At 72.3% G+C, this 56,607-nt stretch carries 51 protein-coding genes, 2 pseudogenes and 1 riboswitch (1 of these 54 running past the window's edge); of the genes and pseudogenes, 41 read left to right on the top strand and 12 right to left on the bottom strand.

What is annotated here, in order from left to right; genetic code table 11:
- The 4 genes from AB0E98_RS07350 to ffh all read left to right on the top strand — a co-directional run.
- Positions 1-977 carry the 3' portion of an ammonium transporter gene (locus tag AB0E98_RS07350; protein WP_361699558.1) on the top strand. Its footprint begins 310 nt before the window's first position, so only the last 977 of its 1,287 coding nucleotides appear in the window; its start codon lies off the left edge, out of view; its stop codon occupies positions 975-977.
- Positions 974-1,312, top strand: coding sequence for a P-II family nitrogen regulator (locus AB0E98_RS07345; RefSeq protein ID WP_361699556.1), 339 nt, complete (start codon positions 974-976; stop codon positions 1,310-1,312). The genes AB0E98_RS07350 and AB0E98_RS07345 overlap by 4 nt, the downstream gene beginning before the upstream one ends.
- A 16-nt stretch (positions 1,313-1,328) precedes the next feature.
- Positions 1,329-3,761: a [protein-PII] uridylyltransferase gene (locus AB0E98_RS07340; protein ID WP_361699554.1), complete on the top strand. Its 2,433-nt coding sequence runs from the start codon at positions 1,329-1,331 to the stop codon at positions 3,759-3,761.
- A 76-nt stretch (positions 3,762-3,837) separates the two neighbouring features.
- Positions 3,838-5,382 carry a signal recognition particle protein gene (gene ffh / locus AB0E98_RS07335; protein WP_361699552.1) on the top strand — a complete coding sequence of 515 codons (1,545 nt, stop codon included), beginning with the start codon at positions 3,838-3,840 and terminating at the stop codon, positions 5,380-5,382.
- Positions 5,383-5,448: 66 nt separating this feature from the next.
- On the opposite strand, the gene AB0E98_RS07330 is transcribed toward ffh, so the two are convergent.
- Complete coding sequence (locus AB0E98_RS07330; RefSeq protein ID WP_361699550.1) at positions 5,449-6,276, bottom strand: SAM-dependent methyltransferase; 828 nt, start codon at positions 6,274-6,276, stop codon at positions 5,449-5,451.
- Between the two features lie 351 nt (positions 6,277-6,627).
- Between AB0E98_RS07330 and proS the strand changes: the two genes are divergently transcribed.
- From proS to AB0E98_RS07240, 18 genes and pseudogenes are all read left to right on the top strand, one after another.
- Entirely contained in the window at positions 6,628-8,043 is a 1,416-nt protein-coding gene (gene proS, locus AB0E98_RS07325) for a proline--tRNA ligase (RefSeq protein WP_361699548.1), read from the top strand.
- A gap of 265 nt (positions 8,044-8,308) precedes the next feature.
- Positions 8,309-8,902, top strand: coding sequence for a hypothetical protein (locus AB0E98_RS07320; RefSeq protein ID WP_361699546.1), 594 nt, complete (start codon positions 8,309-8,311; stop codon positions 8,900-8,902).
- Positions 8,903-9,117: 215 nt separating this feature from the next.
- Positions 9,118-9,555 carry a 30S ribosomal protein S16 gene (rpsP, locus tag AB0E98_RS07315; RefSeq protein ID WP_126916296.1) on the top strand — a complete coding sequence of 146 codons (438 nt, stop codon included), beginning with the start codon at positions 9,118-9,120 and terminating at the stop codon, positions 9,553-9,555.
- Between the two features lie 2 nt (positions 9,556-9,557).
- The gene (locus tag AB0E98_RS07310) at positions 9,558-9,797 is read left to right on the top strand and encodes an RNA-binding protein (RefSeq protein WP_014153811.1); all 240 of its coding nucleotides are present in this window, start codon (positions 9,558-9,560) and stop codon (positions 9,795-9,797) included.
- Between the two features lie 90 nt (positions 9,798-9,887).
- Positions 9,888-10,445: a ribosome maturation factor RimM gene (gene rimM / locus AB0E98_RS07305; protein WP_311614032.1), complete on the top strand. Its 558-nt coding sequence runs from the start codon at positions 9,888-9,890 to the stop codon at positions 10,443-10,445.
- Positions 10,445-11,260: a tRNA (guanosine(37)-N1)-methyltransferase TrmD gene (gene trmD, locus AB0E98_RS07300; RefSeq protein ID WP_361699543.1), complete on the top strand. Its 816-nt coding sequence runs from the start codon at positions 10,445-10,447 to the stop codon at positions 11,258-11,260. The genes rimM and trmD overlap by 1 nt, the downstream gene beginning before the upstream one ends.
- Before the next feature lie 131 nt (positions 11,261-11,391).
- Entirely contained in the window at positions 11,392-11,742 is a 351-nt protein-coding gene (gene rplS, locus AB0E98_RS07295) for a 50S ribosomal protein L19 (protein WP_361699541.1), read from the top strand.
- 45 nt (positions 11,743-11,787) lie between these two features.
- Positions 11,788-12,630 (top strand): signal peptidase I, encoded by an 843-nt coding sequence (gene lepB / locus AB0E98_RS07290; protein ID WP_361699539.1) that lies wholly within the window; start codon positions 11,788-11,790, stop codon positions 12,628-12,630.
- A gap of 82 nt (positions 12,631-12,712) precedes the next feature.
- A pseudogene (lepB, locus tag AB0E98_RS07285) lies at positions 12,713-13,669 on the top strand (signal peptidase I); the annotation flags it as partial.
- On the top strand, positions 13,608-14,645 hold the full coding sequence (gene lepB / locus AB0E98_RS07280; RefSeq protein WP_361700504.1) for a signal peptidase I: 1,038 nt from the start codon (positions 13,608-13,610) through the stop codon (positions 14,643-14,645). The pseudogene lepB (AB0E98_RS07285) and the gene lepB (AB0E98_RS07280), both read left to right, overlap by 62 nt.
- A 112-nt stretch (positions 14,646-14,757) precedes the next feature.
- Positions 14,758-15,498 (top strand): signal peptidase I, encoded by a 741-nt coding sequence (gene lepB, locus AB0E98_RS07275; protein WP_361699537.1) that lies wholly within the window; start codon positions 14,758-14,760, stop codon positions 15,496-15,498.
- Positions 15,491-16,000 carry an NUDIX hydrolase gene (locus tag AB0E98_RS07270; protein WP_361699535.1) on the top strand — a complete coding sequence of 170 codons (510 nt, stop codon included), beginning with the start codon at positions 15,491-15,493 and terminating at the stop codon, positions 15,998-16,000. The genes lepB (AB0E98_RS07275) and AB0E98_RS07270 overlap by 8 nt, the downstream gene beginning before the upstream one ends.
- Before the next feature lie 39 nt (positions 16,001-16,039).
- Entirely contained in the window at positions 16,040-16,348 is a 309-nt protein-coding gene (locus tag AB0E98_RS07265) for a DUF2469 domain-containing protein (protein WP_361699533.1), read from the top strand.
- Positions 16,349-16,478: 130 nt separating this feature from the next.
- Positions 16,479-16,838, top strand: a complete 360-nt coding sequence (locus AB0E98_RS07260; RefSeq protein ID WP_361699531.1) for a YraN family protein — start codon at positions 16,479-16,481, stop codon at positions 16,836-16,838.
- Complete coding sequence (locus tag AB0E98_RS07255) at positions 16,838-18,445, top strand: ATP-binding protein (protein ID WP_361700502.1); 1,608 nt, start codon at positions 16,838-16,840, stop codon at positions 18,443-18,445. Before AB0E98_RS07260 ends, AB0E98_RS07255 begins: the two co-directional genes overlap by 1 nt.
- Positions 18,442-19,623, top strand: a complete 1,182-nt coding sequence (gene dprA / locus AB0E98_RS07250; protein ID WP_361699529.1) for a DNA-processing protein DprA — start codon at positions 18,442-18,444, stop codon at positions 19,621-19,623. The genes AB0E98_RS07255 and dprA overlap by 4 nt, the downstream gene beginning before the upstream one ends.
- 247 nt (positions 19,624-19,870) lie before the next feature.
- Positions 19,871-20,707, top strand: a complete 837-nt coding sequence (gene whiG, locus AB0E98_RS07245; protein ID WP_361699527.1) for an RNA polymerase sigma factor WhiG — start codon at positions 19,871-19,873, stop codon at positions 20,705-20,707.
- A 74-nt stretch (positions 20,708-20,781) separates the two neighbouring features.
- A complete protein-coding gene (locus AB0E98_RS07240; protein ID WP_361700499.1) occupies positions 20,782-21,339 on the top strand; it encodes a helix-turn-helix domain-containing protein in 558 nt (185 codons plus the stop codon).
- Between the two features lie 9 nt (positions 21,340-21,348).
- On the opposite strand, the pseudogene AB0E98_RS07235 reads toward AB0E98_RS07240, so the two are convergent.
- Positions 21,349-21,858, bottom strand: a pseudogene (locus tag AB0E98_RS07235) (M23 family metallopeptidase); the annotation flags it as partial.
- A 418-nt stretch (positions 21,859-22,276) separates the two neighbouring features.
- Between AB0E98_RS07235 and rpsB the strand changes: the two are divergent.
- The 9 genes from rpsB to AB0E98_RS07190 all read left to right on the top strand — a co-directional run bounded on the left by rpsB (position 22,277) and on the right by AB0E98_RS07190 (position 32,231).
- On the top strand, positions 22,277-23,173 hold the full coding sequence (gene rpsB / locus AB0E98_RS07230; RefSeq protein WP_361699525.1) for a 30S ribosomal protein S2: 897 nt from the start codon (positions 22,277-22,279) through the stop codon (positions 23,171-23,173).
- A 176-nt stretch (positions 23,174-23,349) separates the two neighbouring features.
- Positions 23,350-24,186, top strand: a complete 837-nt coding sequence (gene tsf / locus AB0E98_RS07225) for a translation elongation factor Ts (RefSeq protein ID WP_361699523.1) — start codon at positions 23,350-23,352, stop codon at positions 24,184-24,186.
- A gap of 162 nt (positions 24,187-24,348) precedes the next feature.
- The gene (pyrH, locus tag AB0E98_RS07220; protein WP_311614044.1) at positions 24,349-25,128 is read left to right on the top strand and encodes a UMP kinase; all 780 of its coding nucleotides are present in this window, start codon (positions 24,349-24,351) and stop codon (positions 25,126-25,128) included.
- Between the two features lie 185 nt (positions 25,129-25,313).
- Complete coding sequence (gene frr, locus AB0E98_RS07215; protein WP_361699521.1) at positions 25,314-25,871, top strand: ribosome recycling factor; 558 nt, start codon at positions 25,314-25,316, stop codon at positions 25,869-25,871.
- On the top strand, positions 25,871-26,980 hold the full coding sequence (locus tag AB0E98_RS07210; protein WP_361699519.1) for a phosphatidate cytidylyltransferase: 1,110 nt from the start codon (positions 25,871-25,873) through the stop codon (positions 26,978-26,980). The genes frr and AB0E98_RS07210 overlap by 1 nt, the downstream gene beginning before the upstream one ends.
- A 109-nt stretch (positions 26,981-27,089) precedes the next feature.
- Positions 27,090-28,196 carry a 23S rRNA (adenine(2503)-C(2))-methyltransferase RlmN gene (gene rlmN, locus AB0E98_RS07205; RefSeq protein WP_229349131.1) on the top strand — a complete coding sequence of 369 codons (1,107 nt, stop codon included), beginning with the start codon at positions 27,090-27,092 and terminating at the stop codon, positions 28,194-28,196.
- A gap of 78 nt (positions 28,197-28,274) precedes the next feature.
- Positions 28,275-28,380, top strand: a riboswitch (TPP riboswitch).
- Positions 28,376-29,467, top strand: coding sequence for a thiamine ABC transporter substrate-binding protein (locus tag AB0E98_RS07200; protein WP_361699517.1), 1,092 nt, complete (start codon positions 28,376-28,378; stop codon positions 29,465-29,467). (Overlaps the previous riboswitch by 5 nt.)
- 134 nt (positions 29,468-29,601) lie before the next feature.
- The gene (locus AB0E98_RS07195; protein WP_361700496.1) at positions 29,602-31,215 is read left to right on the top strand and encodes an iron ABC transporter permease; all 1,614 of its coding nucleotides are present in this window, start codon (positions 29,602-29,604) and stop codon (positions 31,213-31,215) included.
- Complete coding sequence (locus AB0E98_RS07190; protein ID WP_361699515.1) at positions 31,215-32,231, top strand: ABC transporter ATP-binding protein; 1,017 nt, start codon at positions 31,215-31,217, stop codon at positions 32,229-32,231. The genes AB0E98_RS07195 and AB0E98_RS07190 overlap by 1 nt, the downstream gene beginning before the upstream one ends.
- 140 nt (positions 32,232-32,371) lie before the next feature.
- On the opposite strand, the gene AB0E98_RS07185 is transcribed toward AB0E98_RS07190, so the two are convergent.
- The 5 genes from AB0E98_RS07185 to AB0E98_RS07165 form a co-directional block, all read right to left on the bottom strand.
- Complete coding sequence (locus tag AB0E98_RS07185) at positions 32,372-33,298, bottom strand: hypothetical protein (RefSeq protein ID WP_361699513.1); 927 nt, start codon at positions 33,296-33,298, stop codon at positions 32,372-32,374.
- Between the two features lie 102 nt (positions 33,299-33,400).
- A complete protein-coding gene (locus tag AB0E98_RS07180; RefSeq protein WP_361699511.1) occupies positions 33,401-34,612 on the bottom strand; it encodes a hypothetical protein in 1,212 nt (403 codons plus the stop codon).
- On the bottom strand, positions 34,594-35,331 hold the full coding sequence (locus AB0E98_RS07175) for an ATP-binding cassette domain-containing protein (RefSeq protein WP_361699509.1): 738 nt from the start codon (positions 35,329-35,331) through the stop codon (positions 34,594-34,596). The genes AB0E98_RS07180 and AB0E98_RS07175 overlap by 19 nt, the downstream gene beginning before the upstream one ends.
- A 284-nt stretch (positions 35,332-35,615) precedes the next feature.
- A complete protein-coding gene (locus tag AB0E98_RS07170; protein ID WP_361699507.1) occupies positions 35,616-36,995 on the bottom strand; it encodes an aspartate aminotransferase family protein in 1,380 nt (459 codons plus the stop codon).
- Positions 36,980-37,483, bottom strand: coding sequence for an Lrp/AsnC family transcriptional regulator (locus AB0E98_RS07165; RefSeq protein ID WP_361699505.1), 504 nt, complete (start codon positions 37,481-37,483; stop codon positions 36,980-36,982). Before AB0E98_RS07165 ends, AB0E98_RS07170 begins: the two co-directional genes overlap by 16 nt.
- Before the next feature lie 166 nt (positions 37,484-37,649).
- On the opposite strand from AB0E98_RS07165, the gene AB0E98_RS07160 reads away from it, so the two are divergent.
- Both AB0E98_RS07160 and AB0E98_RS07155 read left to right on the top strand, forming a co-directional pair.
- Positions 37,650-39,101 (top strand): gamma-aminobutyraldehyde dehydrogenase, encoded by a 1,452-nt coding sequence (locus AB0E98_RS07160; RefSeq protein WP_311614054.1) that lies wholly within the window; start codon positions 37,650-37,652, stop codon positions 39,099-39,101.
- Between the two features lie 130 nt (positions 39,102-39,231).
- The gene (locus AB0E98_RS07155) at positions 39,232-40,395 is read left to right on the top strand and encodes a spermidine/putrescine ABC transporter substrate-binding protein (RefSeq protein WP_361700494.1); all 1,164 of its coding nucleotides are present in this window, start codon (positions 39,232-39,234) and stop codon (positions 40,393-40,395) included.
- 20 nt (positions 40,396-40,415) lie between these two features.
- Here AB0E98_RS07155 and AB0E98_RS07150 read toward each other — a convergent pair whose 3' ends face one another.
- Positions 40,416-41,138: a glycerophosphodiester phosphodiesterase gene (locus AB0E98_RS07150; protein WP_361699503.1), complete on the bottom strand. Its 723-nt coding sequence runs from the start codon at positions 41,136-41,138 to the stop codon at positions 40,416-40,418.
- Between the two features lie 16 nt (positions 41,139-41,154).
- Positions 41,155-42,177 carry an adenosine deaminase gene (locus tag AB0E98_RS07145; protein WP_361699501.1) on the bottom strand — a complete coding sequence of 341 codons (1,023 nt, stop codon included), beginning with the start codon at positions 42,175-42,177 and terminating at the stop codon, positions 41,155-41,157.
- A 128-nt stretch (positions 42,178-42,305) separates the two neighbouring features.
- Between AB0E98_RS07145 and AB0E98_RS07140 the strand changes: the two genes are divergently transcribed.
- Positions 42,306-43,106, top strand: coding sequence for a hypothetical protein (locus AB0E98_RS07140; RefSeq protein ID WP_361699499.1), 801 nt, complete (start codon positions 42,306-42,308; stop codon positions 43,104-43,106).
- On the opposite strand, the gene AB0E98_RS07135 is transcribed toward AB0E98_RS07140, so the two are convergent.
- On the bottom strand, positions 43,040-43,666 hold the full coding sequence (locus tag AB0E98_RS07135) for an NADAR family protein (RefSeq protein WP_361699497.1): 627 nt from the start codon (positions 43,664-43,666) through the stop codon (positions 43,040-43,042). The genes AB0E98_RS07140 and AB0E98_RS07135 overlap by 67 nt on opposite strands.
- A 359-nt stretch (positions 43,667-44,025) precedes the next feature.
- Between AB0E98_RS07135 and AB0E98_RS07130 the strand changes: the two genes are divergently transcribed.
- Genes AB0E98_RS07130 through AB0E98_RS07115 form a run of 4 tightly spaced genes read left to right on the top strand, consistent with a single transcriptional unit; the run spans position 44,026 to position 48,396 of the window.
- Entirely contained in the window at positions 44,026-45,210 is a 1,185-nt protein-coding gene (locus AB0E98_RS07130; protein WP_361699495.1) for an ABC transporter ATP-binding protein, read from the top strand.
- Between the two features lie 2 nt (positions 45,211-45,212).
- Positions 45,213-46,142: an ABC transporter permease gene (locus tag AB0E98_RS07125; RefSeq protein ID WP_361700492.1), complete on the top strand. Its 930-nt coding sequence runs from the start codon at positions 45,213-45,215 to the stop codon at positions 46,140-46,142.
- Entirely contained in the window at positions 46,142-46,948 is an 807-nt protein-coding gene (locus AB0E98_RS07120; protein ID WP_361699493.1) for an ABC transporter permease, read from the top strand. The genes AB0E98_RS07125 and AB0E98_RS07120 overlap by 1 nt, the downstream gene beginning before the upstream one ends.
- Positions 46,949-46,953: 5 nt before the next feature.
- The gene (locus AB0E98_RS07115; protein ID WP_361699491.1) at positions 46,954-48,396 is read left to right on the top strand and encodes an FAD-dependent oxidoreductase; all 1,443 of its coding nucleotides are present in this window, start codon (positions 46,954-46,956) and stop codon (positions 48,394-48,396) included.
- Here the strand turns inward: AB0E98_RS07115 and AB0E98_RS07110 are convergent.
- Both AB0E98_RS07110 and gabT read right to left on the bottom strand, forming a co-directional pair.
- On the bottom strand, positions 48,393-48,989 hold the full coding sequence (locus AB0E98_RS07110; protein ID WP_361699489.1) for a phosphatase PAP2 family protein: 597 nt from the start codon (positions 48,987-48,989) through the stop codon (positions 48,393-48,395). The two genes, AB0E98_RS07115 and AB0E98_RS07110, sit on opposite strands and share 4 nt — an antisense overlap.
- Positions 48,990-49,340: 351 nt before the next feature.
- Positions 49,341-50,693, bottom strand: coding sequence for a 4-aminobutyrate--2-oxoglutarate transaminase (gene gabT, locus AB0E98_RS07105; protein WP_361699487.1), 1,353 nt, complete (start codon positions 50,691-50,693; stop codon positions 49,341-49,343).
- Between the two features lie 391 nt (positions 50,694-51,084).
- Between gabT and AB0E98_RS07100 the strand changes: the two genes are divergently transcribed.
- The 3 genes from AB0E98_RS07100 (at position 51,085) to AB0E98_RS07090 (ending at position 56,481) form a co-directional block, all read left to right on the top strand.
- Entirely contained in the window at positions 51,085-53,148 is a 2,064-nt protein-coding gene (locus tag AB0E98_RS07100) for an ATP-binding protein (protein WP_361700490.1), read from the top strand.
- 108 nt (positions 53,149-53,256) lie between these two features.
- On the top strand, positions 53,257-54,891 hold the full coding sequence (locus AB0E98_RS07095) for a PucR family transcriptional regulator (RefSeq protein ID WP_361699485.1): 1,635 nt from the start codon (positions 53,257-53,259) through the stop codon (positions 54,889-54,891).
- Positions 54,892-55,035: 144 nt separating this feature from the next.
- The gene (locus AB0E98_RS07090) at positions 55,036-56,481 is read left to right on the top strand and encodes an aldehyde dehydrogenase family protein (RefSeq protein WP_361699483.1); all 1,446 of its coding nucleotides are present in this window, start codon (positions 55,036-55,038) and stop codon (positions 56,479-56,481) included.
- Positions 56,482-56,607: the final 126 nt, after the last annotated feature.

Here is a 56,607-nt window from a genome sequence, read left to right as displayed (position 1 = left end):
AGATGATGTTCGCCGTCATCACCCCCGCCCTGATGAGCGGCGCCCTCGCCGACCGGGTGAAGTTCAGCGCCTGGACGCTGTTCATCGCCCTGTGGGTGAGCGTCGTCTACTTCCCCGTCGCCCACTGGGTCTGGCAGGCCGACGGCTGGCTGTTCAAGCTCAAGGTCATCGACTTCGCCGGCGGCACGGCCGTCCACATCAACGCGGGCATCGGCGCCCTCGCCGCCGTCCTCGTCGTCGGCAAGCGCGTCGGCTTCAAGAAGGACCCGATGCGCCCCCACAGCCTGCCCCTGGTGATGCTCGGCGCGGGGCTGCTGTGGTTCGGCTGGTTCGGCTTCAACGCCGGCTCCGCGCTCGCCGCCAACGGCACCGCCGCCAACATGGCCATGAACACCCAGGTCGCCACCGGCGCGGCCATGCTCGGCTGGCTCGCCTACGAGCGGATCAGGCACGGCGCGTTCACCACCCTCGGCGCCGCCTCCGGAGCCGTCGCCGGCCTCGTCGCCATCACCCCCTCCGGCGCCGCCGTCAACGCCTTCGGGGCGATCCTCATCGGCCTCGTCGCGGGCGGCGTCTGCTCCTGGGCCGTGAGCTGGAAGTTCAGGCTCGGCTTCGACGACTCCCTCGACGTGGTCGGCGTCCACCTCGTCGGCGGCGTCATCGGCACCCTCCTCGTCGGCCTCCTCGCCACCGACGGCATCGGCGGCCTCACCCAGCTCGGCCGCCAGGCCGCCGGCGCGTTCTCGGTGATGGCCTACTCCTTCACCGCCTCCTGGCTGCTCGCCAAGCTCGTCGACAAGCTCGTCGGCTTCCGCGCCGCCGAGGAGGACGAGATCACCGGCATCGACCAGGCCTTCCACGCCGAGACCGCCTACGACTTCACCGCCGTCGGCGGGGCCGCCGCCTCCCGTGCCGTCCACCACACCCCCGCACAGCAACTCCCGAACGGGACGCCCGACAAGAAGGTGGACGCGTGAAGCTCGTCACCGCGATCGTCAAGCCCTACAAGCTGGAGGACGTCAAGACCGCCCTGCGCGACTTCGGCGTCCACGGCCTGACCGTCAGCGAGGCCACCGGCCACGGCCGCCAGAGCGGCCACACCGAGGTCTACCGGGGCGCCGAGTACACCATCGACCTCGTCCCCAAGATCCGCATAGAGGTCCTCGCCGAGGACGACGACGCCGACGACATCGTCGACGTCATCATCCGCAGCGCCCGCACCGGAAAGATCGGCGACGGCAAGGTCTGGGTCGTCCCCCTCGACACCGTCGCCCGCGTCCGCACCGACGAGCGCGGCAGCGACGCGTTGTGACCGCCAGGAGCCCCCGTTGACGGAGCACGACACCGAGGCGCACCCGGGACGGCACGGCGGCTACGCGGCCGCCCGGCTGCGCCTCCTCCACGAGGAACGGCTCACCGGCCCGCCCCTGCGCACCGAGCTCGCCCGGGCCACCGACCACTGGCTGGGCGAGCTCCTCGGCCCCGCCCCCGGCGTCGCCCTCGTCGCCGTCGGCGGCTACGGGCGCGGCGAACTCTCCCCCCGCAGCGACCTCGACGTCCTCCTCCTCCACGACGGCACCACAACGGCCCCCGGCATCGCCGCCCTCGCCGACCGCGTCTGGTACCCCGTCTGGGACATGGGCCTCGCCCTCGACCACTCCGTCCGCACCCCCGCCGAGGCCCGCAAGGCCGCCGCGAGCGACCTCAAGGTCCACCTCGGCCTCCTCGACGCCCGCCACCTCGCCGGCGACCCCGCCCTCACCGCCGCCCTGCGCACCACCGCCTACGAGGACTGGCGCGCCCAGGCCCCCGCCCGGCTGCCCGAACTGCGCGAGCTGTGCGAGGAACGCGCCCACCGCCAGGGCGAGCTGCGCTTCCTGCTGGAACCCGACCTGAAGGAGGCGCGCGGCGGCCTCCGCGACGCCACCGCCCTGCGGGCCGTCGCCGCCTCCTGGCTCGCCGACGCCCCCCGCGAGGGCCTCGAAGCCGCCCGCACCCTCCTCCTCGACACCCGCGACGCCCTCCACCTCGCCACCGGCCGCGCCACCGACCGGCTCGCCCTCCAGGAACAGGACCAGGTCGCCGCCGCCCTCGGCCTCCCCGACGCCGACGCCCTCCTGCGCGGGGTGTACCGGGCCGCCCACACCGTCTCCTACGCCGCCGAGGTCACCTGGCGCGAGGTCGGCCGCGTCCTGCGCGCCCGCTCCGGACGGCCCCGGCTGCGCCGGATCATCGGCGGGCGCGGGGGGCGCGGGGGCTTCGCCGCGCCAGAGCGGATCCCGCTGGCGGAAGGCGTCGTCGAACAGGACGGCGAGGTCGGCCTCGCCCGTACCGCCCGCCCCGAGCACGACCCCGTGCTCCCGCTGCGCGCCGCGGCGGCCGCGGCCCAGGCGGGCCTCCCGCTGTCCCGGCACGCGGTGCGCCGCATGGCCGGCGCCGCGGCACTGCCCGTGCCCTGGCCCGCCGAGGCCCGCGAACAGCTCCTCACCCTCCTCGGCGCGGGAGAGCCCGCCGTGGCCGTCTGGGAGGCCCTGGAGACCGAGGGAATCGTCTCCCGGCTGCTGCCCGAATGGGAGCACGTGCGCTGCCGCCCGCAGCGCAACGCCCTCCACCGCTGGACCGTCGACCGGCACCTCGTCGAGACGGCCGTGCGCGCCGCCGCCCTCACCCGCCGCGTCGGCCGCCCCGACCTGCTGCTCCTCGCCGCGCTCCTGCACGACATCGGCAAGGGCCGGCCCGGCGACCACTCCGAGACCGGCGCCGCGACCGCCCGCCAGGTGGCGGCCCGGCTCGGCTACGGACCGGACGACGCCACCGTCCTCGCCACGCTCGTCCGCCACCACCTCCTGCTGGCCGACACCGCCACGCGCCGCGACCTCGGCGACCCCGCCACCGTCCGCGCGGTCACGGACGCGGTCGGCTCCGCCGCCGTCCTGGAGCTGCTGCACGCCCTCACCGAGGCCGACGCCCTCGCCACCGGCCCCACGGCCTGGACCGCCTGGCGGGCCTCGCTGGTGGCCGACCTGGTGCGCCGGGCGGCCGCCGCCCTCGACGGCCGCCCCGTCCCGCCCGGCCCCCGGCGGTGCGCCCCCACCGCCGAACAGACGGCGGCGGCCGACGAGGCCCGGCGCACGGACGCCCCCGTCGTCGTCCTGCGGGCCCGCCCCGAGGGCGCCGGCGGCGACGGGCCCGTCGGCGTCGAGCTGCTCATCGCGCTCCCCGACCGGCCGGGCGTCCTGCCCGCCGCCGCCGGGGTGCTCGCCCTGCACCGGCTGCGCGTCCGCACGGCCGAGATCCGCGCTATGGCCGGGCCGGCGGCCGACGACCGCCCGGCCCTCCTGCTCACCTGGCGCGTCGCCGCCGAGTACGGCTCCCCGCCCGGGGCCGCGCGGCTGCGCGAGGACCTGACACGGGCCCTGGACGGCTCCCTCGACGTCGCCGGGCGGCTGGCCGAGCGCGAGGCCGCCTACCGCGGCCGGCGCCCCGGCGTCCCCCACGCCCCGCCCCGGGTGAGCGTGGCCCCGGGCGGCTCCCGGGACGCGACGGTCCTGGAAGTACGGGCCCAGGACGCCCCCGGACTGCTCCACCGCATCGGCCGCGCCCTGGACGAAGCCGGGCTGTGGGTGCGCAGCGCGCACGTGAGCACCCTGGGCGCCAGCGCCGTGGACGCGTTCTATGTGACGGGCGCCGGGGGCGGCCCGCTGCCGCCCGAGGAGGAGGCCCGGACGGCCCGCGCGGTCCAGGAGTCACTGGGCGGCTGACCGCACCGGGGAGGGCCGGATACCCTTGGGGGTCAGCCGCCGCCTTGACTCACGACAAGAAGGACTCGCGACCACCGTGTTCGATACCCTCTCCGACCGCCTCGCAGCGACGTTCAAGAACCTCCGGGGCAAGGGCCGCCTCTCCGAGGCCGACATCGACGCCACAGCACGCGAGATCCGCATCGCCCTGCTCGAGGCCGATGTGGCGCTGCCCGTCGTGCGGGCCTTCATCAAGCAGGTCAAGGAGCGCGCCACCGGCTCCGAGGTCTCCCAGGCCCTGAACCCGGCCCAGCAGGTCATCAAGATCGTCAACGAGGAGCTCGTCACCATCCTCGGTGGCGAGACCCGCCGGCTGCGCTTCGCCAAGAGCGGCCCGACGGTCATCATGCTCGCCGGTCTCCAGGGTGCCGGTAAGACGACCCTCGCCGGAAAGCTCGGCCACTGGCTCAAGGGCCAGGGCCACGCCCCGCTGCTCGTCGCCTGTGACCTCCAGCGCCCCAACGCCGTCAACCAGCTCGGCGTCGTCGCCGAGCGCGCCGGCGTCGCGATCTTCGCGCCGGAGCCGGGCAACGGCGTGGGCGACCCGGTCCAGGTCGCCAAGGACTCCGTCGAGTACGCCCACGCCAAGCAGCACGACGTGGTGATCGTCGACACCGCCGGCCGCCTCGGCATCGACGCCGAGCTGATGCGGCAGGCCGCGGACATCCGTGACGCGGTGCAGCCGCAGGAGATCCTCTTCGTCCTCGACGCGATGATCGGTCAGGACGCGGTCAACACCGCCGAGGCCTTCCGCGACGGCGTCGGCTTCGACGGCGTCGTGCTCTCCAAGCTCGACGGCGACGCGCGCGGCGGTGCCGCCCTGTCGGTCGCCCACGTGACCGGCAAGCAGATCATGTTCGCCTCCAACGGCGAGAAGCTGGACGACTTCGACGCGTTCCACCCGGACCGCATGGCGTCCCGCATCCTCGGCATGGGCGACATGCTCAGCCTCATCGAGAAGGCCGAGCAGACCTTCAGCCAGGACGAGGCCGAGAAGATGGCGGCCAAGCTGGCGAAGGGCCCCAAGGAGTTCACGCTCGACGACTTCCTGTCGCAGATGGAGCAGGTCCGCAAGATGGGCTCCATCTCCAAGCTCCTCGGCATGCTTCCGGGCATGGGCCAGATCAAGGACCAGATCAACAACCTCGACGAGCGCGACGTCGACCGCACCGCCGCGATCATCAAGTCGATGACCCCGGCCGAGCGCCAGGACCCGACGATCATCAACGGCTCGCGCCGCGCCCGTATCGCCAAGGGCTCCGGTGCGGACGTCAGCGCGGTGAAGAACCTCGTGGAGCGCTTCTTCGAGGCCCGCAAGATGATGTCCCGCATGGCCCAGGGCGGCGGTATGCCGGGCATGCCGGGTATCCCGGGCATGGGCGGTGGCGCGGCCCGCAAGAAGAAGCAGATCAAGCAGAGCAAGGGCAAGCGCCAGTCCGGCAACCCGATGAAGCGCAAGGCCGACGCGGAGGCCGCGGCCGCCCGCCGCGAGCAGGCGCAGGCCGGCGGCATGCCCGAGCTCCCGACGGGCGCCGACGGCAAGTTCGAACTGCCCGACGAGTTCAAGAAGTTCATGGGCTGACCCCCGGCGGGTCCCCGGGCGACGACAGCCCCCGGCACCGCCGGGGGCTGTCCGCCGTCCGTACGCCTACACCCGGGCGATCAGATACCGGAACACGTTCGGCATCCACACCGTCCCGTCGGCCCGCAGATACGGGTGGAGGGCTTCGACGAGCTCCTTGGCGACCTGCTCCTCGTCCGTCGCCCGCACCGCCGCGTCGAAGGCGCCCGTCGACAGCAGGCCCCGCACCGCGCTGCCCATGTCGGCGTAGCCGTACGGGCAGGAGACCCGGCCCGAGCCGTCCGGGGTGAGCCCGGCGTCGCGGGCCAGGTTCTCCAGGTCGTCACGGCCGCACGGGCGCCAGCGGGCCGGGGCGCACATCGGATCGGCCAGGCGCGCGGCCACCCGGAGCGCGCCGGACGCCGCGCAGCGCTCCTGCGGGCCCCAGCCGGCCAGGACGACGGGGGAGCCCGGCGCCGCGTACGCGGCGGCGCGGGCGAGCCCCCGCGCCAGGCCCCGGGGGCCGCTGCCCGCGCAGAAGAGCGGGTCGAAGGCGGTGACCAGCGTGACGGGCGGGTCGTCCGGCCCGGTCACGGCCTCGGGCCCGCCGAGGCCGAGGCGCGGGCCGCCCGCCCGGGAGCCCTCCGGCAGCAGCCGCTCACGGGCCAGCGAGAGCCTGCGCCCGTCGGTGTCCACACCGTAGACGACGGCCCCCCGGGCCGCCGCCATCAGCAGGGCCAGCCCCGAGCCGCAGCCGAGGCCGAGGAGCCGGGTGCCGGGGCCGGTCTCCAGGCGCTCGTACACCGCCTCGTAGAGCGGCACCAGCATCCGTTCCTGGATTTCCGCCCAGTCGCGGGCCCGGGATTCGGGCGAGGTCGGGGACGGCCGGTGCCGCCGCACGAGCGTTGGTGTCATCGAAAGCGCCCCAATCCGCCGGTTCACATGTCCTGGTCCGTGGTCCCGCCCCCATGAAGTGCCGCTGTCCGTGCCGAGTGCCTGGTGCTCATGTCCGGTGCCGCGTATCCGGTGCTTCGCGCGGAGTGCTCGGGGCCGCGGGGAAGACCGTTCCGCGGGCCGTGGCGAAGTACCCCCCGATGCCAGGGAACTCCGCTTCGGCCGCCGAGTCCAGGGGGTGACGCCGAGCTTTGCCCCGCCGTCACGATGGCATGTGCCGGATGTACGGGCGGACCCGTCGGCGGCCGGGAAGAGACCATCGCCGATGGACGGATTCACACTCGGCCTGATGGGCCCCGTACCATTCGCAGCATGGCAAAGGCTCCCATTCTCACCCCCCAGGCGGAAGACTTCCCGCGCTGGTACCAGGACCTGATCAACAAGGCCGAGCTGGCCGACAACGGCCCGGTGCGCGGCACCATGGTCATCCGCCCGTACGGGTACGGGCTCTGGGAGCGCATGCAGCAGGAGATGGACGCCCGGATCAAGGACGCGGGCGCCTCCAACGCGTACTTCCCGCTCTTCATCCCGCAGTCCTACCTGACGAGGGAGGCGGAGCACGTCGAGGGCTTCGCCCCCGAGCTCGCGGTCGTCACCCACGGCGGCGGCAAGGAGCTGGAGGAGCCGGTCGTCGTCCGGCCCACCTCCGAGACGATCATCAACGAGTACTTCTCGAAGTGGGTGCAGAGCTACCGCGACCTGCCCCTGCTCATCAACCAGTGGGCCAATGTCGTCCGTTGGGAGATGCGCCCCCGCGTCTTTCTTCGTACGAGCGAATTCCTCTGGCAGGAGGGCCACACCGCCCACGCCACGTACGAGGACGCCCGCGACTACGCGGCCCGGATCCACCGGGACGTCTACTACGACTTCATGGTGAACGTCCTGGGCATCGACGTGGTGCTCGGCCGCAAGACGCCCAAGGAGCGTTTCGCGGGCGCCATCAACACCCTCACCCTCGAGGGCATGATGGGCGACGGCAAGGCCCTCCAGATGGGTACGAGCCACGAGCTCGGCCAGAACTTCGCCAAGGCCTTCAACACCTCCTACCTGTCCAAGGGCGGACAGCAGGAGCTGGTCTGGCAGACCTCCTGGGGCGTCTCCACCCGCATGGTCGGCGGTCTGATCATGTCCCACGGCGACGACAAGGGCCTGCGCGTACCGCCGCGTCTGGCCTCCGTGCAGGCCGTGGTCCTGGCCATCAAGGGCGACGAGGCCGTCCTCGCCAAGGTCCGTGAGATCGGCGACGTCCTCAAGGCGGCGGGCGTGCGGGTGCAGGTCGACGACCGCACCGACACCCCCTTCGGCCGGCGCGCCGTCGACTGGGAGCTCAAGGGCGTTCCGGTCCGCATCGAGATCGGCCCCCGCGACCTGGAGAACGGCACCGCGATGCTGGCCCGCCGCATCCCGGGCGGCAAGGAGCCGGTGCGCATCGACGAGCTGGCCGCGCTGCTGCCGAAGGTCCTGGAGGAGGACCAGGAGCAGCTGCTGCGCGAGTCGCGCGAGCGCCGTCTGGCCCGTACGACGGACGTGGCGACCATCGAGGAGGCCGCCGAGGCCGCCCTCGCCGGTGGCTGGGCCCGCATCCCGTGGGCGACGCTGGGCGTGGAGGGCGAGGCCAAGCTGGCCGAGCAGGCCGTGACCGTGCGCTGCCTGGTGATGCCCGACGGCTCGGTGCCGGAGACCGACGACGCCGAGGGCGCCGTCGCGATCGTCGCGCGCGCCTACTGATCCACCCGCCCCCGGGTGCGCGCTCCTGCGGCGCGCGTCCGGGGGTTCGCGCTTGTACGGGCGCCGGAGCGGGGCGTACTGCCGCTTACTGATGAGTCAGTACGTCCCACCTTGCGAACAGCTGAGCGTCTCATCCCTCCTTCTCCGCAGTTCTGCGCACCCGCCCTCCTCAGGACGAATGAGGCGGGAAACTGACTGGTACGTGCAAATTATTTGGGATGGCCCGGTATCGGAACACCGGGCCGCACCCGCTCGTTGTCACGACGTGAGCACGACACCACCTGTTCTCGCCGCAGAGCTGGCACAGGCGTGGGCCGACATTCAGCGGTTCCACCCCGAGCTGCCGGATCTAGCCGCGCCCGAATCGTTGATCGGAGAGTCGTCGTCCGCCTGCGGCGCCGAGCTCTCCTTCGAAAGGCTGCTGCACGAGGCAGTGCACGGCATCGCGGCCGCCCGCGGTGTCCGGGACACCTCTCGTGCCGGCCGCTACCACAACCGGCGATTCCTGGCGATCGCCGAGGAGCTGGGGCTCGACCACGGCGATGAGCCGCATCCCAGCAGCGGCTTCTCGCTCGTCGTGCTCAATCCGGAGGCGCGCAAGCGCTACCGGCCCACGATCGAGAGACTCCAGCGGGCACTCAAGGCGCACACCGTCGCCACCGCCGCCGACACCTCGCGCACCTTCCGGGGCCCGGCCGCGCGCCACGGCTCCTCCGGCGGCGGGGTGCGGGTGAAGGCCGTGTGCGACTGCGGGCGCAATGTGCGCGTCGTGCCCTCCGTGCTCGCCCAGGCGCCGATCATGTGCGGCGGCTGCGGCCAGCCCTTCCGGATCCCGGAGCCCGCCGTCCCGGTCGGCTGAGGCGGTGTGACCCCGATCGCGCCCGGTCCGCTCCGGCGGTCCCGGGCCCGTTCGGCGCCCCGCGATCGGTGTGGCACAATGGGTCGCTGTACTCGACAGTCGCATAGGACCCCTCTCTCCTCCGGCTGACGCGTCCATCGGGCACCCGAGTACCGCAAACCCCACGTGGCATCTCGTTGTGCCCAACCACGTCAAGACCAGGAGACACCACTCCAGTGGCAGTCAAGATCAAGCTGAAGCGTCTGGGCAAGATCCGTTCGCCTCACTACCGCATCGTCGTCGCCGACTCCCGCACCCGCCGTGACGGCCGTGCGATCGAGGAGATCGGCCTGTACCACCCGGTGCAGAACCCCTCCCGCATCGAGGTCGACAGCGAGCGCGCCCAGTACTGGCTGAGCGTCGGCGCCCAGCCGACCGAGCCCGTCCTGGCCATCCTCAAGGTCACCGGCGACTGGCAGAAGTTCAAGGGTCTGCCGGCCCCGGCCCCGATGCTGGTCGCCGAGGAGAAGAAGCGCGACTTCAGCGACCTCTTCGAGGCTCGTGTGAACGCTGCGGGCGAGGCGAAGGGTGAGGCCATCACCCCGAAGGCCAAGAAGTCGGAGAAGAAGGACGAGGCCGCCGAGGCCGAGTCCGCTGAGTCGACCGAGGCCTGAGGATGCTCGAGGAGGCCCTTGAGCACCTCGTGAAGGGCATCGTCGACAACCCCGACGACGTGCAGGTCGCCTCGCGCGACCTGCGCCGTGGGCGCGTGCTGGAGGTCCGGGTCCACCCCGACGACCTCGGCAAGGTGATCGGCCGCAACGGCCGTACCGCCCGCGCCCTGCGCACCGTCGTGGGCGCCATCGGCGGCCGTGGCATCCGTGTCGACCTCGTCGACGTGGACCAGGTCCGCTGAGAAGCGACAGAGCACCGGCACGGGCCGGGAAGGGTTTCCCTTCCCGGCCCGTTGTCGCGTTCGTAAGACCATGCGAGAAGGAATAAGACTGTGCAGCTGGTAGTCGGCAGGATCGGCCGTGCCCACGGCATCAAGGGCGAGGTCACCGTAGAGGTGCGTACGGACGAGCCCGAGCTGCGGCTCGGACCCGGCGCCGTACTGGCCACGGACCCCGCGGGCACGGGCCCGCTGACCGTCGAGACCGGCCGGGTGCACAGCGGTCGGCTGCTCCTGCGCTTCGCCGGCGTCGCCGACCGCACCGCCGCCGAGGCCCTGCGCAACACCCTGCTGATCGCCGACGTCGACCCGGACGAGACTCCCGAGGACCCCGAGGAGTTCTACGACCACCAGCTGATGGACCTCGATGTCGTCACCGTCGACGGCACCGCCGTCGGCCGGATCGCCGAGATCTCCCACCTGCCCTCCCAGGACCTCTTCATCGTCGAGCGGCCGGACGGCACCGAGGTGATGATCCCCTTCGTCTCCGAGATCGTCACCGAGATCGACCTCGACGAGCAGCGGGTCGTCGTCGACCCGCCGCGCGGCCTCCTCGACATCGACGAGGCCGAGGTCGCCAGCGCCCGCGACGCCGAGGAGGAGCAGGAGTAATGCGCCTCGACGTCGTCACGATCTTCCCCGAATACCTTGAGCCGCTGAACGTCTCGCTCGTCGGCAAGGCCCGCGCCCGCGGCCAGCTCGACGTACGCGTCCACGATCTGCGCGAGTGGACCCACGACAAGCACAACACCGTCGACGACACCCCCTACGGCGGTGGCCCCGGCATGGTGATGAAGCCCGAGCCCTGGGGCGAGGCGCTGGACGCGATCATCGAGTCCGGTGCGGAGGGCGCCCGTCCCACCGTCGTCGTGCCCACCCCCAGCGGCAAGCCCTTCACCCAGGAGATCGCCGTCGAGCTCGCCGAGAAGCCGTGGCTGGTCTTCACCCCCGCCCGCTACGAGGGCATCGACCGCCGCGTCATCGAGGAGTACGGCGACCACTACGACGTACGCGAGCTCTCCATCGGCGACTACGTCCTGGCCGGCGGCGAGGCCCCCGTCCTCGTCATGGTCGAGGCCGTCGCCCGGCTCCTCCCCGGCGTCCTCGGCAACGCCGAGTCCCACCGCGACGACTCCTTCGCCCCCGGCGCCATGGCCGACCTCCTGGAAGGCCCCGTCTACACCAAGCCGCCGGAGTGGCGCGGCCGCGGCATCCCCGACGTCCTGCTCAGCGGCCACCACGGCAAGATCGCCCGCTGGCGCCGCGACGAGGCCTTCCGCCGCACCACCGCCAACCGCCCCGACCTCCTTGAGCGCACCGACCCGGCCGCGTTCGACAAGAAGGACCGCGAGATGCTCTCGATCCTGGGCTGGGGCCCCGGCGAGGACGGCCGATTTGGGCGAGTGGCCCCCGACGTGGAAGAATGAGCCGTTGCCTTGCGTCCGGCGTGCGCCCCTGCCACAGGGGGACCGACGTCCGCCCGGTGTGCGAGGTACCGTTCTCTTTTCCGTACGAATTCCGCTGATGACCTGTGGCATCGGCGAGGAAGCAGACGAATATGTCTTCCCTGCTCGACGGCGTCAACGCCGCATCGCTGCGCACCGACGTCCCGGCCTTCCGTCCCGGTGACACCGTGAACGTCCACGTTCGCGTCATCGAGGGCAACCGCTCCCGCATCCAGCAGTTCAAGGGTGTCGTCATCCGCCGCCAGGGCGCGGGCATCAGCGAGACCTTCACGGTCCGCAAGGTCTCCTTCTCCGTCGGCGTCGAGCGCACCTTCCCGGTGCACAGCCCGATCTTCGAGAAGGTCGAGCTCGTCACCCGCGGTGACGTCCGTCGCGCCAAGCTGTACTACCTCCGTGAGCTCCGCGGCAAGGCCGCGAAGATCAAGGAGAAGCGCGACAACTGAGCTTCCCGACGGCGTCCTGGACCGGCCGGATAGGCTTTCGGCCCGATGGACACCGACGCACAGCTCGTATCGCTTCCGGAGCGCGACCACTCTCCCGAACCCGCACAGGGTGAGGAGCAGGGGTCGCGCTCCGCGCGTTTTTCCCGGCTTTCCCGGCGCTCCTGGCGTTCTCGGCTCAAGGCCGTCCGGCGCTGGTACGCGGACGGCGGGCCGCTGCGGCGCGCCGGGGTGCTGCTCTCCCTCTGCCTGGTCTCGCTGCTGCTGGTCAGCGGCTATGTGGTGCAGCCGTTCCTGATCCCCAGCGGGTCGATGGAGAAGACCCTCCAGGTCGGCGACCGGGTGCTCGTCAACAAACTCGCCTATCGCTTCGGGGACGAGCCGCGCCGGGGCGATGTGATCGTCTTCGACGGCACCGACTCCTTCGTCCAGGAGGGGCCCCCGGAGAACGCGGTGACCACGGTCATCCGCAAGGGCGCGGCGGCCGTCGGGCTGATGCGGTCCTCCGGGACCGACTACATCAAGCGCGTCGTCGGAGTCGGCGGCGACCGGGTCCGCTGCTGCGACAAGTGGGGCAGGCTGGAGATCAACGGCCGTCCGGTGCTGGAGGAATACCTCTACCCGGGGGACGTGCCCTCCCAAGTTCCGTTCGATGTGGTGGTGCCGGAGGGCAAGCTATGGGTCATGGGTGACCATCGCAGCGACTCCCGTGACTCCCGGGACCATCTGGGCGAGCCGGGTGGCGGCACGGTTCCGGTGGACCGCGTCGTCGGACGCGCCGACTGGATCGGCTGGCCGCTGGGCCGGATGACCTCCCTGGGCCGGACCGGCGCCTTCGCGGACGTACCCGCCCCGGGCCCGGGGCACGGGGCAGGCGGTCCGCATGGGTAGCAGGGGCCGCGGCAGCGTCCGTACGGCCGCGCCGGCCGCCCGCCCGGCGGCGACCGAAGACCGGCCGTCCCCGGGGACCGGGGGACGGGCGGAGCGGCGCAAGGCTGCGAAACGGACCGCCACGAAGCAGCGCCGCCGCCGGCAGCGCTCGGTGCTCAAGGAAGTGCCGATCCTCATAGGCGTCGCGGTGTTGATCGCCCTGGTGCTGAAGACGTTCCTCGTCCAGGCCTTCGTGATTCCGTCCGGCTCGATGGAGGAGACCATCCGGATCGGCGACCGGGTGCTGGTCGACAAACTGACGCCCTGGTTCGGGACCCGGCCGCAGCGCGGCGACGTGGTGGTCTTCAAGGATCCCGGGGGATGGCTCGGCGACGAGTGGAAGTCCCGCAACGACCCGGTGGGCGTCAAACAGGCCAAGCAGGCGCTCACCTTCATCGGCCTGCTGCCCTCGGCCGATGAGCAGGACCTCATCAAACGCGTGGTGGGCGTCGGCGGCGACAGGGTCAAGTGCTGCGACAAGAACGGCAAAATCACGGTCAACGGAACGTCGCTCGACGAACCCTACGTCCATCCGGGAAATCCTCCTTCCCAGATGACGTTCGACGTGAAGGTCCCCGAGGGCCGGCTCTTCGTCATGGGGGACCACCGTTCCGACTCGGCCGACTCGCGCTACCACCTGGACCAGCCGGGGCAGGGAACCGTCGCGGAAGACCTGGTGGTGGGGCGTGCGGTGCTGATCGCCTGGCCGCTGGACCACTGGCGGCGGCTCACCGAGCCGGACACGTACGCTTCGGTGCGGGACGCGCCGCGCGCGGATGCGCGGGCGGGCGGTTCGCCGCATAGTCTGTCCCCCATGGATCATGAAGGATTGATCCTGCTCCCGACCCCTGCGGAACTCCCGCTCGTTATGGGAGTGATGGGCCTGCGTCGTATGTATCGCGGGCGGCAGCGTGGAGTGAGGAGTGGATGTGGGGGATGTGGCGGTCGGCGCGCGTTCCGGTCACGGAGAGCCCGAAAGGCGGCCCGGGCGGACGGATGAGCCGTCCGGGGAGCCGTCCGGCGGCGACGTGCCGCAGGAGGCCAGGTCCCAGGCGGCCGGGCTGGGCCAGGACGCCACGACGGTGACGTCCTCGGAGACCCCCGCGTCCGAGGACGGCGCGGGGCGCGGCGGAAGCGGCGGCGAGGGCCGTGGCGCACGCCGCGACGAGCCCAAGAAGCAACGATCCTTCTGGAAGGAGCTGCCGCTCCTCATCGGCATCGCGCTGGTGCTCGCGCTGCTCATCAAGACCTTCCTGGTGCAGGCGTTCTCGATTCCCTCCGAGTCGATGCAGAACACCCTCCAGCGCGGCGACCGGGTGCTGGTGGACAAGCTCACGCCGTGGTTCGGCTCCAAACCCGAGCGCGGCGAGGTCGTCGTCTTCCACGATCCGGGCGGCTGGCTGGGCGAGAGCCCGGCCACCGGCCAGGGCCCGGTGGCAAGCGGCGTCCAGAAGGTGCTCAGCTTCATCGGCCTGATGCCCTCGGCCGAGGAGAAGGACCTGATCAAGCGGGTCATCGCGGTCGGCGGCGACACCGTGGAGTGCAAGGGCAACAACGAGCCGGTGACGGTCAACGGCAAGGCGCTCGACGAGCCGTACATCTTCCCCGGGAACACGCCCTGCGGCGACAAGCCCTTCGGCCCGATCAAGGTGCCCCAGGGCCGGATCTGGGTGATGGGCGACCACCGCCAGGACTCCCTCGACTCCCGCTACCACCAGGAGCTCGACAGGTTCCAGGGCACGGTCTCGGAGGACGAGGTCGTCGGCCGCGCGATCGTCGTCGCCTGGCCGATCAACCGGTGGGCGACGCTGCCCGTCCCCGGCACCTTCGACCAGCCGGGACTGAGCGCGGCGGCAGCCGCCGCGCCGCCGGCGCTCGGACTCGCGGGCGCGCTGCCGCTGGTGCTGTGGCGCCGGCGCCGGGCCCTGCGGAAGACCGAGCGGTCCATCGTGGTCGTCCCCGCCGCGAAGGGCTGACGAGCCGTGTGACGGGCCGCTCCCCATCGGCCTCCGCCAGGGGCTGACCGAAGCCCGTACCCCCGGGTAGGGTGCGGTTCCGTCGGACCGGCGGACGGGGGATGGGGACGCGATGAGCGGAGTGCAACGTGGTGCCGACGGCCACGGCCGCGCGGGCAGGGTGCTGTCCGGGCTGGCCGTGGCCGTCGGCTGTCTGCTCTTCCTCGGCGGCTTCGGCTGGGCCGCCCTGCTGTACCGGCCGTACACCGTGCCCACGGACTCGATGGCGCCCACGATCGGGCGCGGCGACCGGATCCTCGCCCAGCGGATCGACGGCGGCGAGGTGCGGCGGGGGGACGTCGTCGTCTTCGAGGACGAGGTCTGGGGCAACGTCCCGATGGTCAAACGGGTCGTCGGCGTCGGCGGCGATCACATCGAGTGCTGTGACAAACAGGGCCGTCTGACGATCAACGGCAAACCTGTGGAGGAGCCCTATCTGGAGGGCTCCGGCCCGGCCTCGCCCACCGGCTTCTCGGCCACCGTCCCCGAGGGCCGGCTGTTCCTCCTCGGCGACCACCGTTCCGACTCGCTGGACTCCCGCAGCCATATGACCGAGGCGGGACAGGGCACGGTGCCGCGCGACGCCGTACGGGCCCGGGTGGACGCCAAGGCCTGGCCGGTGTCCGGCTGGGGCATGATCGAACGCCCCGGTGCCTTCGCGGGGCTGCCCGGCGGCACGTCCCGGCCGGGCCCGCTGCCCCTGATCACGACGTGCGTGGTGGTGGGCGCGGTGCTCATCCTGGGAGGTGCGGCGGCGGGCGCGCTCGCGCAGCGGGCGGCACGCGGCGGGAAGGCGGCGGTGGCCCATGGGTGAGACCGTGGCTGACGGTGGCAGTGCTGCGCGGCGGGCCGCTCGGGTCGTCCTGCTGGACCCGGACGACCGGATTCTGCTGCTGCACGGCTACGAGCCGGACGACCCCGGCACCACCTGGTGGTTCACCCCCGGCGGAGGACTGGAGGGCGACGAGGGCTGGGAGGAGGCCGCGCGCCGTGAGCTGGCCGAGGAGACGGGCGTCACCGAGATCGAACTCGGCCCGGTGCTCTGGACGCGCAGCTGCTCCTTCCCCTTCGCCGGCCGCCGCTGGGAGCAGGACGAGCGCTACTACCTGGCCCGTACCGCGCAGCGGCCCACCTGGTCCGGCGGCGGGACGGAGCTGGAGCGGCGCAGCCTCTCGGGCCTGCGCTGGTGGACCTGCGAAGAACTGCTCGCGACGCATGAGACGGTGTATCCGACCAGACTCGCCGGGCTGCTGCGGGCGCTGCTCGACGAGGGACCCCCGAGTACGCCGGTGCTCCTGGAGACCGAGCGCGCCTGACGCACAATGGGGGGACGCACGGCTGAAGGGGAACATGCCATGAGTGCCGAGGACCTCGAGAAGTACGAGACCGAGATGGAGCTGAAGCTCTACCGGGAGTACCGCGACGTCGTCGGTCTGTTCAAATACGTGATCGAGACCGAGCGCCGTTTCTACCTGACGAACGACTACGAGATGCAGGTGCACTCGCTGCAGGGCGAGGTCTTCTTCGAGGTCTCGATGGCGGACGCGTGGGTGTGGGACATGTACCGGCCGGCGCGCTTTGTGAAGCAGGTCCGGGTGCTCACGTTCAAGGACGTGAACATCGAGGAGCTGAACAAGACCGATCTCGATCTGCCGGGGACGTGATTGGTCCGTTTGTGATTGGTCCGTTCATTCACTGATCGGGTGACGAGGTTTTCCACAACCACCGAGTTATCCACCAAGATCCAAAATGTGGGGGCGGGGGCGTCATAGTCGGCACCGGGAGGTGGTGCCGATGAACGCCCGAGGGGGGCTCGGCAGGTACGGGGAGGATCTGGCGGCACGCCGGCTGGCCGAGGCCGGGATGACCGTGCTGGCCCGCAACTGGCGGTGCCGCGCCGGCGAGCTGGACATCGTGGCCCTGGACGGCGACGTCCTGGTGATCTGCGAGGTGAAGGCCCGCCGCGCGGGGCGGTTCGAGCATCCGATGGCCGCCGTCACGGCCACCAAGGCCGCGCGGCTGCGCGAGCTCGCCGAGCGGTGGCTGGCCCGGCACGGCGGACCCCCACCGGGCGGGGTGCGCATCGATCTCGTGGGCGTGGTCGTCCCGGACCGGGGCGCGTCCCTCGTCGAGCACGCCAAGGGGGTGGCGTGATGGGCTTCGCGCGGACGTGCTCGGTCGCCCTGACCGGGGTGGACGGCGTGGTGGTCGAGGTCCAGGCCGATCTGGAGCCGGGCGTGGCCGCCTTCACCCTCGTCGGCCTACCGGACAAGTCCCTCAGCGAGAGCCGGGACAGAGTGCGGGCCGCCGTGGTGAACTCGGGCGCGGACTGGCCGCAGAAGAAGCTCACCGTCGGCCTCAGCCCGGCCTCCGTGCCCAAGGGCGGCAGTGGCTTCGACCTCGCCGTCGCCTGCGCGGTCCTCGGCGCCGCCGAGCGGATCGCCCCCCGGGCGATCGCCGACCTGATGATGATCGGCGAGCTCGGCCTCGACGGCCGGGTCCGCCCTGTGCGCGGCATCCTCCCCGCCGTCCTGGCCGCCGCCGACGCCGGATACCGCCAGGTCGTCGTCCCCGAACGCACGGCGGCCGAGGCCGCCCTGGTGCCCGGGGTGTCCGTGCTGGGTGTCCGCAGCCTGCGCCAGCTGATCGCGGTGCTGGCGGACGAGCCCGTCCCCGAGGAGGAAGAGGAGCCGCCGGGGGAGGGGCGGCCCGACCCCATGCTCGCGGGGCTGGCCGTACCGGGCGCCGGCGGCGGGTTCGGGGCCCGGCCCGGCGAGCGCCCGCCCGACCTCGCCGAAGTCGCCGGACAGGCCAGGGCCCGCCGGGCACTGGAGGTGGCCGCCGCCGGGCGTCACCACCTCCTCTTCATGGGCAGCCCGGGGGCCGGCAAGACCATGCTGGCCGAACGACTCCCTGGGCTACTTCCGCCCCTCACGCCTCAAGAATCACTCGAAGTCACAGCAGTCCACTCCGTCGCCGGGACCCTGCCCGCAGGCCAGCCCCTGATCGACCGCGCTCCCTACTGCGCGCCCCACCACTCGGCGTCCATGCCCGCGCTGATCGGCGGCGGCTCCGGGCTGCCCCGGCCGGGAGCCGTTTCTCTCGCACACAATGGCGTACTTTTCCTGGATGAATCCCCTGAATTCTCCGGCAGAGTGCTCGATGCCCTGCGCCAGCCGCTCGAGTCCGGATACGTCGTCGTCGCCCGCACCGGCGGAGTGATGCGCCTCCCCGCCGCCTTTCTGCTCGCCCTCGCGGCCAACCCCTGCCCCTGTGGCCGGCGCGGCATGACCGGCGACGGCTGCGACTGCCCGCCCCGGGCGGTCAAACGCTATCTGGGGCGGCTGTCCGGGCCGCTGATGGACCGTGTGGACCTCCGAGTGGCCGTCGAACCCGTGGCCCGCTCCGAGCTCACCGGCCCTCCGGCGGAGTCCACGGCCGACGTCGCCGCTCGCGTCCGCCTGGCCCGCGAACGAGCCGCCGCCCGGTACACCGGCACACCCTGGCGCACCAACAGCGAAGTACCGGGCCACGAGCTGCGCACCCGCTGGAGCGTGCCACCCGGCACCCTGGCCGAGGCCGAACGGGACATGGAGCGCGGACTGCTGACGGCACGAGGGCTGGACCGGGTCCTCCGGGTCGCCTGGACGATCGCCGACCTCGCCGGACACCCCCGGCCCGACGCCGCGGACGTGGCCCAGGCACTGGAGCTGCGCACAGGCGTCCGGCGCGGCGCGGTCCCCGTCGGAGGCCGGCCATGAGCGGGCCCGGACCACGGGAGCGGCTGGCACGGGCCGCGCTCACGGGACTGACGGAACCGGGGGACGAGCACGTGGGCCGCTGGCTGAGGGAGATGGGCGCCGAAGCCCTGCTCCACGGCCTGACCGGGGCGGGACCACCGCCGAAAGGAGTCCGCCAGGACCGGCTCGAAGGCTGCCGGGCTCGCGCCGCCCACCGCGACCCGGCCCGCGACCTCGCCACCGTCGCCCGGATGGGCGGGCGCTTCATCTGCCCGGGCGACGTCGAATGGCCCGGACAGCTCGACGACCTGGGGGACGCCCGGCCCATCGGCCTCTGGGTCCACGGCAGTCCGAATGTACGACTGTGGGCGCTGCGGTCGGTCGCCGTCGTCGGAGCCCGCGCCTGCACCGACTACGGGTCCTATATGGCGGCCGTCCTCGGCTCCGGGCTCGCGGAACGCGGATGGGTGGTCGTCTCCGGGGCCGCCTTCGGCGTCGACGGGGCCGCGCACAGGGGCGCGCTGGCCGCCGGCGGGGCCACCATGGCGGTGCTGGCCTCGGGAATCGACGTGCCCTATCCACGCGGACACGCCGAGTTGCTCGGCCGGATCGCGGAACAAGGTCTCGTCCTGGCCGAGTTGCCACCCGGTGGACATCCCACGCGCAGCCGCTTCGTCCTGCGCAACCGTGTGATCGCCGCGCTCACCCGGGGCACCGTGGTCGTGGAGGCCGAATACCGCAGCGGCTCGCTCGTCACCGCGCGACACGCGCGACGACTGGGACGCCACACCATGGGAGTGCCCGGGCCGGTCACCTCGGGACTCTCCGCCGGGGTCCACGAACTCCTGCGCGAAGGAGCCTGTCTGGTGACCGACGCCGACGAGATCACCGAGCTGATCGGCGACATGGGTGAGCTGGCCCCCGAGCGCAGAGGACCCGTCGTGGCCAGGGACCTGCTGCCCGAAACGGCCGCCAGGACACTGGAGGCCGTCCCCGGAAAAGGCGGCGCCGAGCTCGCGCTCATCGCCCGGAACGCGGGGATGGGCCCGGACCGGACACTCGGCAGTCTGTACGAACTCCAGGCGCTGGGGTTCGTGGAACGACTGGGCGATCTCTGGCGGTTGGCTGACGCGGCGTCAACATCAGGGACCTCCAAGCCCCTCGGACGGCGCCCCGGCACGCGGCGAGGCGGTGCTTGACCTGGGGTGATCGGGTGAAAGGGTTAAGGGGTGGGCCGAGCCGGCCGATACGGCGGGCTCCGCGCGGCCCCCGGGCGCCCCGATGGCCGCCGCCGCGGAACGCGGACCTGCGGAGGACATCCGCGCCCCTCCATCAATATCGAAGGGGCTCATCGCTCACCGCAGCGCCACGGTCACGCTACGCTCACAGAATCCAGCCATTCGTACCACTCGATCCAAGTCGCAGCAGAACGGCTCAAAACGACGAATGCCCCAGCACACCTCCGGGTCCGACCGCGCGGCGGCACCGCCCGCAGCGCGCGGCGCCGTGCGCCCTCCCGCACCCTCGACGCTCGATGAGCTGTGGCGGTCGTACAAGGCCTCGGGCGACGACCGGCTGCGGGAGCAACTGATCCTCCACTACTCACCCCTGGTGAAATACGTGGCGGGCCGCGTCAGCGTCGGGCTGCCGCCCAACGTCGAGCAGGCCGACTTCGTCTCCTCCGGGATCTTCGGCCTGATCGACGCCATCGAGAAGTTCGACCCCACCCGCTCCATCAAGTTCGAGACCTACGCGATCACCCGCATCCGGGGCGCCATGATCGACGAACTGCGGGCCCTGGACTGGATCCCGCGCTCGGTCCGGCAGAAGGCCCGCGCCGTCGAGCGCGCCTACGGCACCCTGGAAGCCGCCCTGCGCCGCACCCCCTCCGAGGCGGAGGTCGCGGCAGAGATGGACATCTCCCTGGAGGAACTTCACTCCGTCTTCAGCCAGTTGTCGCTGGCCAACGTCGTGGCCCTGGAAGAGCTGCTGCACGTCGGAGGCGAGGGCGGCGACCGGCTCAGCCTGATGGACACCCTCGAGGACACCGCCGCCGACGACCCCGTCGAGGTGGCCGAGGACCACGAACTGCGCCGGCTGCTGGCCCGGGCGATCAACACCCTCCCCGACAGGGAGAAGACCGTGGTCACCCTCTACTACTACGAGGGACTCACCCTCGCCGAGATCGGGCACGTGCTCGGGGTCACCGAGAGCAGGGTCAGCCAGATCCACACCAAGTCCGTCCTCCAGCTGAGGGCCAAGCTGGCGGACGTCGGACGCTGAATCGTCCCTCCAACGTCGTCCCCGACGCGGCGTGTCCGTAAAGTGGGACCGTGCCCAGGATTCGAGCGGCCTCAGTGGCCGAGCACCGGACGATGCAGCGCGGCGCCCTCCTGGACGCCGCGCGCTCCTTGCTGTCCGAAGGCGGGACGGAGGCCCTGACCTTCCCCGCCCTCGCCGAGCGCACCGGGCTCGCACGGTCCTCGGTCTACGAGTACTTCCGCTCCCGCGCCGCCGTCGTCGAAGAGCTGTGCGCCGTGGACTTCCCCGTCTGGGCGGCGGAGGTCGAGGCCGCCATGGAGCGCGCCGACACGCCCGGGGGGAAGGTCGAGGCATATGTGCGGCAGCAGCTGTCGCTCGTCGGCGACCGCCGCCACCGGGCCGTGGTCGCCATCTCCGCGGGCGAGCTGGACTCCGGCGCCCGGGAGAAGATCCGCGCCGCCCACGGCGGCCTGATCGCCATGGTCGTCGAGGCACTGGAGACCCTCGGCCACGACCAGCCCCGACTGGCGGCCATGCTCCTCCAGGGAGTCGTCGACGCCGCGGTGCGCCGCATCGAGCTCGGCGCCGCGGAGGAGCCGGACCGGATCACGGAGGCGGCCGTCGCCATGGCCCTGCGAGGCGTCTGCGGCTAGAAGGGGGTCCACTCCCTCCACCGGCCACAGCCGGGACGGGGCGCGGCGCAGTATCCATGGGGGCAGGAGGGTCAGCGGGTCGAGGTAGTCCTCCCCGCGGCGCAGGCCCCAGTGCAGACAGCCGTGGCCCGGACAGTGGGCCGAGCCGGCCTCGAGGACGCCGATCGTCTGGCCGGCGCCGACGTGGTCGCCCTCGCGGACCGTCGCCCGTACGGGCTCGTATGTCGTCCGCAATGTGGGGGCGAGCTCCACCGACACCACTCCTCGCCCCGCGATCCGGCCCGCGAAGGAGATCCGTCCCGGGGTGGCCGCGCGTACCGGCCGGCCGGGCCCGGCCGCGAGGTCGACGCCCCGGTGGCCCGCCGCCCAGCGTGCCGGGGGCGGTTCCCAGGCCCGCAGGACCAGGGGCCGGGCGCCTCGGGCGCCCGCGACGGGCCAGGACCGGTCGCCTGCGGGGCGTGGTGGCCCGGGGGCCGGGGGAGCGGGGCCGGACACGGCTGTCGCGCAGGTCAGGACCATGATCAGGGCCGTGAAGGCGCCGAGCGCGAGTGCTCGTCCAGTCGTGTCGCGCAGCCGGGAAGAGAGCCCGGGAGAGAGCCCGGGAGGGAAGTCGGGTCGTCGCATGGAGTAACCGTGGCGGGGATCGGCGGACCGTGGGGATCTTGAACGGGATCTGTGGACTACTCGCGGGTTGTGGACAACGCCGTCACCCGGGGGTTCTCCGGTCCCGTACACTTCTCATGGCGATCCGGGTCACCGGGTCGACTTCGCACGCCCCGCCACTGGCGCGTCAGACCCTCTCGGGCAGCACGGTGGCCGTGTCTCTCGGTCCGTGAAACGGCTCCTCGCAAGGATTCGTTCGCGGCAGGCGCGTCGGGGCGTCAGGAGCGGCGGCCGCCCGGCCGTCGTGGAACCGAGTATTTCAAGGAGCGCGGCCATGGCCGTCGTCACGATGCGGGAGCTGCTGGAGAGCGGCGTCCACTTCGGTCACCAGACCCGTCGTTGGAACCCGAAGATGAAGCGTTTCATCTTCACGGAGCGCAACGGCATCTACATCATCGACCTGCTCCAGTCGCTGTCGTACATCGACCGCGCCTACGAGTTCGTCAAGGAGACCGTCGCGCACGGTGGCTCCGTCATGTTCGTCGGTACGAAGAAGCAGGCCCAGGAGGCCATCGCCGAGCAGGCGACGCGTGTCGGCATGCCCTACGTCAACCAGCGCTGGCTGGGCGGCATGCTCACCAACTTCTCGACCGTCTACAAGCGCCTCCAGCGCCTGAAGGAGCTCGAGCTCATCGACTTCGAGGACGTGGCCGCCTCCGGCCTCACCAAGAAGGAGCTCCTGGTCCTCTCCCGCGAGAAGGCCAAGCTGGAGAAGACCCTCGGCGGTATCCGCGAGATGCAGAAGGTGCCGAGCGCCGTCTGGATCGTGGACACCAAGAAGGAGCACATCGCCGTCGGTGAGGCGCGCAAGCTCCGCATCCCGGTCGTCGCCATCCTCGACACCAACTGCGACCCCGACGAGGTCGACTACAAGATCCCGGGCAACGACGACGCCATCCGCTCCGTCACCCTGCTCACCCGCGTGATCGCCGACGCCGTCGCCGAGGGCCTCATCGCCCGTTCCGGTGCCGCCACCGGTGACGTCAAGGCCGACAAGGCCGCCGGCGAGCCGCTGGCCGAGTGGGAGCGCGACCTGCTCGAGGGCGAGAAGAAGGCCGACGAGCCGGCCGCTGAGGCTGCCGAGGCCGCCGAGCCGGCCGCCGAGGCCACCGAGCCGGCCGCCGAGGCCGTCGAGGCCGAGAAGCCGGCCGCGGACGCCGAGCAGGCCTGAGCCTTGCCGTACCGGATGACGGCGGGGGCGTGACGCCCCCGCCGTCATCCGGCGGATCCACTGTCGGACCCCGTCAGCGGGACGGGAGCCGACAGGTGTGGTGACCTCAAGACGGACCAGCCCTTCCGGATGCCCGGGTGGCACGGTGGGGCGCAGTGCACGAGAAGGATTGAAGGATGGCGAACTACACCGCCGCTGACGTCAAGAAGCTCCGTGAGCAGACCGGCGCCGGCATGATGGACTGCAAGAAGGCGCTCGACGAGGCCGAGGGCAACCTCGAGAAGGCCATCGAGATCGTCCGCGTCAAGGGCCTGAAGGGCGTGGCCAAGCGCGAGAGCCGCACCACCGAGAACGGCGCCGTCGCCTCCCTCATCGCCGACGACAACACCTCCGGTGTCATCGTCGAGCTGAAGTGCGAGACGGACTTCGTCGCCAAGGGTGAGAAGTTCGTCGCCGTCGCCGACGCCCTGGCCGCCCACATCGCCAAGAGCGCCCCGGCCGACGTCGAGGCCCTCATGGCTTCCGAGATCGAGGCCGGCAAGACCGTCCAGGCGTTCGTGGACGAGGCCAACGTCACCCTCGGTGAGAAGATCGTCGTGGACCGCTTCGCGCAGTTCGCCGACGGCAAGGTCTACGCTTACATGCACCGCACCGCGGCTGACCTGCCCCCGCAGGTCGGTGTCCTGGTCGAGCTGGACAAGGACAACGCCGAGGTCGCCAAGGACGTCGCGCAGCACATCGCCGCCTTCGCGCCGAAGTTCCTCTCGCGTGACGCCATCCCGGCCGAGACCGTGGAGAACGAGCGCCGCGTCGCCGAGGCCACCGCTCGCGAGGAGGGCAAGCCCGAGGCCGCCCTGGCGAAGATCGTCGAGGGTCGCGTCACCGGCTTCTTCAAGGAGCAGGTCCTGCTGGACCAGCCCTTCGCCAAGGACAACAAGAAGACCGTCCAGAAGATCCTGGACGAGGCCGGCGTCACGCTGAAGCGCTTCGCCCGCATCCGCGTCGGCGCCTGAGCCGCCCGCAGGGCAGCGAATGACCCGCGACCCGCTAGGGTCGTACGCAGTCGGCCGCTCACCGGCCGGCCGCTGATGTGACGAGGAGGCCATTGCCGCAGAGGGAACCGAAAGGATCCATCCGGCAGTGGCCTTCTTCGTATGTGCACGAGGAGAACTCCAATGAATCAGGGCGCGGACGCCACGCAGGCCGCCGGTGACACCGGCACCGACCAGGACAAACGCCGTCGGTTCCTGCTGAAACTGTCAGGTGAGGCCTTCGCCGGCGGCGGTGGACTCGGCGTCGACCCCGATGTCGTGCACGCCATCGCCCGTGAGATCGCGGCCGTGGTCCGCGAGGGCTACGAGATCGCCGTGGTCATCGGTGGCGGGAACTTCTTCCGCGGCGCCGAGCTCCAGCAGCGCGGCATGGACCGTGCCCGCTCGGACTACATGGGCATGCTCGGCACCGTGATGAACAGCCTCGCCCTCCAGGACTTCCTGGCCAAGGAAGGCGTCGAGACCCGGGTCCAGACCGGTATCACCATGGGCCAGGTCGCCGAGCCGTTCATCCCGCTGCGCGCCGTGCGCCACCTGGAGAAGGGCCGCGTCGTGATCTTCGGCGCGGGCATGGGCATGCCCTACTTCTCCACCGACACCACCGCCGCCCAGCGTGCCCTGGAGATCCACGCCGAGGCGATCCTCATGGGCAAGAACGGCGTCGACGGGGTCTACGACTCCGACCCCAAGAAGAACCCCGACGCGGTGAAGTTCGACGCCCTCGAGTACAGCGAGGTACTGGCTCGCGGTCTCAAGGTCGCCGACGCCACCGCGATCAGCCTGTGCATGGACAACAAGCTGCCGATCCTCGTCTTCGAGCTGCTCGCGGCGGGCAACATCGCCCGCGCGGTCAAGGGTGAGAAGATCGGCACGCTCGTGAGCGACCAGGGCACGCGGGACTGACAAGGCCCGTACGTCGTCCGCGCCGGGTGGCCGAGGAATCGGCCGCCCCCCGCCATGGACGGCAACACCGCGCCGGGGGAAGACCTCGGCACGGGGATGGACAACTGCCTGCCGGTCGGACACCGTGCAGGAGAAGACGCGCGCAGGGGCGAGGCTCTGCTTACTGATAACACCAGGAGCAAGTGGTGATCGAAGAGATCCTCCTCGAGGCCGAGGAGAAGATGGAGAAGGCCGTTGTGGTCGCCAAGGAGGACTTCGCGGCGATTCGCACCGGGCGTGCGCACCCGGCGATGTTCAACAAGATCGTGGCTGACTACTACGGCGCGCTGACGCCCATCAATCAGCTGGCGTCGTTCTCGGTGCCCGAGCCGCGCATGGCCGTGGTCACCCCGTTCGACAAGAGCGCGCTGCGCAACATCGAGCAGGCCATCCGCGACTCGGACCTGGGCGTCAACCCGAGCAACGACGGCAACATCATCCGGGTGACGTTCCCCGAGCTCACCGAGCAGCGCCGCCGCGAGTACGTCAAGGTCGCCAAGACCAAGGCCGAGGACGCCAAGGTCTCGATCCGCTCCGTCCGCCGCAAGGCCAAGGACCTTCTTGACAAGCTGGTCAAGGACAAGGAGACCGGCGAGGACGACGTGCGCCGCGCGGAGAAGGAGCTCGACGACACCACCGCGAAGTATGTCGCGCAGGTGGACGAGCTGCTCAAGCACAAGGAATCCGAGCTGCTCGAGGTCTGATGAACGACGCATCCTGGGGAGCCCCGCCGCGCGCCGGCCACTGGGGAGCCACCGGCCAGGGAACCGCCCCCGGCTACGGCCGGGAGGTGCCCCCATCGGCGGGTCCTCTGCACGTCGCGGGCGACGCGGCGCAGACTCGGCCCATGCCCATTGTGCCCGGATCAGGCGGATACCAGGACGACGGAACCGACCGTGACCAGGGGGCCGCCCACATCGGTGGCCCCCTGTTCCGTGATGAACAGGAGCCCGACATCCGGCCGCAGGAGCCCGCCGCCCCACAGGGGCCTCCGGCGAAGAAGAGCGCGGGGCGTGATCTGCGTGCCGCGATAGGGGTGGGGGTCGGCCTCGGCGCGGTGATCCTCGCCTCCCTGTTCGTCTACAAGCCCGTCTTCCTCGGCGTGATCGTGATCGCCGTGGTGGTCGGGCTGTGGGAGCTGACCTCCCGGCTCGCCGAGCGGAAGAACATCAAGGCCCCCTTGGTGCCGCTGGCCATCGGCGGGGCCGCGATGATCGTCGCCGGCTATGTCAACGGCGCCGAGGGCGCGTGGGTGGCCATGGCCTTCACCGCGCTCGCCGTGCTCGTCTGGCGGATGACGGAGGCGCCGGACGACTACCTCAAGGACGTCACGGCCGGCATCTTCGCGGCGTTCTACGTGCCCTTCCTCGCCACCTTCGTGGCGCTGATGCTGGCCGCGGAGGACGGCGCCTGGCGGGTGCTGACGTTCCTGATCCTGACGGTCGTCAGCGACACCGGGGCGTACGCGGTGGGCTGGCGGTTCGGCAGGCACAAGCTCGCGCCGCGCATCAGCCCCGGCAAGACCCGTGAGGGCCTGCTCGGCGCGGTGCTGTTCGCGATGGTGGCGGGCGCGCTGTGCATGCAGCTGCTGATCGTCGACGGCGTGTGGTGGCAGGGCCTGCTGCTGGGCCTCGCCGTGGCGGTCAGCGCCACGCTCGGCGACCTCGGCGAATCCATGATCAAGCGGGATCTGGGGATCAAGGACATGGGTGCCCTGCTCCCCGGCCACGGCGGGATCATGGACCGGCTGGACTCGCTGCTGCCGACCGCGCCGGTGGTGTGGCTGCTGATGGTGGCCTTTGTCGGCTCCTAGTACCCGACCGCTCCTGACCTGGGGTTTTCGGTAGGTGTTCGATACGTGAGGGGTCCGTCGTCCACAGGACGGCGGGCCCCCTCCGTATGTCTGCGACACTGGTGGGACCATGCCTGCACCTGGAGAACTCACTTTCGTCGCCCCCCGCGGAGCCAAGCTGCCCCCGCGGCACCTCGCCGACCTCAGCCCCGCCGAGCGCCGCGAGGCCGTCGCCGCGATCGGCGAGAAGCCGTTCCGCGCCAAGCAGCTGTCCCAGCACTACTTCGCCCGCTACGCCCACGACCCGGCGCAGTGGACGGACATCCCGGCGGCGGCCCGCGAGAAGCTCGCCGGTGAGCTGCTGCCGGACCTGATGAGCGTGGTGCGGCACATCTCGTGCGACGACGACACCACCCGCAAGACCCTCTGGCGGCTGCACGACGGCAAGCTCGTCGAGTCCGTCCTGATGCGCTACCCGGACCGGGTCACCATGTGCATCAGCTCCCAGGCGGGCTGCGGCATGAACTGCCCGTTCTGCGCCACCGGCCAGGCCGGGCTGGACCGCAATCTGTCCACCGCCGAGATCGTCCACCAGATCGTCGACGGCATGCGCGCCCTGCGCGACGGCGAGGTGCCCGGCGGCCCGGCGCGGCTGTCCAACATCGTCTTCATGGGCATGGGCGAGCCGCTGGCCAACTACAAGCGCGTCGTCGGCGCCATCCGCCGGCTGACCGACCCGGAGCCGGACGGCCTGGGCCTGTCCCAGCGCGGGATCACCGTCTCCACGGTCGGCCTGGTCCCGGCCATGCACCGGTTCGCCGACGAGGGCTTCAAGTGCCGTCTCGCGGTCTCGCTGCACGCGCCCGACGACGAGCTGCGCGACACCCTGGTGCCGGTCAACACCCGCTGGAAGGTCCGCGAGGTCCTGGACGCCGCCTGGGAGTACGCGGAGAAGTCCGGCCGCCGGATCTCCATCGAGTACGCCCTGATCCGCGACATCAACGACCAGGCCTGGCGGGGCGACCTGCTCGGCCGGCTCCTCAAGGGCAAGCGGGTGCACGTCAACCTGATCCCGCTCAATCCCACCCCCGGGTCCAAGTGGACGGCGTCCCGCCCGGAGGACGAGCGGGCCTTCGTCGAGGCCATCGCCGCGCACGGTGTGCCCGTGACCGTACGGGACACCCGCGGCCAGGAGATCGACGGCGCCTGCGGCCAGCTGGCCGCCACCGAGCGCTGAGCGGCGGTGGGGCGGCGCCCCCGGGCGTCGCCGCACGTCTCTGACACGGCACTGATACGGTGCCTTTCGCACAAATGAACAATCCGACAGGGGAGCGCCCAGGGCGCTGAGAGTGCGGCACGGCCCGCAGACCCTCGGACCTGATCCGGTTAGTACCGGCGTAGGGAGTCAGCACCACCATGAACACCAGTCTTCGGCGTGCCGTCGTGGCGACGGCCGTCGCCACCCTCGGCCTTCCCGCGCTCGCCGCCTGTGGCGGCTCCGGCGACAAGAGCGGTGAGGCGTCGGGCGGCAAGACCGTCACCCTCGTCTCGCACGACTCGTTCGTCGCCTCGGACTCCGTGCTCCAGGAATTCACCAAGCAGACCGGCTACAAGGTCAAGGTCGTCAAGGGCGGCGACGCCGGCCAGGCCGTCAACCAGGCGATCCTCTCCAAGAGCCACCCGCAGGGCGACGTCTTCTTCGGCGTCGACAACACCCTGCTCTCCCGGGCCCTCGACAACGGCCTCTTCACCCCCTACGAGGCCAAGGGCCTGGCCGGGGTGCCCAAGGAGTTCCAGGCCGACGCCGCCGAGCACCGCGTCACGCCCGTCGACACCGGCGAGATCTGCGTCAACTACGACCGCGCGTACTTCGCCGACCACAAACTGGACCCGCCGAAGACGTTCGACGACCTGATCAAGCCGGAGTACAAGAACCTCCTGGTCACCGAGAACGCCGCCACCTCCTCGCCCGGCCTGGCCTTCCAGCTCGCGACCGTCGCCAAGTACGGCGACAACGGCTGGAAGGACTACTGGACCAAGCTGAAGGCCAATGGCGTCGAGGTCGTCGACGGCTGGGAGCAGGCCTACAACGAGCGCTTCTCCGGCTCCGCCGGCGGCAGGAAGGCCAAGGGCGACAAGCCCCTCGCCGTCTCCTACGCCTCCAGCCCGCCCGCCGAGGTCGCGGGCGCGAACCCGCTGCCCAAGGAGGGCCCGACCGGCGTCGCGACCGGCACCTGCTTCCGGCAGACCGAGTTCACCGGCCTCCTCAAGGGCGCGAAGAACACCGAGGGCGGCAAGGCCCTGATCGACTTCATGCTGAGCAGGACGTTCCAGGAGGACATGCCCCTCCAGATGTACGTCAAGCCGGTCGTCCGGGACGCCAAGCTGCCCGAGATCTTCACCCGGTACGGTGCGCAGGTCCCCGACCCGCAGACCCTCGCCCCGGAGAAGATCGCCAAGAACCGCGACCACTGGGTCAAGGAATGGTCCTCGCTCGTCCTGAAGTGACACGCCCTGAAGTGACGCCTCCCGAAGTGACGCCTTCCGAAGTGGCACGTCCCGAAGCGACCTGCGCGCCCGCCGGACCGCCCGCCGCTCCCAAGGGGGCGGGCGCCCGCCGGACGGCGACGCGGCTCGGCCTGATGGCCGTGCCGCTCGCCTTCTTCGGCGTCTTCTTCGCCTACCCCGTCGCCTCGATCGTCACCCGCGGCCTCACGGACGGCGGCCGGTGGCAGTTCGCCCGCGTGGGCGAGGTGCTCACCGACCCGGGCATCCGCGACGTCCTGTGGTTCACGCTCTGGCAGGCGGCTGCCTCCACCGCCCTCACCCTCCTGCTGGCCCTGCCCGGCGCCTACGTCTTCGCGCGCCTGGACTTCCCCGGCAAACGGCTGCTCAGAGCCGTCGTCACGGTCCCGTTCGTGCTGCCGACCGTCGTCGCCGGCTCGGCGTTCCTGGCGCTCGTGGGCCGGGGCGGGCTGCTGGACGAGCTGTGGGGCGTCCGCCTGGACACCACGGTCTGGGCGATCCTCCTCGCCCACGTCTTCTTCAACTACGCCGTGGTCGTCCGGACCGTCGGCGGGCTGTGGGCCCAGCTCGACCCCCGCCAGGAGGAGGCGGCGCGCGTCCTCGGCGCGGGACGGTTCGCCGCCTGGCGCCGGGTGACCCTGCCCGCGCTCGGCCCCGCCGTGGCCGCCGCCGCCCTCATGGTCTTCCTCTTCACCTTCACCTCCTTCGGCGTCGTCCAGATCCTCGGCGGACCCCGCTACGCCACGCTGGAGGTGGAGATCTACCAGCAGACCGCGCAGCTCCTCGACCTGCCCACGGCCGCCGTCCTGACCCTGCTCCAGTTCGTGGTCGTGGCCGCGCTGCTCGCCGTGCACGCCCGGACCGTACGGCGCCGCGAGGCGACGCTGCGGCTGGTGGACGCCTCCCGCACCGCCCGCCGCCCGCGCGGCGCCGGCCAGTGGGCGCTGCTGGCGTCCGTCCTCGCCGGCATCGCGCTGCTGGTGATCCTGCCGCTCGCCGTGCTCGTCCTGCGCTCCTTCGAAGGCCCCGACGGCTACGGCCTCGCCTCCTACCGCGCCCTCGCCTCGGCGGGCGCGGGCGGCGGCACGTTCACCGTCGCCGCGCTCGACACCATCGGCAACTCGCTCACGTACGCGCTCGCCGCCACCGCCATCGCGGTCGTCGTCGGCGGCCTCGCGGCCGCGGCCCTCACCCGGCGCGAAGGCAGGCTGGTTCGTGGCTTCGACGCGCTGCTGATGCTGCCGCTGGGCACCTCCGCCGTGACCGTCGGTTTCGGCTTCCTGATCGCCTTGGACGAGCCGCCGCTGGACCTGCGCACCTCCTGGATCCTGGTGCCGCTGGCCCAGGCGCTGGTGGGCGTGCCCTTCGTCGTCCGCACCGTGCTGCCCGTGCTGCGCGCGGTGGACACCCGGCTGCGCGAGGCGGCGGCGGTGCTCGGCGCGTCCCCGCTGCGGGCCTGGCGGGAGGTGGACCTGCCGTTGGTGGGCCGGGCCCTGGGCATCGCGGCGGGCTTCGCGTTCGCGGTGTCGCTGGGCGAGTTCGGCGCCACCGTCTTCATCGCCCGCCCCGACAACCCCACCCTGCCGGTGGCCGTGGCCCGGCTGCTGGGCCGCCCCGGCGAGCTCAACTACGGGCAGGCGATGGCCCTCAGCACGATCCTCATGCTGGTGTGCGCGGCGGCGCTGCTGGTGCTGGAGCGTGTGCGCACCGACCGTACGGGAGAGTTCTGATGCTTCGCCTCGAAGGCGTGACCGTCCGCTTCGGCGAGCGCGCGGTGCTGGACGCGGTGGACCTCGACGTCGCCGACCACGAGACCGTGTGTGTGCTCGGCCCCAGCGGCAGCGGCAAGTCGACGCTGCTGCGCGTGGTGGCCGGCCTCCAGCCGGCCGACGCCGGGCGGGTGCTGCTCGGCGGGCGCGACCAGAGTGGGGTGCCCCCGCACCGGCGCGGGGTGGGCCTGATGTTCCAGGACCACCAGCTCTTCCCCCAGCGGGACGTCGCCGGGAACGTCGCCTTCGGGCTGCGCGTACGGGGGACCGGGCGCGCCGAGTCCGAGCGGCGGGTGGCCGAGCTGCTCGACCTGGTGGGGCTGCCGGGCGCGCAGAAACGGGCCGTGGGGGCGCTGTCGGGCGGCGAGCAGCAGCGCGTCGCGCTGGCGCGGGCTCTGGCGCCGCAACCCCGGCTGCTGATGCTCGACGAGCCGCTCGGGCAGCTCGACCGGGGCCTGCGCGAGCGGCTCGTGGTGGAGCTGCGCGGGCTGTTCGGGCGGCTGGGGACGACCGTGCTGGCCGTCACCCACGACCAGGGCGAGGCGTTCGCGCTCGCCGACCGGGTGGTGGTGATGCGCGACGGGCGGATCGCCCAGGCCGGCACCCCGCTGGAGGTGTGGCGGCGGCCGGCGTCCGAGTTCGTGGCCCGCTTCCTGGGCTTCGACAACGTCGTTCCGGGGATGGTGCGGGGGGAGTCGGCGGACACCGTGTGGGGCGGGGTGCCGGTGCCGCCGGGCTCGGCGCAGGGGGAGTGCCGGGTACTGGTGCGGCCGGCGGGAGTGCGGCTGGTGTCCGTGGCCGAGGGCTTGGAGTGCGGGGTGACCGCGCGGACCTTCCGCGGTGACCACGTGGTGGTGCGGCTGCGGCCGGCCGACGGTCCCGAGTTCGAGGCGGCGTGCCCGCTCGGCGGGGCGCCAGAGGCGGGCGACAGGGTGGGTGCCGTCTTCGTGGCGGACGAAGTCGTGGTTCTCCCCTGACCCTCCCCCAGCTACCGCTGGGAGGTGCCCCCACCTTCCCGTGACCGGGGGCTGCGCCCCCGGCCCCCCTTGTCCGCGCTGGCGCGCGTCGTCCTCAAACGCCGGACGGGCTGGATACATCCAGCCCGTCCGGCGTTTTGCTAGCCCGCTGCTGTGGGCTGCGGTTCCTTCTCCGCCGCCTGCGGCGCCGCCGAATGGCTGTCGGGTTCGCCGAACCACGCCACCGCCACCGCGCCCGCCACGGCCAGCAGGAAGCCGAGGATGGCCATCCACGCGAAGCCCGCGCGGGACGTGTCGCCCAGCCACAGGACGCCGATGATGCCCGGCAGGACCGTCTCGCCTACGACGAGGGCCGCCGTGGCGCCGTTGACGGAGCCGATCTGGAGGGCGACGGTGTGGAGGTACATGCCGACGGAGCCGGAGATGAGGATGGCGTAGAGGGCCGGGTCGGCGAGCATGGTGGGCAGGTCGAAGGGGTCGATGCCGTCGAGGATGCGGACGCCCACGCCGATCGCGCCGAAGCCGAGGCCGGAGAGCAGGCCGGCGAGGATCGCGGCCCGGGAGCCGAGGAAGTGGACGGCGATCCAGCCGCCGCCCATCAGGACGACCGAGATGATGAGCAGCCACCAGTGGGTGGAGCGCGCGGCGTCGCCGTTGCCCTCGTGGCCGGCGGCGGTCGCCAGCAGTATCAGGGCGGAGCAGACCACGCCGATCGACGTCCACTCCCGGCGGTTGAGCCTGATGCCGAGCAGCTTGATGCTCAGCAGGGCGGTGACGATCAGGTTGGCGCTGATGACGGTCTGGGAGAGGAACAGCGGCAGCATCCGGGCGGCGAGGGCGCCGAGGGCGAAGCCTATGAAGTCCAGGACCGTACCGACCATGAACTCCCAGGTCACCGCAGCCTTCGCGGTGGAGGCCAGGCTGGGCCCGCCGTGCTGGGTGGTGGCCGTGGAGGACGCCGTCGCGGCCTCCTGCCGGGCCGATTTCCGGGACCCCACGGCCTGAAGGACCGATCCCGTGCCGTAACACACCGAGGCCGCGACAGCCGTGACAAGGCCGATGATCACCAGTAGCTCCGTTCGCCTGAAAAGCCGTCGTGCTCAGAAAGCAGACGTACTTCTGAGCAGACGTGGATTTCGGCGCCGGAGTTGCCTTCGGTCAAGAACTGGTCAAGACCGGGTGAGCGGCAGTGCCGTCAGTTCGGCGATGACCCAGGTGAGCGGCGCGAGCACGATCAGCAGGACGCCCGTGCGGACGGCCGCCGCACCGCGCAGCAGGGAGGCGGGGATGCCCAGCCGCAGCAGCGCCGCTGTGGTCTCGGCGCGGGAGTGCCGGGTGTCGATGGCGGCGGTGATGGCGGTGGCCGTCACACAGGCCATCACCACGGCCGCGCCCAGCCCCGTGAGCGGCCCGAACGGGCGGGGGCCCGACCGTTCCCAGGCCGCGCCGTACAGTTCGACGGCCGCGAGCGTGGCCGCGGCCACCGCGCACAGCACCCCGAGGGGCCGCCCGAGCCGGTTCGCCGTGTCCTGGAGTATGCGGCCGGCGAGCAGCCGCACCGGGCCGGGCCGCCCGGCCGAGAGCAGGGTGCCGCTCCAGTGGGCGAGGCCGGGGCCGGCCAGCACCAGGCCGAGGGAGGCGAGCAGCCAGCCGCCCATCAGCCCCGGGGAGGTGCCGCCGTCCTGACCCGGCAGGGTCAGCAGGCTGTCCGGCGCGGGGGCCGGGGCGTGCCCCACGTACGCCTCCAGGGCGAGGCCGCAGGCGATGGTCGCCACGCCCCACGGGAGGCCCGCGTGGCCGCGGCGGTCGTCCTTGGCGGGGGCGGGTGCCGAGGCCGTGGAGGCGGTCCTGGGCGCGCCTCCGGCACGCTCCTTGCGCGGGCGCAGTGCGATGGCGCACGCGCCCGCCGCCAGCGCGGGGAGCAGCCCGAGCAGCGTGAGCGTCGCGGCCCAGGGCAGGGCGGCGTCCCCGTCGAGCAGTCCGGAGGCGGCGCCGCTCAGGGGGGTGCCGCCGAGGTCGCCGCGGAGTTCGAGGTAGACCAGCAGGGCGGCGGCGCTGCCGAGGCCGCAGGACAGGGCCGTCGAGGTGGCGGCGAGGAGGGAGAGGCGGACGGGGCCGAAGCCGATGGCGTCGAGTCCGTCGCGGGGGCGGGTCGCCGGGTCGCTGCGGGCCACGGTGACGGCGAACTGGGTGACGGCGGCCACGGGCACGGCGCACCACAGCAGCCGCACCAGCGACTGTTCCGTGGCGTTCGGGTGGGCCACCGCGTAGCCCAGGGAGCACAGCAGCAGGAAACCGGCGCCGGAGGAGGCGACGGCGACCAGCAACCGCCGCAGGAGGACGAGCGGGTGGGCGCCGCGCGCTAGGCGGAGACTGAGCACGCGGCCCTGCCCTCCCCATCGGTCGCCTCGGGTGCCGGGATCGCGCCGCCCCGGCGGCCGTCGACGAGGGCGACGGTGCGGTCGGCGAGGGCCGCGCTCTCATCGTCGAGGGTGGCCAGGACGACGGTGATCTGGTGGGAGCGGGCGGCCGTGGTGAGCGTGCGCAGCACCTGGGCGCGGTCGGCGGCGTGCAGCGGGGCGGTCGGCTCGTCGGCGAAGACCACGGTGGGTTCGGCGGCCAGGGCGCGGGCGATGGCGACGCGCTGGCGCTGGGCCTGGGTGAGCGCCTGGGGGCGTTTGCGGGCGCAGTCGCCCACGTCGAGCCGTTCGAGCCACTCGGTGGCGGTCTGCTTGGCGGTCTTGTGGCCGGTGCCGCGCACCAGCAGGGGCAGGGCGGCGTTCTCCCAGCCAGTCAGCTCGGGGACCAGGTGCGGTTCGCTGTCGATCCAGCCGAAGCGGTCGCGGCGCAGCCGCTCGCGGGCGGAGCGGGAGAGGGTGTGCACGGGGGCGCTGTTGAACCACACCTCGCCGGGGTCGGCCAGGAGCTGGCCCGACAGGCATTTGAGGAGCGTGGTCTTGCCGGAGCCGCGTGGTCCGGTCACGGCGAGGATCTCGCCCTCCCGGACCCCGATGGACACCCCGGCGAGGGCGGGGGAACCGCTGTAGGAGTAGTGCAGGCCGCGTGCCCAGAGCACGTCGTTGTCCGGCGGGGCCACCATATCGAGCACCTCGGGTCGCTGAGAGGGTTCGTTCCCCTGTCCGGGTGAACGAACCGGAGGCCATTGGGTCACTGGCACCGTACGGAACCGGGATCCTAGCCTCCGTCCAGGCTCGACGCTTTAGTGCCTCACTTTCCTCCCATCGGGCTCATGTGCCGAGGTTTGCGCGGCTGCATCACGGTTAACGCGCGGGTGGCGCGCCGTCGGCCACGCGCGCGTGCCGCGGCCCACGTCGGCGCGGGAGGGGCGCGCCGACGTGGGCCGTGACGGGGGGTGGGATTCGGTCAGATCTTCGTCCAGGCCTCCGTGAGGACGCCCCGCAGGATCTGCTCGATCTCGTCGAACGTCGACTGGTCGGAGATCAGCGGCGGCGCCAGCTGGACGACCGGGTCGCCGCGGTCGTCGGCCCGGCAGTACAGGCCGTTCTCGAACAGCTTCTTGGACACGAAGCCGTACAGCAGGCGCTCGCACTCCTCGCCGCTGAAGGTCTCCTTGGTGGCCTTGTCCTTCACCAGCTCGATGCCGTAGAAGAAGCCGTTGCCGCGCACGTCGCCGACGATCGGCAGGTCGTGGAGGGTCGAGAGGGTCGCGTGGAAGGCGGCCTCGTGGTCCAGCACGTGCTGGTTGAGGCCCTCGCGCTCGAAGATGTCGAGGTTGGCGAGCGCCACGGCCGCGGAGACCGGGTGGCCGCCGAAGGTGTAGCCGTGGAGGAAGGTGTTGGAACCCTTGAAGAACGGTTCCGCGATCCGGTCGGAGACGATCGCCGCCCCGATGGGGGAGTAGCCCGACGTCATGCCCTTGGCGCAGGTGATGATGTCCGGCACATAGCCGAACTTCTCGCAGCCGAACATGGTGCCCAGCCGGCCGAAGGAGCAGATGACCTCGTCGGAGACGAGCAGCACGTCGTACTGGTCGCAGATCTCGCGGACCCGCCGGAAGTAGCCGGGCGGGGGCGGGAAGCAGCCGCCCGCGTTCTGCACGGGCTCCAGGAAGACGGCGGCGACGGTGTCCGGGCCCTCGAAGAGGATCTGCTGCTCGATCTGGTCGGCGGCCCAGCGGCCGAAGGCCTCCGGGTCGTCGCCGTGGACGGGGGCCCGGTAGATGTTGGTGTTGGGCACCTTGTGCGCGCCGGGCACCAGGGGCTCGAAGGGCGCCTTCAGGGCGGGCAGCCCGGTGATGGCCAGGGCGCCCTGCGGGGTGCCGTGGTAGGCGACGTTCCGGGATATCACCTTGTACTTGGCGTGGTTGCCGGTGAGCTTGTGGTACTGCTTCGCCAGCTTCCAGGCGGTCTCCACGGCCTCGCCGCCGCCGGTGGTGAAGAAGACCTTGTTGAGGTCCCCGGGGGCGTGGTGCGCCAGCCGCTCGGCCAGCTCGACGGCCTTGGGGTGGGCGTAGCTCCACACCGGGAAGTAGGCCAGCTCCTGCGCCTGCTTGCTCGCCGCCTCGGCGAGCTCGACGCGGCCGTGGCCGGCCTGGACCGTGAACAGGCCGGCGAGACCGTCGAGGTAGCGCTTGCCCTTGTCGTCGTAGATGTAGGTGCCCTCGCCGCGCACGATGGTGGGCACGGGGGCGTTCTCGTACGACGACATGCGGGTGAAGTGCATCCACAGGTGGTCGTACGCCGTCCTGCTGAGGTCCTTGCTCACGGCTATCGGGTTCCCCATGTGTAGGTCTGCTTGCGGAGCTTGAGGTAGACGAAGCTCTCCGTGGAGCGGACCCCGGGCAGCGTCCGGACCCGCTTGTTGATCGTTTCGAGGAGATGATCGTCGTCCTCGCAGACGATCTCGATGAGGAGATCGAAGGAGCCCGCGGTCACGACCACGTACTCCACTTCGTCCATCGCGGTCAGGGCGTCCGCGACCGGGTCGAGGTCCCCCTCGACATTGATGCCGATCATGGCCTGGCGCCGGAGACCCACGGTGAGCGGGTCGGTGACGGCGACGATCTGCATCACACCCTGGTCGAGCAGCTTCTGCACACGCTGGCGGACCGCCGCCTCGGACAGTCCCACCGCCTTGCCGATCGCCGCGTAGGGGCGGCGCCCGTCCTCCTGGAGCTGCTCGATGATCGCCAGGGAGACGGCGTCGACCGGCTGTGCGCTGGTCAGGTTCTTCGCTTGGGGGTTACGAGTGGCCACATCCCCACTGTGCATGAGGACTCGGTGGTGTGACAACCCCTGTGCGATGAAATCCGTTGTCGAGAGGTCATGGAAACACTGATTCCGTTGTTCATGTCTGACGGGTCTGCCGAAAGCGTCACCTCAGTGACTAGGCTGGGCGTCTCACCGATCGGACATCCGACAGAAGGGGTGGCACATCGTGACCACCGAGCTGCGCCGCCTGCGCAACTACATCGCCGGCGAGTTCCGCGACGCCGCCGACGGGCGGACCACCGAGGTCATCAATCCGGCCACGGGGGAGGCGTACGCCACCGCCCCGCTGTCCGGTGCGGCCGACGTGGACGCCGCCATGGCCGCCGCCGAGGCGGCCTTCCCCGCCTGGCGCGACCTCGTGCCCGGCGAGCGCCAGAAGGTCCTCCTCAAGATCGCCGACGCCTTCGAGGCGCGCGCCGAGGAGCTGATCGCCGCCGAGTCGGAGAACACGGGCAAGCCGCTCGGGCTCACCCGCAGCGAAGAGCTCCCCCCGATGGTCGACCAGATCCGGTTCTTCGCGGGCGCCGCCCGGATGCTGGAGGGCCGCTCCGCCGGTGAGTACATGGAGGGGATGACCTCCATCATCCGCCGTGAGCCCATCGGCGTCTGCGCGCAGGTCGCGCCGTGGAACTACCCGATGATGATGGCCGTGTGGAAGTTCGCCCCGGCGCTCGCCGCGGGCAACACCGTCGTCCTCAAGCCCTCGGACACCACCCCCGCCTCCACCGTCCTGATGGCTGAGATCATCGGCGGGGTGCTGGAGGAGCTGGGCCACCCCAAGGGCGTCTTCAACGTCATCTGCGGCGACCGTGACACCGGCCGGCTGATGGTCGAGCACAAGGTGCCCGCCATGGCCTCCATCACCGGCTCCGTACGGGCCGGCATGTCCGTCGCCGAGTCCGCCTCCAAGGACCTCAAGCGCGTCCACCTGGAGCTCGGCGGCAAGGCCCCGGTCGTCGTCTTCGAGGACGCCGACATCGCCAAGGCCGTCGAGGACATCGCCGTCGCCGGCTACTTCAACGCCGGCCAGGACTGTACGGCCGCCACCCGTGTGCTCGTCCACGAGTCCGTCCACGACGAGTTCGTCACCGCCCTCGCCAAGGCCGCCGCCGACACCAAGACCGGGCAGCCGGACGACGAGGACGTCCTCTACGGCCCGCTCAACAACGCCAACCAGCTCAAGCAGGTGACCGGCTTCATCGAGCGGCTCCCCGCCCACGCCAAGGTCGAGGCCGGCGGCCACCGGGTCGGCGAGAAGGGCTACTTCTACGCCCCGACCGTCGTCTCCGGCCTCAAGCAGGACGACGAGATCATCCAGCACGAGGTCTTCGGCCCCGTGATCACCGTCCAGTCCTTCACGGACGAGGAGCAGGCCGTCGCCTACGCCAACGGCGTCGAGTACGCCCTGGCCTCCTCGGTGTGGACCAAGGACCACGGCCGGGCGATGCGCATGTCCAAGGCCCTCGACTTCGGCTGCGTGTGGATCAACACCCACATCCCGCTGGTCGCCGAGATGCCCCACGGCGGCTTCAAGAAGTCCGGCTACGGCAAGGACCTCTCCTCCTACGGCTTCGAGGACTACACCCGCATCAAGCACGTCATGACGTCGCTGGGCTAGAGCCCGCCCGCGGGAGCGGGGTCGCGCACACGCGTACGTTCCGTACGCGTGTGCGCGTATCATCGACGCCCGGCCGACCGGCCCCCCACCCGCCCCGCACGTCCCCGAATGCGAGACGCCCGTGAAGCCCCTGTCCCGCCGTACCCTGCTGCGCGCGCTGGGCGCCGGCGCCGGGGCCGCAGCGCTCGCCGGATGCGGGGTCCCCGCCGCGTACGTCGCCCCGGGCGACCGGTCCGCCCCGGACCGCTCCGAGCGCGACCACCGGCTCGCCTTCGCCAACTGGCCGCTCTACATCGACACCGACGAGAAGCACCCGGAGCGGCGGCCCACCCTCGACGACTTCGAGAAGAGCACCGGCATCTCGGTGAAGTACACCGAGGAGATCAACGACAACGACGAGTTCTTCGGCAAGATCAGCCCGGCTCTGATGAACCACCAGCGGACCGGCCGGGACATCATCGTCGTCAGCGACTGGATGGCCTCCCGCTACGTCCGCCTGGGCTGGGTCCAGACGATGGACCGGGCGTCCCAGCCCCACGTCGCCCGCGAGCTCGACCCGCTGCTGCGCAAGCCGTCCTTCGACCCCGGCCGGCTGCACACCGTCCCCTGGCAGTCCGGGATCACCGGCATCGCCTACAACCGCAAGAAGCTCGGCCGCGAGATCCGCCACACCTCCGACCTGTGGGCCGACGACCTGCGCGGCAAGGTCACCCTGCTCGCCGGCATGGACGAGGCGTTCGCCCTGCTGATGCTGGGCAACGGCGCCGACGTCACCCGCTGGACCGCCGACGACTTCCACCGGATGACGGACCAGCTCCGCACCCTGGTCCGCAAGCGCCACATCCGCCGCTTCACCGGCAACGACTACATCAAGGACCTCTCCTCCGGGGACGTCCTGGCCTGCCAGGCCTACTCCGGCGACATCATCCAGCTCCGGGCCGACAACCCCGACATCGAGTTCGTCGTCCCGCAGGAGGGCGCCGAGCTGTGGGCCGAGAGCCTGATGATCCCCAACCTCGCCGCCCACAAGCGCAACGCGGAACGGCTGATCGACTACTACTACCGGCCCGAGGTCGCGGCCCGGCTGGCCGTGGCGGTCAACTACGTCTGCCCGGTGCCGGCCGCGCGCGAGGTCCTCGCCTCCTCCAAGGAGAAGGAGCTCGCCGAGCTCGCCGAGAACCCGCTGGTCTTCCCCACCGAGGACATGCGCGGGCGGCTCTCGACCGCCCGCGACATGACGCCCAAGGAGCGTCCCGCCTTCACCAAGGAGTGGAACGAGATCGTCGGGCTGTGAGCCTCAGTCCCCTCTGAGCCTCAGCCCCGGGGCGGGAGCAGCGAGCGCAGGGTGCCCACGCGGTTGGTGGTGATCGAGTCCACGCCCGCGCGCAGCAGCCGGCGCATGGTCCACCGGGTGTCGGCGGTCCAGGCCGAGACGAGGAAGCCCGCGGCGTGGTCGCGGGCGACGAGCTCCTCGCTCACCAGCCCGAAGCGGTAGTTGAGCCAGCGCGGGCGCACCTCGGCGAGCAGCACCGCGCGGGGCGGAGCGAGCGTGGTCCACGTCAGCGCGATCTCGGCGTCCGCGTCCGCCCGCCGGACGGCGAGCATGGCGGTGGGGGAGCCGCAGTAGTAGACCCGGTCCCGGGCGCCGGCGGACCGGACCTCGGCGACGGCCGCGCCCGCGGCCGACGGGTCCGGCAGGTCGACGAACAGCCGCGCCCCGTGGTCCCGCGCGACTCCGTCGAGCGCCTCGGCGAACGTCGGCACCCCGCCCCCGGTCAGCCCCCGCAGCTCGGCCGCCGACAGCGCGGCGAGGGCCCGCTCGTGGCCCCACAGCCGCCCCAGCGTCGCGTCGTGCAGCAGGACGGGCACCCCGTCGGCGGTCAGCCGGACGTCGATCTCCACCGCGGCCGCGCCCGCCCCCAGCGCGGAGCGGATCGAGGGCAGGGTGTTCTCGCGGTGGACGTACGGGTCGCCGCGGTGGGCGACGGCGACGCAGGTGGCCGGGGTGCGCGGGGCGGCGGAGTCCGTGGAGACCATGGGCCTCATTGTGACGTCAGCCCCGCCAGGCGACGGTGTACGCCTCGATCTCGGCGGTCAGCGCGGCCTTGCCCGCCGGGTCCATGAACGACGCCTCCACGGCGTTCCTGGCGAGCCCCGCCACGCCCCGGGCGTCCAGGTCCAGCAGCCGGGCCGCGACCGCGTACTCGGTGTTGAGGTCCGTGCCGAACATGGGCGGGTCGTCGCTGTTGACGGTCACCAGCACACCGGCCGCGACCATCTCCTTGATGGGGTGCAGCTCCAGGTCGGTCACCGCGCGGGTGGCCAGGTTGGAGGTGGGACAGACCTCCAGCGGGATGCGGTGCTCGGCGAGGTGGGCCAGCAGCCTCGGGTCCTGCGGGGCGCTGGTGCCGTGGCCGATGCGCTCGGCGCGCAGCTCGGTGAGGGCGTCCCAGATGGTCTGCGGCCCGGTGGTCTCGCCGGCGTGCGGCACGCTGTGGAGGCCGGCGGCGATCGCCCGGTCGAAGTAGGGCTTGAACTGCGGCCGGGGTACCCCGATCTCGGGCCCGCCGAGCCCGAAGGAGACCAGGCCGTCGGCCCCCAGGTCGCAGGCGATCCGGGCCGTCTCCTCGGCGGCCTCCAGGCCCGCCTCGCCGGGGATGTCGAAGCACCAGCGCAGCACCACGCCCAGCTCCGACTCCGCGGCCTTGCGCGCGTCCTCGATGGCCTCCAGGAAGGCGACGTCGGGGATGCCGCGCTTGGTGGAGCTGTAGGGGGTGACGGTCAGCTCGGCGTAGCGGATGTTCTGCCGGGCCATGTCACGGGCGACCTCGAAGGTCAGCAGCCGGACGTCCTCGGCGTCGCGGATCAGGTCGACGACGGAGAGGTAGACCTGGATGAAGTGCGCGAAGTCACGGAAGGTGAAGAAGTCGGCGAGCGCCTCGGGGTCCGTGGGCACGGGGGAGTCGGGGTGCCGGGCCGCCAGCTCGGCGACGATGCGCGGGGAGGCCGAACCCACGTGATGGACGTGCAACTCCGCTTTGGGGAGCCCTGCGATGAACGAGTCGAGTGGGGACATGCGGGCCTCCGGGGCTGCTCGGGTCGTTCGGTCCGTCCGGGTCAACGGCGTGCCGATCATCGTATGCACGGATGCCGCCGCCGCTGTGCTCAGGCCTTAGCATGACGGGGTATCGAGTGGGGAGGGCCATGTCCGAGAAGGACGACGCGTACGCACAGCAGGAGCACCGGGACGACGATCCCTGGGCTCCGCCGGAGCGGCGTGTGCCGCTCGACAAGCCCGGCGCCCCGCCGGTGCCGCCCGCGCCGCCCGTCCCCGGACCGGCGGCCGGACTCCCCGAAGCGCCGCCCGCGGCCCCGGACGTCCCGGTCGCCCCGGAGCCGGGCGCCGTGCCGCCCGTGCCCCTCGCGCCCACCGGGCCGGGCACCCCGGGCGCGTACCCGCCCGGCCCGTACGGCTACGCGCAGCCGGGCATCCCGCCGCAGCCGGGGGCGCCCTACGGCGTGCCGGGCGCGGCCGGACCGTACGCCCAGAGCCCCTACGGGCAGACCGCCTACGGCACCGGCCACTACGGCTGGGGCGCCCCGGGCTACGGCCAGGGCTGGCCGCACGCGGGGCGGGTGCCCAACAACGGCCTGGGCGTGGCCTCGCTCGTGCTGGGCGTCATCGGCGTGCTGATGTGCTGGACGATCGTCTTCGGCGTCGTCATCGGAGTGATGGCGATCGTCTTCGGGGCGATCGGCCGGACCAAGGCCAACACCGGTGAGGCGACCAACGGCGGCCAGGCGCTGACCGGGCTGATCCTGGGCGGGGTGGCGCTGCTGCTGACGGCCGTGATGCTCGTCGTCTTCATCACCGTGGGGGTGCGCGGGAGCACCGGCCCGGCCGGGGACGACAACCCCGACGACGCCACCTACGGCGCCTATATGCCCACGCCGCCGGGCCCCGGGTCGTCGGCCGGGCCGCTGGTGCCCGCCGCCAGCCGCTGACGCGCCTCCATCAGGGCGAAGCCCAGCAGATTGAGACCGTTCCAGCGGGCCGGATCCCCGGCCCGCTGGTCGTCGGCGGCCAGGCCGATGCCCCACACCCGGTCGAGCGGGCTCGTCTCCACCAGCACCCGGTCCCCGGTGCCCAGCAGATACTCCCTCAGCTCCGGATGCTGCCCGAACTTGTGGACGCTGCCCTCGACGACCAGGGCGAAGCGGTGGCGGCGCCACACCTCCTCGTCGAAGCCGCGCACCGCGCGACCCGCGTCCTTGGCCTGCTTGGGATGGCCCGCCGCGAGCGCCCGGGCCCCGGCCTCGGCGTCACCGAACAGTCGCGCCTTCCCGGCCATCATCCAGTGCTCCGCCGTCGCGTAGACCGCCCCGTCCACCGTGAACGGCGACGGCCACCACTGGCTGAAGCAGCCGGGCCCCACGGCGCCGTCCCTGCGCGGCCGGTGCCCCCAGAAGTTCACGTACTTCACCCGCTCGCCGCGAGCCACGACCGCCGTGAGCTCCTCGACCGAGCGCGGCCCGTCGGCGATCCGCGCACCTGACTTGATCATGTTGTTTCCTCCCCCGTTTCCATGCCGCCACCAGTGTGGCGACGGCCACTGACAACGGCCCCGCGCGAGGCAGGGGCGCCACCGAGGGGCCGCACCGATTCCGTCGTCCCGTTAAATGATGGCGACGGAATCCCTTGTCGCAAGTCAATTGCTCTGCCAGGATCGGCAACCAATCCCGTGGGAACCACACCCGCCCCGACGCCCGGGCCCGGTGAGGAGTACGCGATGGACCGACGATCCGGAACTGTGCGAGGCCGCCCGGGCCCCGAGCGCGGCACGGCCCGTATGAGACCACATCCCATCGTGTGTCACTGTTACGTGTTCTGCGTCCACCCCACGAACCCCCTGGACCCACGACCATGACGGCTTTCGCCACGACAGGCAGCAACGGCACCGACGTCCGCCTCACCGGCATCGGCAAGGCGTACGGCGACGTCACCGCCGTGCACCCGCTCGACCTCTCGGTGCCCGCCGGTTCCTTCTTCGCCCTGCTCGGAGCCTCCGGCTGCGGCAAGACCACCACGCTGCGCATGATCGCCGGCCTGGAGGAGCCCACCACCGGCACTGTCGAGCTCGGCGGCCGGGACGTCACCGCCCTGCCTCCGTACAAGCGGCCCGTCAACACCGTCTTCCAGAGCTACGCGCTCTTCCCCCACCTGGACATCTACGAGAACGTGGCCTTCGGCCTCCGCCGGCGCGGCGTCAAGTCCGTCCGCAAGCAGGTCGACGAGATGCTCGACCTCGTCCAGCTCGGCGACTACGCCCGCCGCAAGCCCCAGCAGCTCTCCGGCGGCCAGCAGCAGCGCGTCGCCGTCGCCCGCGCGCTGATCAACCACCCGGACGTCCTCCTCCTCGACGAGCCCCTCGGCGCCCTCGACCTCAAGCTGCGCCGCCAGATGCAGCTCGAGCTCAAGCGCATCCAGACCGAGGTCGGCATCACCTTCATCCACGTCACCCACGACCAGGAGGAAGCCATGACCATGGCCGACACGGTCGCGGTCATGAACGCCGGACGCGTCGAGCAGATGGGCGCCCCCGCCGACCTCTACGAGACGCCGCGCACCACCTTCGTCGCCAACTTCCTCGGCACCTCCAACCTCATCACCGCCGATGTGGTGGGCACCGTCGGAGACGACGTCCTTCTGCGGGTCTCCGATACCAAACTCACCCTTCCGGGGAAACGATGTACAGCCACCGCCCGCGTGGGCGAGAAACTCCTGGTCGGGATACGTCCGGAAAAGATCACGCTCACCCACGCCGACGACGCCGGCACCATCGCCGACGGCCGTAACCGCCTGACCGGGCGCATCGCCCAGTCCAGTTTCATCGGCGTCTCCACCCAGTACCTCGTCGACAGCCCGGCCGCGTCCGGCCTGTCCGTCTACGAGCAGAACATCGAGCGCGACCCGCGCCTCGTCCCCGGCGCCGACGTCGTCCTGCACTGGAACCCCGGCCACGGCTTCGGCCTGGACTCGGCCCAGAGCGTCGAGGCCGGCACGGGCGTCGTCGAGGCGGGCACCGACGCGCGAGAGGCGGGTACGTGACGATGACGACCGCCACCACCGACCACCCTCCCGCACCCCCCGCCGACGGCGCCCTCCACAAGGCCGTCCTCCGCAGGAAGCGCGTCCCCTACTGGCTGCTGCTTCCCGGCGCCCTCTGGCTGCTCGTCTTCTTCGTGGCCCCCCTGGTCTACCAGGCGTCGACCTCCGTACAGACCGGCTCCCTCGAAGAGGGCTTCAAGGTCACCTGGCACTTCGCCACCTACTGGGACGCCCTGACCGAGTACTACCCGCAGTTCCTGCGCTCCGTCGCCTACTCCGCGACCGCCACCGCGCTCTGCCTCCTGCTGGGCTACCCGCTCGCCTATCTCATCGCCTTCCGCGCGGGCCGCTGGCGCCACGTCCTGATGGTGCTCGTCATCGCGCCGTTCTTCACCAGCTTCCTGATCCGCACCCTCGCCTGGAAGACGATCCTCTCCGACGGCGGCCCCGTCGTCCGCGCCCTCGACGCGCTGCACGTCCTCGCCGTCACCGACGCGCTGGGCGTCACCGAGGGCCACCGCGTGCTCGCCACCCCGCTCGCCGTGGTCTGCGGGCTGACCTACAACTTCCTCCCGTTCATGATCCTGCCGCTCTACAGCTCGCTCGAACGCATCGACAGCCGCCTCCACGAGGCCGCCGGCGACCTCTACGCCCGGCCGCTCACCACCTTCCGCAAGGTGACCCTCCCGCTGTCCATGCCGGGCGTCGTCGCCGGCACCCTGCTGACCTTCATCCCCGCCACGGGCGACTACATCAACGCCGAGCTGCTGGGCTCCACCGACCAGAAGATGATCGGCAACGTCATCCAGTCCCAGTTCCTGCGGGTCCTCGACTACCCGACGGCGGCCGCCCTGTCGTTCCTCCTCATGGCCGCGATCCTCGCCATGGTCACCGTCTACATCCGCAAGTCCGGGACGGAGGAACTGGTCTGATGGCACTTCTGAACCGCCTCGGGCGCGGACTGCGCCGGAACCTGGTCGTGATCGCCGGGCTGGCCACCCTCGCCTTCCTGATCCTGCCCAACGTCGTGGTGACGGTCTTCTCGTTCAACAAGCCGAACGGCCGCTTCAACTACCAGTGGCAGCGCTTCTCCACCGACGCCTGGACCAACCCCTGCGGCGTCGCCGACCTGTGCGGCTCGCTCTCGCTGAGCCTGTGGATCGCCCTCTGGGCGACCGTCGGCGCCACCCTTCTGGGCACCGCGATCGCCTTCGCGCTCGCCCGCTACCGCTTCCGGGCCCGCACCTCGGCCGGCACCCTGGTCTTCCTGCCGATGGCTATGCCCGAGGTCGTCATGGCCGCCTCCCTGGCGACCCTCTTCCTCAACATGGGCGTCAGCTTCGGCTTCTGGACCATCCTCATCGCCCACATCACGTTCTGCCTGAGCTTCGTGGTCACCGCCGTCAAGGCCCGGGTGATGAGTATGGACCCGCGCCTCGAACAGGCCGCCCAGGACCTCTACGCCACCCCGTGGCAGACCTTCCGCAAGGTCACCCTGCCCATCGCCGCCCCCGGCATCGTCGCCGGAGCGCTGCTCTCCTTCGCGCTCTCGTTCGACGACTTCATCATCACCAACTTCAACGCCGGCTCGACCGTGACCTTCCCCATGTACGTCTGGGGATCCGCACAACGGGGCACACCCGTACAAATCAATGTCATCGGAACGGCGATGTTCGCCATCGCCGTGTTGTGCGTCCTCGTCGGCCAGCTCGTCGGGAGACGCCCGAGAAGGAGCTGAGAACCATGGCCGTCGGTGCCATACCGCAGCAATCCGGGGGAGCTCCCCGGACCCCCGCTGTACGAGCACTCTCCGACGCGACCCCTCGCCCCTACTGGCTCGACGACCCCTCCCGGCCGGGAGCGCTCCCCGCGCTCGCCGGCGACGAGCACTGCGACCTGCTCGTCGTCGGCGGCGGCTACTCCGGCCTGTGGACCGCGCTCCTGGCCAAGGAGCGCGACCCCGGCCGGGACGTCGTCCTCATCGAGGCCCAGCAGACCGGCTGGGCCGCCTCCGGCCGCAACGGCGGCTTCTGCGCCGCCTCCCTCACCCACGGCTGGGCCAACGGCCACGCCCGCTGGCCCGCCGAGCTCCGCACGCTGGAGGAGCTCGGCCACCGCAACCTCGACGGCATCGAGGCCACCCTCGCCCGCCACGGAATCGACTGCGACTTCGAGCGCACCGGCGAGATCGACGTCGCCACCGCCCCCCACCAGGCCCTGGAGCTCCGCGAGGCCGACGCTCGGGCGAAGGCCCTCGGCGTCACCGGCCACACCTTCCTCGACCGCGACGCCATGCGCGCCGAGGCCGACTCCCCGACCTTCCTCGCCGGCCTGTGGAACCGCACCGGCGTCGCCATGCTCCACCCCGCCAGGCTCGCCTGGGGCCTTCGGCACGCCTGCCTCGGCCTCGGCGTACGGATCTACGAGCACACCCCCGGCACCGAGCTCTCCGCCCGCCGCGCCGGGCTGGCCGTCCGCACCCCCTACGGCCGGGTCTTCGCCCGCCACGCCGCGCTGGGCACCAACGCCTTCCCCTCCCTGGTCAAGCGGCTCCGCCCGTACATCGCCCCCGTCTACGACTACGCGCTGATGACCGAGCCGCTCACCGAGGAGCAGCTGGCCTCCGTCGGCTGGCGCCGCCGCCAGGGGCTCAGCGACAGCGCCAACCACTTCCACTACTTCCGGCTGACGGCGGACAATCGCGTGCTGTGGGGCGGCTACGACATCGTCTACCGCTACGGCGGCGGCGTACGGGCCGAGTACGACCACCACCCGGCCACGTACCGGCGTCTCGCCGAGCACTTCTTCCGCTGCTTCCCGCAACTGGAGGGGGTGCGCTTCTCGCACAACTGGGGCGGCGCCATCGACACCTGCTCCCGTTTCTCCGCCTTCTTCGGCACCGCCCACGGCGGCCGCGTCGCCTACGCGCTGGGCTTCACGGGGCTCGGCGTCGGCGCGACCCGCTTCGGCGCGGACGTCATGCTGGACCTGCTCTCCGGCGCGCGCACCGAACGCACGGAGCTGGAGATGGTCCGCAGCAAGCCCCTCCCGTTCCCGCCCGAGCCGGTCCGGTCGGTGGGCATAGGCATCACCCAGTGGGCCATGACCCGCGCCGACACGAATGGGGGCCGCCGCAACCTCTGGTTGAGGACGATGGACAGGCTGGGGCTGGGGTTCGACAGTTAGCGGCCGCGTTGTGGGCAATCGTCCCGCAGGGCGGGACGGGTGGGCACAACGCGACCACGGGCCTGCACCCACAGGACCACACCCGCCAGGCACCACGCCCCCACCACATCCAACGGCCAGTGATACCCCTGCCGCACCAACCCGAGGCCCACACCGAGGTTGAGCAGCACATAAGGCGCCACCCACCACCACGTCCGGAACAGGAGCAGCGCCGCCGACCCGTAGGCGACAGCCGCCGTGGCCGCATGGCCCGACGGAAAGAACCCGTCATGCGGCCCGGCCCCCATCGCCGGTGGCCCCGCCCGCCCGATCCACCACTTCAGTGGCACGACGAGCAAGGGCACCGCCACCATCGCCAGCGCGGCGGCCACCGGCGGCCGCCACAGACGCCGGCGCACGGCGGTGAGGACGACGGCGGCCAGAAGCACCGGCACCGCCACGACCGTATTGCCCAGATCGGCCAGAATCTCGGCGACCCCCGACGGCACGGCGTCCGCGCCCACGACCGCACGCCCCAGCCGCTCGTCGAGGGCGCGCAGCGGCCCGTGCGCGGCGACCTGCCAGGTGACGAGGGCGAAGAGGACCGCGCACACGGCCGGGAAGAGGAATGCCGACGGCCCCGGAACAGGGGGGGAAGTTCCAGGGCCGCCGGTCCGGCCGGTGGACCGCGCGCCCCGGGGGGTATGGGGCGGGCGACCGTCCGATCGGTGAGGATGTCCGGAGCCGAGGGCTCCAGTGCTGTGCGCGAAGGCACGGCCGGGCCGGCGCCGGGGAAGCGACGGCACGGCATCGTCCGCAGTCCCCTGCGGACGGGGTGTTTCACTCATCTGCAGAAACCGTACGGCAGGGATGGGCGATCCGATAGTCGGATCACCCGTCCACCACCCGCCCCGCACAGGTTCTTCACCGGCTCACAACCGGCTCACAGATGGCTCGCAGCCGGCTCAGAGACGCGCGAACGCGCCCTCGATGATGTCGAGGCCCTCGTTGAGCAGGTCCTCGCCGATGACCAGCGGCGGCAGGAAGCGCAGCACGTTGCCGTAGGTGCCGCAGGTGAGGACCAGCAGACCCTCGGCGTGGCAGGCCTTGGCGAGCGCGCCGGCGGCCTCCGCGTTCGGCTCCTTGGTCGCCGGGTCCTTGACCAGCTCGATCGCGATCATCGCGCCGCGGCCGCGGATGTCGCCGATGACCGGGAACTTCTCCTGCATCGCGGCGAGGCGGCCCTTCATGACCTCCTCGATGCGCTTGGCCTTCCCGTTGAGGTCCAGCTCGAGCATGGTCTCGATGGCACCCAGGGCACCGGCGCAGGCCACCGGGTTGCCGCCGTAGGTGCCGCCCAGACCGCCCGGGTGCGCGGCGTCCATGATCTCCGCGCGGCCGGTGACGGCGGCCAGCGGCAGACCGCCGGCGATGCCCTTGGCGGTGGTGATCAGGTCCGGGACGACGCCCTCGTCCTCACAGGCGAACCACTGGCCGGTACGGCAGAAGCCGGACTGGATCTCGTCCGCGACGAAGACGATGCCGTTGTCGTTGGCGAACTTCACGATCGCCGGCAGGAAGCCCTTGGCCGGCTCGATGAAGCCGCCCTCGCCCAGCACCGGCTCGATGATGATCGCGGCGACGTTCTCGGCGCCGACCTGCTTGGTGATCTGGTCGATGGCCTGGGCGGCGGCCTCGGGGCCGCAGTTCTCCGCACCGGTCGGCCAGCGGTAGCCGTACGCCACCGGCACCCGGTAGACCTCGGGCGCGAACGGGCCGAAGCCGTGCTTGTACGGCATGTTCTTGGCGGTGAGCGCCATCGTCAGGTTGGTGCGGCCGTGGTAGCCGTGGTCGAAGACGACGACGGCCTGGCGCTTGGTGTACGCACGCGCGATCTTGACGGCGTTCTCGACGGCCTCGGCGCCCGAGTTGAACAGCGCGGACTTCTTGGCGTGGTCGCCCGGGGTCAGCTCGGCGAGCTTCTCGCAGACCTCCACGTAACCCTCGTAGGGGGTCACCATGAAACAGGTGTGGGTGAAGTCGGCGAGCTGCGCGACGGCGCGGCGCACCACGGCCTCGGCGCTGGCGCCGACCGAGGTCACGGCGATGCCCGAGCCGAAGTCGATCAGACGGTTGCCGTCGACGTCCTCGATGACGCCGCCGCCCGCGCGCGCGGTGAACACCGGCAGGACGGAGCCCACGCCACCGGCGACCGTTTCGAGGCGGCGGGCCTGGAGCTCGAGCGACTTGGGGCCGGGGATCGCGGTGACGACGCGGCGCTCCTGGGGGAGGGCGGCGCCTCCGGACAGTTCGGTCATGAGAGCTCCAGGGGGAACGTACGGGCTTTTGGTCGCAGGCTAGGTGCGGCGGGGGGAGCGCGGCATGTTCCGATCGGGAGAAGTGCGCGCGTCCCGTTGTCCGTATCGGACATGGTGTCCCACTAGATTGGGCCGGTCGGAGACTTCAGGCACGCGCGGCGCGACGGCCGGCTGGGGGCGAGGGGCAGTGAGGGACACCGAGGAGACCACGGGAGGCGCCAAGGAGACGCCGGGCGCGCGGGGGGGCCGTCCGCCGCGCCAGGCGGGCCCGCCCGGGGAGCCGCCCGCGGCACCCGCACCGCCGGGAACGCCCACGCCGGGCGCCGCGTCCGGGCCCACGGCGCCCCCCGCCGGGGCGGCCGTGCCACCGCCCGTCGAGGCGGTGGCGGCCGTGCCACCGCGCCCGGACGCCGCGCCCCCTGCCGCCGGTGCCGCCGGCGCCCCGTTCCTGTCCTGGCTGCGCACCCCGCGCCCGGACGCGGCGCCCGGCGTGTGGACGTTCGGCCACCGGCCCCGGCCGCCGGAGGAGCCCGACCGGATCCCCGGCCGGCAACTGATCAGCAGCGCGGTGATCTCCCTGCTGTGCGGCTGGCTGCTGTGGTCCCTGCTGTGGAACGGCTACCTCGGCCACTACTGGATCTGGCCGCTGTTCGCCCTGACACCCGACTCCTGGCGCGAGGAGGGCATCTTCGCCGTCTGGGTCGTCTACGGCTACTACGTCCTGGTCGCCCTCGTCCTCGTCGTCGTCTTCGGCCGCCTCGGCCGCTGGCCCCAGGTCTGGCGCCGCTGGGCCGCGCCCGCCCTGCGCCGCCTGTGGGACGACTCCGGCGACCCGGCGCCGACCGCTCCCGCCACGCCGGACGAGGACCCCGCCGAATGGCCCCGGCTGCGCGCCTCGGGGGCGGGGGCCGCCGCCGACCGGCTCGCGGCGGAGGCCAGGGCCGGGCTGATGAACGACGTCGACCACGCCCGCATCGGGCGCGCCTGGGAGGCCTCGCGCGTCCGCCCCGACCGGCTGGCCGCCTTCACCGACGCCGTGGTCAAGCACGGCGCCGCCGCCTGCGCCCACCCCTCCGGGGCGCGCGATGTGCCCGTACGCGCCGCCGTCCACGACCTCGCCACCCGCCAGGTCCGCATCGGCACCGCCACCGACGACGAGCGCAACCCCTACGGCCACCGGGGCGTCGGCGCCGCCCTCGACCCCACGCTGCTGGGCACCTCCCTGCTCGCCGTCGGGCCGCCCGGCTGCGGCAAGTCCGCACGGCTGGTGCGGCCCGTCCTCGAGTCGCTGTGCCTCCAGGCGCTCGCCGGGCGCACCGCGGTCGTCGCCGTCGGGGCGGCGGGCGCCGGGCTCGCCCCCGACGACGCCTTCGACGTCGTGGTCCGCATCGGACGCCCGGACTCCGCCTACGACCTCGACCTGTACGGCGGCACGGACGACCCCGACGAGGCCGCCGCCGTCCTCGCCGAGGGACTCGTCGGGGACATCGTCGCCGGTCTCCCCGGCGACGACGGCCGCCGGGCCGCCACCGCCCTGGCCCAGCTCCTCGGCCCGTTCCGGGCCGCCCACGGCCGCTTCCCGGCCGTCCCCGAACTGCGCGACCTCCTCGACGGCTCCGCCGCCGCGACCGGCGCGCTGCGCACCGCCCTCGCGGCACGCGGGCAGGAGGCGCTCGTCCGCGAACTCGACGCCCGCGAGCGCCAGGCGGGACGGCCCGGCGACCCCGGGCCGCTGCTCTCCGACCGGCTCGCCCTCCTCGACCGGCCCGCCTTCGCCGGTAGCTTCGACGGCCACGTAAACGTGAAAAAGGGGCCCGGGCGGACCTTCTCCCTGCGGACGCTCGAACACCCGCTGCGCGTCCGGATCGACCTCCCCGAGCGCGGCCACGCCGAGGCGTCCCGGATGCTCGCCCGGCTGATCCTGGCCCAGTTCACGGAATGCGCCGCGGGCCGCGCCGACCGCTCGCTGTTCGCCTGCCTCGTCCTCGACGACGCCACCCACACCGTCACCCCCGAGTCCGTGCGCGGCCTGGCCCGGCTGCGCTCCACCAACGCCGGGGCCGTGCTCACCCTGCGCACCCTCGACGACGTCCCCGAGGCGCTGCGCAGCGCCCTGCTGGGCTCCGTCGGCTGCCGGATGGCCTTCTCCGGGGTGACCACCTGGGACGGCGCGCGCTTCGCGGAGGTCTGGGGCAAGGAGTGGGTGGAGACCCGCGACGTCACCGACCGTCAGGTCATCGCCCACGAGCCGCTCACCCGCGTCACCCATGTCGTCCGCCGGGTGATCACGGGCCGGGCCGTCACCGCCCAGTCCGTGACCGTCCGCAAGGTGGAGCGGGAGCGCTGGTCCGCCTCCGAGCTGGCCCACGGCGTGCCCGCCGGGCACGCGGTGCTGTCCGTGACGTCCGTACGGGGCGGGAGCACGCCCCCCGTCCTGGTCGACCTGGAACGCTGACCGGCGGGTTCCCGCTTTCTACGCAATGCTCCACTGAGGCAGAATCGGTCACAGCCGTTCATACGGGACGGCACTCTCCCGCACCGCACCACCCCGCCCGAAGGTTCCATGCCCCTCACGCTCGCCTCTCTGGTCAACCACTCCGCGCTCAGGCTCACCGTGCTCGCCGGAGCGGACAGGCTGGACACGCCCGTCCGCTGGGCGCACGTCAGCGAGCTCGCCGACCCCGTGCCGTGGATGGAGGGCGGGGAACTGCTGCTGATCACGGCGATGAAGATCGACGCCGCGGACCGGGAGGAGATGCGGAGTTACGTGCGCCGCCTGGTGCGCGCCGGGGTGGTGGGGCTCGGCTTCGCCGTCGGGGTGAACTACGACGAGGTGCCCGGCGCCCTCGTCGAGGCGGCCGCCGAGGAGGGCCTGCCGCTGCTGGAGGTGCCCCGCCGCACCCCGTTCCTCGCCATCACCAAGGCCGTCTCGGCGGCAGCCGCGGCCGACCAGTACCACGCGGTCACGGCGGGCTTCGAGGCCCAGCGCGAGCTGACCCGCGCCGCCCTCGCCCCCGAGGGCCCCGCCGCCCTCCTCGCCCGGCTCGCCGTCCACCTCGGCGGGTGGGCCGCGCTCTACGACGCCTCCGGCGCCGTCGTCGCCGCCGCGCCCGGCTGGGCGGCCCGCCGCGCGGCCCGGCTCGGCGCCGACGTGAAACGGCTGCGGGAGCGGCCCGCGCCCGCCAGCGCCGTCCTCGGCCCGGACGCCGCCGGGGCGGAGGGCGGCGACCGCGTCGAGCTCCAGTCCCTCGGCTCCGGCCGCCGTACGCGCGGCGTCCTCGCCGTGGGCACGGACGCCCCCCTCGGCACCGCCGGGCGCTATGCCGTCAACTCCGCCGTCGCTCTCCTCACCCTGACCACCGAGCGCTCGCGCGCCCTCCAGGACGCGGAGGCGCGGCTGGGCGCGGCGGTGCTGCGGATGCTGCTCGCGGACGAGCCGGGCCACGCGCGGGCCGTCGCGGGGGAGCTGTACGGGGCGCTGCTGGACGAGCCCTTCCGGATGCTGGTGGCGGAAGCCGCCGACACCGACCCGGAGGGCGAGCTCGGCGTGCTCGCCGACACCGCCGAGACCGCGGCGAGCCGGGCGGCCGAGCCGGTGCTCGTGGTGCCGGAGGGGGAGCGCGTCGTCGTCCTCGCCCGGGACGGCGGGGCGGCCGTGGCCGCGTGCGTCGCGTACGCCCGTACGGTCGAGGCGCGGCGCGGGGCCGCGGGGGCGGAGCGGGACGGGCGTGACGCACGGGACGTGCGGGACGGGGGCGCGGCGGCCGGCGTGGCCGTCGGCCTCTCGGCGCCCACCAGGCCGGCGGCCGCCGGGGCCGCCTTCCACCAGGCCGAACAGGCCCTGTCCGTCGCCCGGCGCCGGGGCCGGGCCCTCGTCGAGCACGAGGAGGTCGCGACCGGTTCGGTCCTGCCCCTGCTCGCCGACGACGCGGTACGGGCCTTCGCGGACGGGCTCCTGCGCGCCCTCCACGAGCACGACGCCACCGGGCGCGGCGACCTCGTCGCCTCCCTCCGCGCCTGGCTCGCCCGCCACGGCCAGTGGGACGCGGCCGCCGCCGACCTGGGCGTCCACCGCCACACGTTGCGCTACCGGATGCGGCGGGTGGAGGAGATCCTGGGGCGGTCCCTGGACGATCCGGACGTGCGGATGGAGCTGTGGCTGGCGCTGAAGGCGACGACGGGGCCGTCGTCGCACTAGTCGGGCCGGGGCCCCTCCCCCCGCCCACCCCGCCACAGTGGCGTACCGCCACCCCCGCGCGCTCCACCACGGACAAGCGACCAGCGCGCGCCACGCGCCTACGGTGAGGGAGCCCCCATTCATCCGCACCCCCGGAGGAAACCCGTGACCGCTCCCATCGCGTTCTGGCTGGCCGGCCGTGAGGCCACCGGCGAGGAGACCTTCGACGTCACGAACTCCTGGGACGGCCGTCTCGTCGGCACCGTGAGCGTGCCGACCGAGGCGCAGGTCGAGGAGGCCGTGGCGGCCGCGCACGCCGTGCGCGAGGAGTTCGCGGCCACGCCCGCGCACGTCCGCACCGCCGCACTCGACCACGTCGCCAAGCGGCTCGCCGAGCGCACCGAGGAGATCGCCCAGCTGATCTCCGCCGAGAACGGCAAGCCCATCAAGTGGGCCCGCGGCGAGGTCGGCCGTGCCGTCTCCGTGTTCCGCTGGGCCGCCGAGGAGGCCCGCCGCTTCAACGCCGGCGAGGCCCAGCGCCTGGACACCGACGCCGGCGGCACCGGCCGCCTCGCGCTGACCCGCCGCGTCCCGCGCGGCACGGTCCTCGGCATCGCGCCGTTCAACTTCCCGCTCAACCTGAGCGCCCACAAGGTCGCCCCGGCCATCGCCGTCGGCGCCCCGATCATCCTCAAGCCCGCCCCGGCCACCCCGGTCTCCTCGCTGGTCCTGGGCGAGATCCTGGCCGAGACGGAGCTGCCCGCCGGCTCCTGGAGCGTCCTGCCGGTCCCGAACGACCGGATGCCCGCCCTGGTCCAGGACGAGCGGCTGCCGGTCATCTCCTTCACCGGCTCCGGCCCGGTCGGCTGGTCGATCCTCGACTCCGTGCCCCGCAAGCACGTCACCCTGGAGCTCGGCGGCAACGGCGCGGCCGTCGTCCTCGCCGACTGGTCCTCCGAGGCGGACCTGGACTGGGCGGCGCAGCGCATCGCCACCTTCTCCAACTACCAGGGCGGCCAGTCCTGCATCTCCGTGCAGCGCGTCATCGCCGACGCCTCGCTCTACGAGCGGCTGCTGCCGAAGGTCGTCGCGGCCGTCGAGGCGCAGGTGACGGGCGACCCGTCCGACGCGTCCACCGACGTCGGCCCGCTGGTCAGCGAGGACGCCGCCAAGCGCGTCGAGTCCTGGGTGGACGAGGCCGTCGCCGCGGGCGCCACGCTGCTCGCCGGCGGCAAGCGCGACGGCGCGACGTACGCCCCGACCGTGCTCGCCGACGTCCCCGCCGGCGTCACCATCGCCTGCGAGGAGGTCTTCGGCCCGGTCCTGACCATCTCGAAGGCCGAGGGCGAGGAGGCGGCCTTCGCGGCCGTCAACGACTCCCCGTACGGCCTCCAGGCCGGTGTCTTCACCCACGACCTCCAGACCGCCTTCCGCGCCCACCGCGCCCTGGAGGTCGGTGGCGTGGTCGTCGGCGACGTCCCGTCCTACCGTGCCGACCAGATGCCGTACGGCGGCGCCAAGCAGTCCGGCGTCGGCCGTGAGGGCGTCCGCTGGGCGATGGACGACTACACGTACGAGCGCGTGCTCGTGCTCACCGGCCTCGACCTCTGAGTCATCGGGTTCTCGAAGCGGGGGAGGGGGGGGGGGCCCCCCCCCCGCGGGGGGGGGGCGGCGGGGGGGGGGGGGGGGGGGGGGGGGGGCCGGGGGGGGGGCGGTGAAATCACGTGTAGTGTCAAC

The sequence above is a fragment of the Streptomyces sp. NPDC037389 genome (assembly GCF_040636475.1).
GTDB classification, from domain to species: Bacteria; Actinomycetota; Actinomycetes; order Streptomycetales; family Streptomycetaceae; genus Streptomyces; species Streptomyces hesseae.
Note: the sequence above shows the minus strand (reverse complement) of the source record. Positions and strands in the feature narration are given on the sequence as shown.

What these genes read in the sequence shown, in the direction of transcription:
- AB0E98_RS07330 (WP_361699550.1), bottom strand. Translation starts at nt 6,276, where the DNA reads ATGACACCAACGCTCGTGCGGCGGCACCGGCCGTCCCCGACCTCGCCC.
- proS (WP_361699548.1), top strand. Translation starts at nt 6,628, where the DNA reads ATGGCAAAGGCTCCCATTCTCACCCCCCAGGCGGAAGACTTCCCGCGC.
- AB0E98_RS07310 (WP_014153811.1), top strand. Translation starts at nt 9,558, where the DNA reads ATGCTCGAGGAGGCCCTTGAGCACCTCGTGAAGGGCATCGTCGACAAC.
- trmD (WP_361699543.1), top strand. Translation starts at nt 10,445, where the DNA reads ATGCGCCTCGACGTCGTCACGATCTTCCCCGAATACCTTGAGCCGCTG.
- rplS (WP_361699541.1), top strand. Translation starts at nt 11,392, where the DNA reads ATGTCTTCCCTGCTCGACGGCGTCAACGCCGCATCGCTGCGCACCGAC.
- lepB (WP_361699539.1), top strand. Translation starts at nt 11,788, where the DNA reads ATGGACACCGACGCACAGCTCGTATCGCTTCCGGAGCGCGACCACTCT.
- lepB (WP_361699537.1), top strand. Translation starts at nt 14,758, where the DNA reads ATGAGCGGAGTGCAACGTGGTGCCGACGGCCACGGCCGCGCGGGCAGG.
- AB0E98_RS07270 (WP_361699535.1), top strand. Translation starts at nt 15,491, where the DNA reads ATGGGTGAGACCGTGGCTGACGGTGGCAGTGCTGCGCGGCGGGCCGCT.
- AB0E98_RS07265 (WP_361699533.1), top strand. Translation starts at nt 16,040, where the DNA reads ATGAGTGCCGAGGACCTCGAGAAGTACGAGACCGAGATGGAGCTGAAG.
- AB0E98_RS07260 (WP_361699531.1), top strand. Translation starts at nt 16,479, where the DNA reads ATGAACGCCCGAGGGGGGCTCGGCAGGTACGGGGAGGATCTGGCGGCA.
- AB0E98_RS07255 (WP_361700502.1), top strand. Translation starts at nt 16,838, where the DNA reads ATGGGCTTCGCGCGGACGTGCTCGGTCGCCCTGACCGGGGTGGACGGC.
- dprA (WP_361699529.1), top strand. Translation starts at nt 18,442, where the DNA reads ATGAGCGGGCCCGGACCACGGGAGCGGCTGGCACGGGCCGCGCTCACG.
- whiG (WP_361699527.1), top strand. Translation starts at nt 19,871, where the DNA reads ATGCCCCAGCACACCTCCGGGTCCGACCGCGCGGCGGCACCGCCCGCA.
- rpsB (WP_361699525.1), top strand. Translation starts at nt 22,277, where the DNA reads ATGGCCGTCGTCACGATGCGGGAGCTGCTGGAGAGCGGCGTCCACTTC.
- tsf (WP_361699523.1), top strand. Translation starts at nt 23,350, where the DNA reads ATGGCGAACTACACCGCCGCTGACGTCAAGAAGCTCCGTGAGCAGACC.
- pyrH (WP_311614044.1), top strand. Translation starts at nt 24,349, where the DNA reads ATGAATCAGGGCGCGGACGCCACGCAGGCCGCCGGTGACACCGGCACC.
- AB0E98_RS07210 (WP_361699519.1), top strand. Translation starts at nt 25,871, where the DNA reads ATGAACGACGCATCCTGGGGAGCCCCGCCGCGCGCCGGCCACTGGGGA.
- rlmN (WP_229349131.1), top strand. Translation starts at nt 27,090, where the DNA reads ATGCCTGCACCTGGAGAACTCACTTTCGTCGCCCCCCGCGGAGCCAAG.
- AB0E98_RS07200 (WP_361699517.1), top strand. Translation starts at nt 28,376, where the DNA reads ATGAACACCAGTCTTCGGCGTGCCGTCGTGGCGACGGCCGTCGCCACC.
- AB0E98_RS07195 (WP_361700496.1), top strand. Translation starts at nt 29,602, where the DNA reads ATGGCCGTGCCGCTCGCCTTCTTCGGCGTCTTCTTCGCCTACCCCGTC.
- AB0E98_RS07190 (WP_361699515.1), top strand. Translation starts at nt 31,215, where the DNA reads ATGCTTCGCCTCGAAGGCGTGACCGTCCGCTTCGGCGAGCGCGCGGTG.
- AB0E98_RS07175 (WP_361699509.1), bottom strand. Translation starts at nt 35,331, where the DNA reads ATGGTGGCCCCGCCGGACAACGACGTGCTCTGGGCACGCGGCCTGCAC.
- AB0E98_RS07170 (WP_361699507.1), bottom strand. Translation starts at nt 36,995, where the DNA reads ATGGGGAACCCGATAGCCGTGAGCAAGGACCTCAGCAGGACGGCGTAC.
- AB0E98_RS07165 (WP_361699505.1), bottom strand. Translation starts at nt 37,483, where the DNA reads ATGCACAGTGGGGATGTGGCCACTCGTAACCCCCAAGCGAAGAACCTG.
- AB0E98_RS07150 (WP_361699503.1), bottom strand. Translation starts at nt 41,138, where the DNA reads ATGGTCTCCACGGACTCCGCCGCCCCGCGCACCCCGGCCACCTGCGTC.
- AB0E98_RS07145 (WP_361699501.1), bottom strand. Translation starts at nt 42,177, where the DNA reads ATGTCCCCACTCGACTCGTTCATCGCAGGGCTCCCCAAAGCGGAGTTG.
- AB0E98_RS07140 (WP_361699499.1), top strand. Translation starts at nt 42,306, where the DNA reads ATGTCCGAGAAGGACGACGCGTACGCACAGCAGGAGCACCGGGACGAC.
- AB0E98_RS07135 (WP_361699497.1), bottom strand. Translation starts at nt 43,666, where the DNA reads ATGATCAAGTCAGGTGCGCGGATCGCCGACGGGCCGCGCTCGGTCGAG.
- AB0E98_RS07130 (WP_361699495.1), top strand. Translation starts at nt 44,026, where the DNA reads ATGACGGCTTTCGCCACGACAGGCAGCAACGGCACCGACGTCCGCCTC.
- AB0E98_RS07125 (WP_361700492.1), top strand. Translation starts at nt 45,213, where the DNA reads ATGACGACCGCCACCACCGACCACCCTCCCGCACCCCCCGCCGACGGC.
- AB0E98_RS07120 (WP_361699493.1), top strand. Translation starts at nt 46,142, where the DNA reads ATGGCACTTCTGAACCGCCTCGGGCGCGGACTGCGCCGGAACCTGGTC.
- AB0E98_RS07115 (WP_361699491.1), top strand. Translation starts at nt 46,954, where the DNA reads ATGGCCGTCGGTGCCATACCGCAGCAATCCGGGGGAGCTCCCCGGACC.
- gabT (WP_361699487.1), bottom strand. Translation starts at nt 50,693, where the DNA reads ATGACCGAACTGTCCGGAGGCGCCGCCCTCCCCCAGGAGCGCCGCGTC.
- AB0E98_RS07095 (WP_361699485.1), top strand. Translation starts at nt 53,257, where the DNA reads ATGCCCCTCACGCTCGCCTCTCTGGTCAACCACTCCGCGCTCAGGCTC.